The following is a 54675-nucleotide window of genomic DNA, read 5'->3' on the forward strand; positions in this document are numbered from 1 at the left end:
GTCTTGCCGTGGTCAACGTGGCCAATCGTGCCAATGTTAACGTGCGGCTTCGTACGTTCAAACTTTTCCTTTGCCATCTTGTCAGACGCCCTTTGTTCAGTTGTGGGTCGGAACCCCGTTGTTCACTCCGCGCGGCATTTATTGTGATTGGGCGGGAAAATCAAGTCAGGTTCGCGGTGGTATGCGGACCGATTTATTGTCGTGCTGCAGGCGGATAGGACAACAGCCCGTGACGCGGCAGCTGCCTTACTCCTGTGTATAGGATTTCACCCCGCTGCTGCCGCCTCGGTCTCCAATGACGATGGCTGTGCCTCGGATGCGTCCGGCGCTGCCGAATCCGGCGCGAACCAACCCTGCTCATTCCTTTGCTTCACAAGAAAACGCTCTACTGCCTTGGCCGCATTCTGGCTCAACTCCTTGAGCTGCTCCTCGGCTGTCATCGTGTAGCCTGTCCCGATGATTGGCGCGGTTCCAAATGTTTCCAGAACGGTAATCTGCTCGGGTTCGTTATTCAATTTGCCCCCTGCGGCGTCATCCCAAACCGTGACATTCAGGATCAGGGCCGATTTGGGCGCAAGCACAAGCGGGATCCCAGGTTGGGCCAGAACGTAACCTTCAACGGAAATACCGAAGTGGTATCGGCTGGTGCCCGAGTAACGCCCAAACCGTTCGGCCATCGCGTCCTTGACCGCGGCCGTTAGCTGTTCCTCGCTGGCCGGGCGGCTCAGAGGTCCGCGCTGCGCATTTTCCGCGATGACGATGTTATGTTCGAGCCGGAAGTCACCCAGTGGGACCGGCGCGTCTCCAAGGTCGCGATTGCTGGCGCATGCCGAAACCGTCACCAGCATCAAAAGGCCCAAAACCCAACGCATCATTCCTGTATTCTCCCCGTTTTTATTGCGTATCGGATAGCGCAGCTGCGACGTTGGCGCAATTGTCCGGTGCTGCGCACCACATATATCGTTACGTATCAACGGAGGGTGACATGTCCGACACGGCTCTGCCTCATGCGTTGCCAGTTCGCGTGCCGCTGGTGAAAGAAGAGACCGGTATCTGGAAAAGCCTTCAGATGGCGCGCAAGAACGTGCTGGGCATCATCCCCGAAGCCGCGACGCGCCTGCCCATCGTGTCCGGCAAGACCGGCAAGCGTTGGCATATGGTCATGGACCCCGGCGGCATTCGCCAGATGCTGCTGGACCGCTTGGACACATACCCCAAGTCCGTCGTCACCAAGAACCTGTTGCAGCCCGCCATCGGCGAGTCCTTGTTCATCGCGGAAGGCGCGAACTGGCGGTGGCAACGTCGCACGGCCGCCCCGGTGTTCACCCACCGCAACATGATGAACCTTGCCCCGATCATGACCGCCGCCGCCGAACGTTGCGCAGACCGGATTGCAGCAGCCGGACCCAGAGCCGTGAACCTGCTGGACGAAATGGTGACCACAACATTTGACGTTATTGCTGACGTCACCTTTTCGGGCGATGGGACATTCGACCGATCATCCATCCACCGCGCGATCGAGGATTACATCTCGAATGCCGGTAAAATTTCACTCTTCGATATCATGGGCGCACCGGATTGGGTGCCTCGCCCCGGGCGCCTGGTGCAGGGCACAGCAATGCGCGACACCAAAGCCATTGCCGACCGGGCAATCGAAGCTCGAGCCGCGCGGCCCCATGATGGCGTGCCGGATCTGTTGGACCTGTTGATGGCTGGCGAAGATCCGGAGTCCGGGCGCAAGATGACCACGGCGGAGTTGCGGGACAACCTGCTGACTTTCATTGTCGCAGGACACGAAACCACGGCTCTGACCCTGGCGTGGTCCATGTACCTTGTTGCGTTCGACCCTGCCGCGCAGGATCGTGCGCGGGCCGAAGCGCAATCGGTCCTGCAAGGGCGCCCCGCCCGCGGCGACGACATCCAGCATCTACCCTTTATCCGCCAGATCATCGATGAGGCACTACGTCTGTACCCACCTGCAGGGATGGTGTCGCGCACGGCCATGGCAAATGACGTTCTGTGCGGGCGCGAAATCCGGAAAGGCGACACCTGCATCATTCCGATTTATGCCGTGCACCGGTCCAAGCTTTTGTGGGACGACCCGGATGCGTTCCGACCGGACCGGTTTGCCGACCGCAAGTCGGTGGATCGCTATACTTACTTGCCCTTTGGAGACGGCCCTCGCATCTGCATTGGCGCTTCCTTCGCCCTGCAAGAAGCTGTGATCATCCTGGCGACGGTGCTGAGCCGTTTCGAATTTGCACCTGTTGCGGGCAAGAACCCCGACCCTGTTATGATCCTGACCCTGCGACCAGATGGCGGTGTGTGGCTAACCGCCGAGCTGGCCTAGCCACAAATTCCCTGAAGGTCTGCCCATTGCTGTTCGGTCAGGATCGGGGACCAGTCTCCATCTTCCGGGGCCGCATCACGCGCTTTGTCGATGCGATCGGACAAGGTCGGGTGGGACAGGAAATGCGAAAGGGTACCATCACTGTCTCCATGCTTCTTACGCAACCGTTCGAACATGTCCCCGAGGGCAGCGGGAGAAATCTCGGCGTCCTCAAGCACCGTGTGCGCAAAGGTGTCCGCAGCCTCTTCGGCGGCTTGGGTGTAGTTTGCATCAATGAGCCGTTCCGTCAGGAACAGCACAACAGCACCGCCTGCAAAGTCACCAAAGAGCAGACCCAGAACGCCGATGCTGCCAGCTGACCGCAGGGCGTGCCGCGTGGGGTCGCGGCTAACGACGTGGCCGAGTTCATGGGCGAAGACGGCAGCCACTTCCTCGGGCGTTTCGGCTGCGTCGATTAAGCCGCGGAAGAACACGACGTATCCACCCGGCAAGGCAAAGGCGTTGATCATCGGGTGGTTCAAAACGAACACAGATATTTCGCCGTTGTCAGGTATCGACGGGGCAAAGGTCGCGGCCATTTCATTCAGTGCCGCCCGCCCCTCCGGTTTTTCGCAGACCCGCAGCGGGCCCAGAGTATCACTGCCCAGCGCACCACGGATCTGTTCAAATGTTGCCTCGCCCAGCGCGCGTTCAGCGCGGGGTGGAATGAAGTTGGCCAACTGGTCAGCCATGAGCGGGATCAGGATGCCGATCTGTAAGGCGACCGCAGCCACCGCACCTGCGGCCCACATAGCAAGGCGTCCGCGGCCTTTGGGCGGTGCGCGCCGATTGAGGTGCGGCAATCTTGGCAGCGTTCCGGCGTCTTGAACGTAAAGCCGCGCAACCGGGTCGCTGGTCAACCGCAAGACCGCATCAATCCCACTGGGCAGGTCCGATACCGTTCGAATATCAGATGCGGGCCATATCACGTCGTCGGCATTCGGGCGTGAAAGAATTATTTGCGCGCCGTCGTCACTGGGCGTGACATAGACCGGGACCGGATTTGGCGTGTCGCCATTGAAGTAAGAGGCGTGGGTCATATCGCGGCCCCCAAATCAAGAGCCTCGGCAAAGCCTTCGGCTTCGGCGAATTCATCGCGCGCGGCCTGGCTGACGGATTGCAAACCATGATGTTCGGGCAGTACGGTTGTTGTTGCCATGTGCCGCATCAGCGGGAATGTCACGAAAGTATTGTAGACCACGGACCAAAGAAGAAAGATGCCGAAATAGACGATGACCGATGCCGTGATGGCAACCCAGCGCGGCGCATCGAAAGTAAGGTCGGCGTCGGTGCCTGTGATCTGCGCAAGAACCTCGAACCCGAAGATCGGCAGAACAATCAGCGATAACAGTATGATCCCAAGGGTCAGCACCAGATAAGCAAAAAAGGTACCCCCGGCATAAATCCATGCGATCCGCCCTGTGCGCAGGTTTGACCGGACCGCAATGCCCGGTGCCGACTTGTGGTTGGCCATGATGCGCCGCGCACCGAACATGTAGTGCACAACACCCGTGTAGAGAGTGATAGCCAGCGGGATCAAAAGCCATAACCGCCATACGTTCTTTGGCTTGGCTGTCCCTTTGGACAAGAATGCCTCGTACCCTAATAGTTCGATCAACAGCTCATCGAGGAAGGCTGCCCAAATCTCTCCGATCGGGTCGATGAAGGTAATCCAGACCACCCATAGAACCCATGCAACAATCGCCCCGATCAACGGTAAGGCTGCCCGATAAAGCATCGTCCAACGCCCACCTTGAGTCAGCTTGGACGAGCCGAAAAAGGTGCGGTCGGTGCGGTATTTCTCGAGATAGAACGTCATGCGCGGCCAGAGGATGCCGAGCGTGCAAATCGTGACAAGCCAGTGAACGCAGGCACGCCACGCATAACCCCACGCACCGGGCTCTAACCCGAAGCGCACGCCGCGCCAGCGCGTGCGCCCAAGGACATAGCGGCGCGCGCGATACCGGGCGTAGAACCACAGGGGGATCACGCCCAGAAAGCTGAGGAAGTAACCCGCGACATTGCCGTCAAACAGGGTGAAGCTGGCGAACATCAACAGCAGGTTCACCACGCCGATATAGAAGGTAAGGATCACGACCGCGATGAAGAAGCCCAGCAGCTTTTCCCACGGGTCGCCGACATACTCCATCGGATGACCACCGGGCCGGATCGATCCCCAGAAGTAACGACGCAGCCGTGTCTTCATCCAGAAACGGTAAAAGCCCAAAGTCAGAATGGACCAGAATCCTGTGGTCAGAGCGAGCCAAAAGACCGCACCACGACGACCGACAAAGCCGACCGTGAGCGCGCCGTCAGGTGAACTTGTTGTCTCTTGGGAAGCCGCGGGGGGCCATCCGCCCTGCACCTGCGCGTTTTCCGCGCCACTCGGCAAGGTCGGTTTCCGTTCTTGTCCGTCCTGCGGGGTCGAGCCAGCTGAGCCCGTCTGCCAGGGTGAAGGTGGTTGCATCGCTGAGGCCCCCGTCCTTGTACTTTTGGAGACGCACACCCTTGCCGCGCGCCATCTCCGGTAACTCTTCGAGACCAAAGACCAGAACCTTCCGGTTTTCACCGACAACGGCAACGCAATCCCCTTCGGCGGGTCTACAGACGGCCATCGCGACGCCGCCGCGCACGTTCAGCACCTGTTTGCCCGTCCGGGTCTGCGCGATCACTTCGTCCTCGGGTACGATGAACCCATCGCCGGCGGATGATGCGACCAATAGCTTACGGCCCGGTTTATGAGTCAGCAGGGAATGAATTTGCACCTCGTTCGGCAGATCGACCATCAGGCGCAACGGCTCGCCCATGCCGCGCCCGCCCGGCAGGTTCGACGCGGACAGCGTGTAGAACCGCCCGTTTGACCCGACCAAGACCAGACGATCCGTGGTTTCCGCGTGGAAGATAAAACGCGGACCATCACCGTCCTTGAATTTCAGCTCGCGGTTCAGATCGATATGGCCAGTCATAGCGCGGATCCAGCCCATTTGACTGCACAAGACGGTGATCGGTTCGCGGTCGATCATCGCCTCAAGCGGCACATCCTCGATCTGACCTGCTTCGGCGAACGTAGTGCGGCGGGCGCCGCCCTCGTAGTCCTTGCCGAATTTCTTTCTGGTCTCGCGCATCTGGTCGGAGATGGCCTGCCATTGCAGGTTTTCGCTTTCGAGCAGGTCTTCGAGCCCGGCACGCTCTTCCATCAGTTCGGATTGCTCGCGCAGCAGTTCCATCTCTTCGAGACGGCGCAGGGACCGCAGGCGCATGTTCAGGATCGCTTCGACCTGAACTTCGCTCAGTTCACCATCACCCGCGGGCGGCGAGACATAGTCGGCCTCGGTCATGGCGCGAGGATGATCCTTGCCCCAGTCCTCGCGCATCAGCGCAGCCTTGGGATCGTCATCATAGCGGATGATGTCTATCACACGATCAAGGTTGAGGAAGGCAACGATCAGCCCCTCGAGCACCTCGAGCCGGTGGTCGATCTTTTCCATACGGTGCTGGCTGCGGCGGATCAACACCTCGCGCCGGAAATCAAGGAAGGCGCGCAGCACTTCCTTCATCGAGCAGACCTTGGGCGTGACCCCGTCGATCAGCACGTTCATGTTGAGACTGAACCGCACCTCAAGGTCCGAATTCCGATACAGCATGCCCATCAGCACATCCGGGTCGACATTCTTCGATCGAGGTTCAAGGATCAGGCGGATGTCATCTGCGCTTTCGTCCCGCACATCAGCCAGGATTGGGACTTTCTTGGTCTGGATGACCTCGGCCAGTTTTTCGATCAGCTTGGATTTCTGGACCTGATAGGGAATCTCGGTCACGACGATCTGCCACTGGCCACGGCCCAGATCCTCGACCTCGTAACGGCAGCGCAGGCGGAACCCACCCTTGCCCGTGCGGTAGGCTTGCGCGATAGCCTCGAGCGGTTCGACAATGATACCGCCTGTCGGGAAGTCAGGGCCGGGCACGTAGTTCAGAAGCGTATCGTCGCGGGCATCCGGCGTCTTGATCAGGTGCAGGCAGGCGTCGCACAGCTCGGCAATATTATGGGGCGGGATGTTCGTTGCCATGCCCACGGCGATCCCAGAAGATCCGTTGGCCAGCAAGTTCGGGAACTGGGCGGGCAGCACCACCGGTTCCGTCAGCGTGCCGTCATAATTCTCGCGATAATCAACGGCGTTTTCGTTCAACCCCTCAAGCAGCGCCTCGGCCACGGCTGTCATCCGTGCCTCTGTATAGCGCGAGGCCGCAGGGTTATCGCCATCGATATTGCCAAAGTTCCCCTGCCCATCGACCAACGGGTAGCGCACGTTGAAATCCTGCGCGAGGCGGGCCATGGCATCGTAAATCGCGGCATCCCCGTGGGGGTGATAGTTGCCCATCACGTCGCCCGAAATCTTGGCCGACTTGCGGAATCCACCAGAGGACGACAACCGCAATTCCCGCATGGCGAATAAAATTCGTCTGTGTACCGGCTTCAGTCCATCCCGCGCATCCGGAAGCGCACGGTGCATGATGGTGGACAACGCATAGGTCAGGTACCGCTCACCCAGCGCGCGACGCAGCGGTTCGGACAGGTCCATGTTGGGGGTATCGGTCTGATCGGACATAGATGATGTGTAGCGGCCCGCCTTGCCGGGAACAAGCGGTCAGATGGACGATCTTCCGTTCGGGAAGCTTTGGCGCGAACACTCCGTTGCTTGGACACCACAACGCATGCTGCGGGGAAAACTGACCGGTTTTTACCAGTGTTTGGAATCACTCGGTTTGTTAAGGTTTGTCATGTGTCATCAAGCTGCTGATGTGACACACAAAGTATGTTGGGGGAGACGCATAGTATGATGCGGTTCATTATCATCACATTTGGGTTTCTGGCCTTTGCCTTTTACGAGATGAGCGGAGGCGCCGACTTTGACGCCGAGCAAACCCGCCTGTCGCGTATTGAATTGCCCGTAGAGGTCAAACAGGAAACGCTGACGCAGGTCGCCGTGGCACCTGCCGCCCCCGCCGTGCCGGAAAACGTGACACGCGTTTCGCTGAACCTGAACAGCGTAAGCGATGTCCTGCGCCCGCAGCGGACTGTCCAGACAACTGCAGCGCGTCCGCGCGCCGTCGAGGCAGAGAGTGAAACGGATATCGCCCTGAGCGAAGAAGAACCGACGATCATTCTGCCAAGTCTGATTGTCGACACCGCAATCATTACCCCCGTTGACTTCAACGCACCCGAAGCGGCCGCAGACCCATCGAAAGATGTGCGCGCCGTGTCTGCCCGCAGCGTGAATGTGCGCGGTGGCCCCGGCACGGACTATTCGGTCGTCAATCGCCTGACGCGCGGCGCTAAGGTCGAAGTCCTGCAAGACCCCGGAAACGGCTGGGTCGAACTGCGCCCGTTAAACGGTGGAACCATCGGTTGGATGGCTGACTACCTGTTAAGCGAAGGCTGATTGCGCGCCCAGCGGAACGCACTATTGTCCCACCCAAGTTCGAGCGGGACAAAACATGACACAGAAATCCATTCTCATCACAGGCTGTTCGTCTGGCATCGGGTACGCATCGGCACACGGACTGCGTGACGCAGGCTGGCGTGTGTTTGCAGCTTGCCGAAAATCAGAAGACTGCATGCGTCTGCAAGACGAAGGGTTCGAAAGCCCGCTGATCGACTATGTAGACACGGCGACCATCACCAATGGTCTGCAAGAGGTATTCGAGGCCACCGGGGGCACCCTTGATGCGCTTTTCAACAATGGCGCGTTCGGCACACCGGGCGCGGTCGAAGATTTGCCAACGGATGCACTGCGCGCCATCTTCGAAGCCAACTTCTTTGGCTGGCATGACCTGACGCGACAAGTCATCCCCGCAATGCGCAAACAGGGACATGGACGGATCGTGCAGTGTTCATCCGTGCTGGGATTTGTGACCATGCCTTGGCGCGGTGCCTACAATTCGACCAAGTTTGCGCTTGAGGGGCTGACCCATACGCTGCGGATCGAAATGCGCGACACTCCCATAGACGTGATCCTGATCGAACCCGGCCCGATCACCAGCAAGATCCGCGCCAACTCGATCCCGCATTTCGAAAAGTGGATCGATTGGGAAAACTCTCCGCGTGTCGAGCATTACCGCACAAAGCTGCGCAAGAGGCTGTATCAGGACAGTGGACCCGACACGTTTGAGCTGCCTGCAGAGGCGGTGGTCAAGAAACTGAAGCATGCGCTGGACGCCCGCAAGCCGCGTCCCGTCTACATGGTCACGACCCCCACATTTCTGATGGCCGCGCTCCGAAGGATCCTGACCACACGCGGTTTGGACCGGATTCTATCCGTCGGGTGACCGAACGACGCGTTCGCTTTTGCGCGTGCGTCGCCTACATGGTCCAAGCGTAAGGAAAAGGGACAAAAGAACATGGGCTTTGACCCGCTATTCATCTTGATCGTGCTGGCTTGTCTGGCAGTTGTCGTGGTGCTGATGCTTGGCCTTGGCGGCTTTGCCAAGGGCTCTGGGTGGGCCAAGAACAACTCGAACCGCCTGATGCGCTACCGGATCGGTGCGCAGTTCGTGGCTGTCCTTTTAATACTTGTCTATGTCGCATTGCGTGGAACGGGGAACTGAACATGGTTGTTCTGAACAAGATTTATACAAAGACGGGTGATGCGGGCGAAACGGCCCTTGGCAATGGTGCGCGGGTGGCCAAACACGCGATGCGTGTCACCGCTTATGGCACAGCCGACGAGTTGAACGCGTTTCTGGGTGTGGCCCGGTTGGAAGCGACCGGCGACGCCGATACTGCCCTGAGCCGCATCCAGAACGATCTTTTTGATCTGGGCGCAGACCTGTGTCGACCGGATATGGAAAAGGATGCCGAATCCGAATATCCACCGCTGCGCATGACCGATGCTCAGGTGACGCGACTGGAAGCAGAGATCGATGCCATGAACGGCAATCTTGAACCCTTGCGCAGCTTCATTCTGCCCGGCGGTTCAACCTTGTCTGCGCATCTGCACGTCTGCCGAACCGTGGCGCGACGTGCCGAGCGCTTGGCGGTGGAACTGGCAACCATGGAGGCGGTGAACCCGGCGGCTGTCAAATACCTGAACCGTCTCAGCGACTGGTTCTTCGTCGCGGCGCGCATTGCCAACAATGGCGGTAAGGATGACGTGCTTTGGGTTCCGGGGGCGAACCGCGACTAGCGGCAAAACCTCTTGTGGAAGGTTTGGCTATCGGAAGGGCGGAGCCACGGGTTTGTCCACTCGCACTCAGACCGGCTCGGGTTCCCACAACTCGATCGGTGTCCCCTCGGGATCGGAAAGATGCGCGAAGCGCCCGATCCCGGGCATGTCCCCAACCATCTTCACTGAGACACCGGCATCCTCAAGCTGTGCCACCATCGCATCGAGATTACTGACGCGGAAGTTCAGCATAAAGCTCTTGTCAGCGGCAAAATAGTCGGTATCGGCGGCAAAGGGGGCGAAAACGGTTGCACCCCCGTCGGCCATCCACGGTGTTTGATCCGCAGCGGTCGGCACCAGATCGATCCCAAGCCTGTCACGATACCATGCGGACAGTGCAGCCGGATCCTTAGACCGGAAGAAAAACCCGCCGAAGCCTTGAACACGTTCCATGGCAATCCCCCTTTCCCACAGTGTATCAAAGTTTCCGTTCGACGGCATCACACTGAAAACGCGGCGTTCATTTGCCGTGACGTGACGATTTTGTCCTGTTTCCGTGGCGGCGTCTTGGGTAAACCACACGAGATTGACTATCTCCGCTGTCAAAGCTGAGTCGTTATTTTAAGGAGAGGAACGCTCATGAAGGTGCTTGTGCCCGTCAAACGCGTGATCGACTACAACGTGAAGGTACGCGTGAAAGCGGACGGATCGGGTGTGGATCTCGCCAATGTGAAAATGTCGATGAACCCGTTTGACGAGATTGCCGTCGAACAGGCCATCCGCCTGAAAGAAGCGGGCCAGGCCGAGGAAGTCGTTGCCGTCTCCATCGGCGTCAAGCAAGCTCAGGAAACACTGCGTACAGCGCTGGCGATGGGCGCGGATCGCGCAATCCTCGTCATTGCAGCTGATGACGTCCACACGGACATCGAGCCGCTGACGGTTGCCAAAATCCTCGCCAAAGTGGTCGAGGAAGAGCAACCAGGTCTGGTTCTCTGTGGCAAGCAAGCCATCGACAATGACATGAACGCTACTGGCCAAATGCTGTCGGCCCTGATGGGCTGGAGCCAGGCGACCTTCGCATCAGAAGTCGAGATTGCCGGTGACAAAGCCAAGGTCACACGCGAAGTCGATGGTGGTCTGCAGACCATCGAAGTGAGCATGCCGACCGTCATCTCGGTCGACCTGCGCCTGAACGAGCCGCGCTATGCGTCGCTGCCCAACATCATGAAAGCCAAGAAGAAGCCGCTGGATGAAAAGACAGCCGCTGACTACGGCGTCGACACCGCACCGCGGCTCGAGATCGTGCAGACGGCAGAGCCCGAAGCGCGTGCTGCAGGCATTAAGGTGAGCTCGGTAGAAGAGCTTGTGGCGAAACTCAAAGAAGCGGGGGCTGTGTAATGGCTGTTCTTCTTCTCGCAGAGATCAATGATGGTGAACTGGCGATGGACGCCACGGCCAAGGCCGTGACCGCCGCCAAGGCGCTGGGTGACGTCACCGTTCTGGCAACCGGCGCAACCTGCGCCGATGCTGCTGCCTCCGCGGCGACCATCGACGGTGTAGCCAAGGTGCTGTGCGCCGAGGATGCGCTGTACGGCAAGCGTCTGGCCGAGCCTGTATCAGACCTGATCGTGTCGCTTTCCGGTGACTATGAGCACATCGTTGCCCCGGCTACCACGGATGCAAAGAACATCATGCCCCGTGTCGCGGCGCTGCTGGACGCCATGGTGATCTCGGACGCAACAGCTGTGGTAGACGGGAGCACGTTCGAGCGCCCGATCTACGCAGGCAACGCGATCCAGACCGTGAAAGCGGGAGGCGGTAAGAAAGTTATCACCTTCCGTACATCGACCTTTGATGCAGCGGGCACAGGTGGTTCAGCCTCGGTTGAAAACATCGGTGCGGCAGCTGATCCCGCACTGTCGAGCTGGGTCGAGGACAAGGTTGCCGCAAGCGACCGTCCCGAGCTGACATCTGCTGGAGTGGTTGTATCCGGTGGCCGTGGCGTAGGCTCCGAAGACGATTTCGCACTGATCGAGAAATTGGCCGACAAGCTGGGCGCCGCCGTTGGCGCATCGCGGGCTGCTGTCGACTCGGGCTACGCACCGAACGACTGGCAGGTCGGTCAAACCGGTAAAGTCGTGGCCCCTGACCTTTATGTTGCCGTTGGCATCTCAGGTGCGATCCAGCACTTGGCTGGCATGAAAGACTCCAAGGTCATCGTAGCCATCAACAAGGACGAAGAAGCACCTATCTTCCAGGTTGCAGACTACGGTCTGGTCGCCGACCTGTTTGATGCTGTACCCGAGATGATCGAAAAATTGTAAACAGGCACTTCCTGCAAAAAAGTTAAGCCCGCCGCACCCATGCGGCGGGCTTTTTTGTGTCACTTCAACACTGGAACAAGGGCTTGAGCGATTTCGTGGTGTGCCACGGGACCCGGCATGGTGCGGGCCGCGGGTGCGTCCATTTCACTGAACACCATACCTTCCGTTCCTGCTTGCACCGCTTCGTCAGAAATGACTGTTTCCACATATTTGGTCGCGAGTTCGGACACTTTTTCAATCATCTCTCTGGAGACCAATGCGAGGTCTGCATCAAGATCACTTGCCGACCCCTCGGGCGTTTGACGTCCGGCCCACAACAACACAGTCCTGCCCGGTATCTGGCTAAGTACCAGTCGCATCCGTGCAACCCACGCAGTCTGCAACTCTTCCACCACTGCCTCGAAACGTTCCGGAGACAGAAGGTATAGCCGGTTCAACATGTGGTTGGTGAAATTGAACTCGGCAAAATCAACCTCGCGGTAGATCGCACGCAGCAGCGATGACGCTTCGACAAACCGATCGTTGCGACGGGGATGCACCCGGTAAAACCGGTTCGACATGTTCCTTGGACTGGTAATCTGAATCACTGTCGTTTGCGCCAAGCCAGACACCTTACGCAGATAGGGATCGGTCGCAAAAACATCGACCCCGCCGTTCAGTGATCCAAAATTCACGCATGTCGTGCCCATGGACTGTTCGACCAGATCCGGAAACGGCGTAGGTACGAATTTACCGTATGTGATCGACCCCCCAAAAAAGGCAATAAATGGCCCATCCAGAGGCCGCCTTGGCCCGCGAAACAATACTTTGGAATTGCCGTATCTACACGGCAAGTAATCGAGCCCACCCGGACCCAACGATTCAATACTCATGAGACCCACTCTCACTATTTACCCATGGCCACTGTGACAGCAGTTTGTTTAAGAACCCCTAACAAGGATGGTCATCATTGATGCATCGCGTCCCCTTGCCCCCAACCGGCGCGTGACCATATGGTGCGGGAACGTGGCATGAGGTCGAAAATGGACATCAAGACGGTTGGAATTGTTGGCGCGGGCCAGATGGGGAATGGCATCGCGCATGTGATGTCTCTCGCCGGGTACAATGTCATGCTGAACGATATTTCGGGCGACGCATTGGCTGCGGCCATGGCGACCATCGATCGGAACCTCGAACGGCAGGTGAGCCGCGAGAAAATCAGCGCAGACCACAAGTTAGCAGCGATAGCCCGCATTCAAACGACGCAAACCCTGACTGATCTGGGTCAGACCGACCTGGTGATCGAGGCCGCGACCGAACGCGAAACGGTCAAACAGGCTATCTTCGAGGACCTGGTACCGCATCTGCAACCGCATACCATCCTCACGTCGAACACCTCTTCCATTTCCATCACGCGGCTGGCCAGCCGCACGGACCGGCCCGAAAAGTTCATGGGTTTCCACTTCATGAACCCTGTTCCTGTGATGCAGTTGGTCGAACTGATCCGGGGAATCGCAACGGACGCCGAGACATTCGAAGCCTGTGCCGCCGTTGTGGACAAGCTTGGCAAGACAGCGGCCACGGCAGAGGATTTCCCCGCCTTTATCGTCAATCGCATCCTGATGCCGATGATCAACGAAGCAGTCTACACCTTGTATGAAGGGGTAGGGTCCGTCAAATCCATCGACTCGTCGATGAAGTTGGGGGCAAATCACCCCATGGGACCCTTGGAACTGGCGGATTTTATCGGGCTCGACACGTGTCTGGCCATCATGAACGTCCTGCATGACGGGCTTGCGGACACCAAGTACCGCCCCTGCCCGCTTTTGACCAAATACGTGGAAGCCGGATGGCTGGGCCGCAAGTCACAGCGCGGGTTTTATGATTATCGCGGAGAGACGCCTGTTCCGACGCGGTAACATTTTCTTGCAAATAAAACGAAACCGCATTTTCCAAAATTCCGGCGCCGTCAGTCCTTTAAAGCCATCGTGTGCTCGCGCAGCCAAGCCATGAACCCACGCGGGTCATCCTTGAAGCCGGTAACAATCTCTGGGTCCAGCGGATGCCCAACAACCGGACCCTGCGGTTTGTTGCAGGAACGAACGATCTCGTGCAGCAGCAAGCCCTGCCGCAGCATTGGCGATACTTTATCTGCGATATGGTAGGCGCGGCTGTTCGCACCCGGAAAGCGCATTGGAACCACTGTCGCCCCGGACCGGCGAATGAGCTGTGCGGTAAACACGTTCCATTCCGCTTCGACGGCCGGACCCCACCATGTTTCCGACGTCGCGACAACGCCCGACGGGAACAAGGCAACAACACCACCTGCCTTCAGATGGGCCATTGCCTTGGACCGCATCTCGACTCCTTTGCGCTGTGCATCCGGATCATGCGGGAACGGCACAGGGATCATGTAGCTACCCGCCACTTCATCGATCACGGTCAGCAAGGATCGGGTCAGAATGCGGTAGTCCGGCCGTACGCGACCGATCAGGTCCGCAAAGATCATACCGTCCACCATCCCATGCGGGTGGTTCGCGACAACAATGACCGGTCCCTTTTTGGGAATGCGGTTCAACTGGTCTTGTGGGGTCGTAAGGTCGATACCCATTACATCCAGACATGCCCGCCAAAAGGCTTGGCCAGAGGGGGCACCTTGCCGTTCGAACTTTCGGATCAGGCGCAGGATTGTCAGCTTGCCAGTAAAGGCTTCCATCACGCGGATGAAAGTGGCTTTCCATGGATCATCAAAGGTCGAAGCATAAGACAGGCTACGGCGGTCGTATGTATTGAAGCTAACCTTCTCGGCGTCAGGCTTTGTGACCTTCGTCATGTTATGTGTGCTATCGACCAAACGATCGTCACCTTCTATCGACGTATGGACCTCTCGAGCCTTCATCGGCTCAGGCCTCTTCTCCGAACTTGTCAGCAATCAGCGCACTCACGGCATCCGCCAATGGCTCAGCATCCGGTCCGGACGTTTCAACGTCAATAAAACTTCCCATTGGCGCTGCCAACATCAAAAGACCCATAATGCTATCGCCTGATGCAGACATGCCATCCTGGGTCACCGTTGCGCGGGCGTCGAATGCCTCAACCACTTCAACAAGTTTAGCAGACGCGCGAGCGTGCAAACCCTTTATATTCACAATTTCCAGCTTGCGGTGAGTCATCTTCAGGTATCTGCGCCTATATTCTGGCTGTCGATATACTTCTTGCCGGCACTCAGGGCGGCCTGCACGGCATCCGTTACGTGCATCTTACGGCTTTTCGCAAGTTTGATCAGCATGGGCAAGTTTGCGCCGTAAAGGATGCGGCGGTTTTGCGGCTTGCAGGCTAGTAAGCTGAGATTCGACGGGGAGCCCCCAAACAGATCGGTTACAACAACCACACCATCGCCGGCATCGACCTCATCTGCAGCCACGCAGATTTCGTCTTCCTTCGCCTTGCGGTCATGGTCAGCTTCGATTGCGATGGCACGGACACCGGCCTGTTTGCCGACGACATGTTCTATCGCTCGCAGATACTCACCAGCGAGCCCGCCATGTGCGACAATCACTATCCCGATCAAGCTGATGCCTCTTCGCGTTTGCGGCGATCCAGTTCCCGATGCCGAATAGACACTTGCCAGCCAGCCTCTGCAAGGGCTGCAGCCAAGGTTTCCGCCATGGCAACAGACCGGTGTTGGCCGCCCGTGCAACCGAATGCAACCGAGAGGTGAGATTTCCCTTCGTCTAGCACACTTGGCAGTTGCCACAGCAAGAGATCGCGCAAACGTGCTTCGAACTCGGCTGCGCGTGGGTCGGACCAGATGTGACTTTTGACATCCGAATCCAGACCAGTTTTGGTGCGCAATTCGGGCTCCCAATACGGGTTTTTCAAAAAGCGGCAGTCAAAGACCATGTCAACTGAGCGTGGCAGGCCGCGCTTGTAGCTGAAGCTCTGTACCGCAACAGCCAGCTTGGTTTGCTCCCCCGGCGAAAACCAATGCTCTACCTCGGCACGCAATTGGTGCACGTTCAGGTCCGAAGTATCAAGCAGCACGTCCGCCCGTTCGCGTACTGGTGCAAGCAGCTCCTTCTCCCTCAGTATTCCGGCTTCGACCCTATCTGCCTCTGCCAAGGGGTGCCTGCGGCGCGTTTCGGAAAACCGATTAAGAAGCACATCCATGCGGCAATCCAGATAGAGAAGCTCGGGTACCAACCCTGGCACACCGGCAACCTGGCCAAGCGCATCGGAAATTGCAGTGCTCGAAAAGTCCCGGTTGCGCGGATCAATGCCGAGCGCCACTGGCTTGTCCGGCATGGGATCGTTCAGCAAGGCCCGGATCAGACGTACGGGCATATTGTCGATCGCCTCATACCCCAGATCCTCCAACACACGAATCGCGCTGGATCGTCCGGCGCCAGAGGGACCAGTCACAAGTACAAGGCGGCGAGGCACGATCATGGCAACAGTCATTCCGGATATCTAAGCCCACCTTTGAGGTATTGCATGATCGCCGAAGGCCAAGGAGGGCTGTCCACTTTGTGAAGGCAAGGCAGTGTTTGGCCTAAGATCGTCTTGGTATGCGCATCGGGTAAGCGCTTAGTTTCAGCCCGGTCCATATCGACAACAAGATGCAATCGGGCACTCGTGTTGTCTGTGCGTATTATTCCGATACCGCGTGCTTCAATAAGACCCGCAATGCTTTCGGGTGCACTCATGTGTACCACGTTATCGACTCCAGAAAGCATAGTCTGATCATCCGACACAAGCGTCGCACCCAATGCCATGAGTTGAAGCGCGAGGCCCGACTTACCGCTGCCAGATGCGCCAATGATCAAAACACCTCGCCCGTACGCGGTTACGGCGCTCGCGTGCAGACGCATGGACTGGGGCATCAGAGGTTAGACCGGCAGACCGACGACGAAACGGGCCCCGAGCGGTTCCGAGGTGATGTCAGCATCTGTCGGGCGAATATTCTCCGCCCAGATCACGCCGCCATGCGCCTCAACAATCTGTTTAGAAATGGCAAGGCCAAGGCCAGAGTTGTTGCCAAAATGCTCTTCAGGGCGCTGGGAATAGAAGCGCTTGAAAATCTTGGTCAGCGCCTGATCTGGGATACCCGGGCCGGTATCTTCGACAACAACGAGAACGCGGTTTTCACGCTTGCGGGCCCAGACACGGATCGCATCACCGTCTTCACAGAACGAAATGGCGTTCGTGATCAGATTGACGAAAACTTGCGCCAACCGCGCCTCTAGACCTTGTACTTCGATGGGATGTGCGGGCAGATCTGTAATGAACTCAATGCCTTTGCTCCGGGCGTCTTCACCCAGATATTGGCCCAGATTTCCAAGCATTTGCAGGAGGTTGAATGGTTCCTCCTCCTCCTTTACCAACTCGCTGTCAAGGCGGGACGCGTTCGAGATATCGCTTACAAGACGGTCAAGGCGCCGAACGTCATGGTCAATCACGTCCAGCAGCTTTTCGCGCTGATCGTCGCGCTTAATCATGCGGAGCGTGCCCACCGCCGACCTTAGAGAAGCAAGTGGGTTTTTGATTTCGTGAGCGACGTCCGCTGCAAACTGTTCGTTGCCATCGATCCGATTATAGAGTGCAGCGATCATACCACGCAACGCGCCCGACAGGCGGCCGATCTCATCCGGGCGTGCCGTGAGATCCGGAATACGAATGCGCCCAGGATTGACCTTACGGGCATTCTTGTCGCGCCCCAACTCTGCAGCCGTGGCGAGATCAGCCAGTGGATTGGCGATCGTCGATGCCAATACAAGGCTAAGGCCAATGGACACAAGCGTCGCGATTACAAACATCTGCAAAACACGTTCGCGTTCCCCACGCACCAGCGCGTCGATCTCACCAGATGCGCTGGTCAACGCGATCACGCCGACGGCAGCCCCGTCATGCTGAATTGGGGTAACAACGCTGAACACAGCGCCCCCGGCAACAGTCAGGTTTTCACTGATTTGCGTATCGCCCGTCATGCTACGCGCCACCAATGGACGCAATTGGTCTTCGATGGGTGCGGGTACGGCGGCTTCAGGTCCAGAAAACGGACGGGACACCTGACTCCAAAGCCAACTCAGCCCATCCGTCAGAACAGCAACATTTTCAGTCTCGGTTACCTGGTTAGCAAGCGGCGCCAAGGTGCCTTCGCTTTGCCCGACAAGCGCTTCTGACGCATCGAATACGTAAACCTCATGGCCCGTGCGCAGATCTAGCTTAGCCAACGTGTCTGGAACATTTGCCCCATCGCCGGTTGCAAGGTTTACCGGTACGCCGACTGGAAGCTGCGCTTCAAGCACATCGGCGATCAACTCGGCTTGCGCAACAAGTGCGGACAGCCTTTGAACCGCCAAACTCTCACGCGTTGAGTTCAGATACAGAATGCCCGCAACAAGAACGTTGAGTGCGATCAGGTTAAAGGTAATGATTTTGCGGGCCAGGGGCGAGGCCCGCAAAGACATCAAGCCGCGTCGTGCACGCCCATCCCGCAACTCGGTCGCGCCGGATGTTTCCGGTGCAACCCAGTCTTCGCCCAGAACAACGTCACCATCCCGGGAAGCAGGGGAGCTCATGTCTCGCACGATTATCCTCTTGGCCTGCGTTTTTCGAAACGCGCCTCTTATTCTTCGTTGTAACGATACCCGATGCCATACAACGTCTCAATCGCCGAGAATTCATTGTCTGCGCTGCGCATCTTCTTGCGCAAGCGTTTGATGTGACTGTCGATCGTGCGGTCGTCTACATAGACCTGATCGTCATATGCTACATCCATCAACTGGTCGCGCGATTTCACAAATCCAGGCCGCTGCGCCAAGGCTTGCAGCAGAAGGAACTCGGTCACGGTCAATGATACATCCTTGCCCTTCCAGGCTACGGCGTGACGCAGAGGGTCCATCCGAAGATCACCGCGCTCCATCACCTTCGTTTCTTCCGTGTCGCCGACGATGTCACCGGCAACTGCATCCTGCCGACGCAATAGCGCGCGGATACGTTCGACCAGCAGGCGTTGCGAAAACGGTTTCTTGACGTAATCATCTGCCCCCATACGCAGACCCAGCACTTCGTCAATCTCGTCATCCTTAGACGTTAGGAAGATGACGGGCATGGTCGTTTTCTGCCGCAGCCGTTGCAACAGATCCATGCCGTCCATGCGCGGCATCTTGATGTCCAGCACCGCCATGTCTGGCAGACGCTTGTTAAAAGCGTCAAGCGCAGCCTGACCATCGTTATACGTTTCGACCTCGAACCCTTCAGCTTCGAGCGTCATGGATACTGACGTCAGAATATTCCGGTCGTCATCCACCAATGCAATCTTGGACATTGCCTGTTTCCTTATACTGCTCGTACTTATTGATTTTTCGGGCATTCTCTCGACTTTGACCCTCCGAATCAATCCATAAGTGCGAATCACGCCCTGAATGGGCCTCAGACTGGTCAGAAAGTGGTTAGGAATGGCTAAATTGCCGCACATTCCCGTATCGGGTGCATGTCGCCCAGTCACTGTTTGCGCAACCGGTCGTCATGGTGGCGCTAACCTTTGTCGTGGGCCTATTCATCAAGTAAATCCACGTGTTAAGACGCCGGAACAGGCTGGCAAGACGTCGGTTCTGGGCCTTTTGGCTGCCCTCTGACCCAACAAAGCCGCCCAGCGGCATCAGGAGAGTTCATATGACATTTGGACGGGTAAACCCGCAGTTCCGCCTCGAAGATCAAGGGATCAAAGGGCTGGGCGATGTCTATTACAACCTGATCGAACCAGACCTCATCGAACACGCGCTTGAACGCAACGAGGGTACTTTGGGCAAGGGTGGTGCGTTCCTTGTCACCACCGGCAAGTTCACGGGCCGGTCGCCCAAAGACAAACACGTGGTCAAGACAGACAGCGTGGCTGACAGCATCTGGTGGGAAAACAATGCCGCGATGTCGCCGGAAGGCTTCGACACCCTCCATGACGACATGCTCGAGCACATGAAAGGGCGCGAGTATTTTGTTCAGGACCTGACGGGCGGTGCAGATCCAAGCTATTCGATCAACGTACGCATGGTCACCGAACTGGCGTGGCATGGCCTGTTCATCCGTCACATGCTGCGCCGTCCTGACGCAGAGGACTTGAAGGATTTCATCGCTGATTTCACGGTCATCAACTGCCCGTCTTTCAAGGCAAATCCCGAGCGTCACAATTGCCGGTCCGAAACCGTCATCGCGATGAACTTTGACCGCAAGATGATCCTTATCGGCGGAACAGAATACGCAGGCGAAAACAAGAAATCAGTTTTCACGCTGCTGAACTACCTGCTGCCAGATCGAGGGGTGATGCCCATGCACTGTTCGGCGAACCATGCACAAGGCAACCCGGTTGATACCGCAATCTTCTTTGGACTGTCGGGCACCGGCAAGACGACTTTGTCCGCTGACCCCGGCCGGGTATTGATCGGCGACGATGAACACGGCTGGTCAGATCGTGGTACGTTCAACTTTGAGGGTGGCTGCTATGCCAAGACCATCAACTTGAGTGCAGAGGCCGAACCCGAGATTTACGCGACAACCGAAAAGTTCGGCACGGTGATCGAGAATATGGTATTCGATCCCGAAACCAAGGAGTTGGATTTCGAGGACGATAGCCTGACAGCCAATATGCGCTGTGCATATCCGCTGCACTACATCTCTAACGCATCATCCAGCGCGCTGGGCGGCCATCCCAAGAACATCATCATGCTCACATGCGACGCCTTCGGTGTACTACCTCCCATCGCACGTTTGACACCGGCACAGGCCATGTACCACTTCCTGTCCGGTTTCACATCGAAAGTGGCGGGGACAGAACGCGGGGTGACTGAGCCCGAGCCAACATTCTCGACCTGCTTTGGCGCACCCTTCATGCCGCGCCGCCCAGAGGCGTATGGCAAACTGTTGCAAGAGAAGATCGCCAAGCACGGCGCAACATGCTGGCTGGTTAACACAGGCTGGACAGGTGGAGCCTACGGAACCGGCAGCCGAATGCCGATTCGCGCAACGCGCGCCTTGCTCACCGCTGCTCTGGACGGCACATTGGCCAACGGCGAATTCCGTAAGGATCCTAACTTCGGATTTGATGTTCCGATTTCTGTTCCAGGTGTTGCCGATATTCTGCTTGATCCACGTCGGACGTGGGATGATGCCGAAGCATATGATGCACAGGCAACAAAGCTGGTCGACATGTTCTCGAACAACTTCGAACAATACCTGCCTTACATCGATGACGACGTGAAAGCGGCCGCCATCAGCTAATGCGTTACCCGGGGCCTAAGCGGCCTCGGGCACGACATCCGATAATGGAATATCGAGCAGATATTCCAAATCTTCTCTGCTGTTGTAGGCAAGAAAAGTGTCGATGGGGGCGTCACGCCCATCAACGACCCATTTGAGCACGCTGGGTTCGAGGTGCAGGTAACCAATTCGCGCCCCGAATCCCTTGTAAGCGACTACGTTAAGGATGAAGCCATAAATCCAGTCTGGATCCCAGCGCTGCATCATCTCCAACATACCCGTGCGTCCGAGTACGGGCGCCAGACCAACGCCACGATACTTGCCGCGTTCTGGCGCAACCCAAAATTCTCCATGATAGGCCGCCATACCGCCAATCCGGTGGGTGCCTGGCGTCGCGCGAAAACGCGACCGGGCCAGATCCACGCCTTTCAAAGGCGGAGGAAACGCACGGAACTGGCGCAGCAGGTAGCTGCTGAGCGGTTTCCCGGACAGGCGAACACGTTTAGCGGCTTGGGTATGGATCAGTTCCCCATCTTCGTTTCGGCCAGTCAGCCAGAATGCGTTTGACCGGTTCAAGCCATGCAGTTCAGGATCGAATGGTGCGCCAAGTTTCTGCATCGGCCGCTCTTCAGCAACGATGTCCTTGTACTCGTCAAAGTCTGTGCCGATCGTCAGAGTGATCCCCTGTGAGATCAAGATATTGCGGCTTGTTGCAATGAACGGCGCCGCGTTTCCAGGGAATTGAATGGTCATAAAAGTCTCTCCTTTGACGCACTTACGCCAAAGCTAGGACAATTTATGTCAAAATACCCGAAAAACTCGCTGAAAAAGTGTAATTCGATTCAGGTGGTCATTGCGGCCATCCTTTCGAACTTCGCGTTCGCCGGGTCGAAGTCAGGTTGCGTAATATCGGTCATGGCAGCGCGCTGCACCTCGTCCAGCGCAGCTATCTTGACGTTGATGGTCGGGACCACCAGCGTCATGACAGCCGAGGACCGATCCGGAAAAAATCCAGCCATCATAAGGCGTTGGTAAGCCATCGTCACTTGGCTTTCATCGTTTCCCTTTGGCATCCGGGTATAAACATGATCCAGCCGAGCCATCTGTGTCGTTTGAATATCCAGAAAAGACTGATCCAGCATACGGCCGAATTCTTCGCCAGCTGGAAGCCGGGCGATCGGACGGCCAATGCTGGAACGAGCATAATCCAGCCCAAACCAATTCACGTATGCCGAGAGATTTCCGAACTCCACACAAATCCAGCCCGAATCAGAATTGCGATAAACCATGAGATATGGACGCACATGAGACAGATTTGGGCTCTCAATCTCTCCCGAGGCCATGACCCACGCACGATAGGTTTCACGCAGAAGGACCGACTCGTCTGTCCATATGTCCCCAATCGGTCGCTGCTGCTGGTAAAAAACCCAGTCACCTTGATGGGCTTGAAGATACTGCAGTGCACCGCGCATGCCAGTCTGACCTCGCGACCACACCTTGGCATGCATAAGCAGCTCTCGTGCTTCCGGCAGCGCGGCTTCCCCCGCCTCGGTCAGCTCGTAGCGCCGGTCTTTTGTCCGAAAAAGCTCCTCACCACGCATCTCCTCAAGCTGCGAAATATGGCGACGAACCGTTTGACGCGTGCTGTTTAGTCTTGTCACAGCATGGGACAAGTTCAGCGTTTCCGCCAATGTTGTGAACGAGCGGATCATCTCGAACAGCAGGGGCTGGTTCAACTCACTCAAGTTTGGCGTTGGCGCGTTCACATGCTTACTCGATGTATGATCAACAATACATCCACGTTAAACAAATCATACATTAATGCAACATTTACGTGTGGTCTTGGGTGTAAATCTACTCAATTGAACCGATGCGTGTACTGGGCGATCACTCTCCAAGAACAACCGGAGGTAATCAGTCATGTCGCATCCCGTCGACGTACACGTTGGTAAACGCTTGAAACAGATCCGCACCTTGCGTCGGATGTCCCAAACAGATGTTGCAAAGCGCTTGGAGCTGTCTTTTCAACAAATTCAGAAATACGAGATCGGTTCGAACCGAATCGCCGCGAGCCGTCTGTTTGAACTGTCGCGCATCCTCGACGTACCCACATCGTACTTCTTTGAAGGTTTGGCGGACGCAGGCAACATGGCTGCACCACGCAGCGATCGCGGGCTTGATATCGTGAATGCGCTCGCTGCGATTGAAGACGACAAGATCAAATCACGCATCGTCACCTTCATCGAAGATGTGTCCGGGCTGACTGTCGCACGCCGCGCTTCATAAACGCATAGTACGACGGCATTTCATCAAGCCATTTAATAATACATTTTCAGCACTCGATTCGGACCGGCTTGCCCATCGGCAGTCGGTCCGAATTTTTTTGGGATGCGCAAAACTCTAAACCGGCCCCAGAGTCACAAAGCGAAAATCCATGTGATTCGACTTACCGACATTGATCAAGGAGATGGTACTTTGGCGGTATCACCATCAATGGTAGTGATTCTTACCAACCATCGCGTCGGTCTCGGTTGTATTTCTCCAGGCTCGTTGCTGCACTGCAGTATAGTGCCACGCAATATTTGAACAAATGGCCGCACTAAAATGAATATTTGTTGCGCTGCACCTGCAAACTAGTTAAGCGGTGACGACGCGGAAAATGAGGAACTATGCGATGGCACATGACGGACAGGATATGGGAGCGATGACGTCAGTTTTGCTCGATGATTTGCTCGCGCTGACCAGCGCTGCGTTAAAACCGGTTGAAGAGATAACGGAGCTCGCGCGGACACGCCTGCGCGAACAACTCAGCGTTGATGGGCGGGTGTCTGGCGCCCTTGTCGAAAAACATCAGACTGCCGCCCATGGTCTTGCATGGCTCGCAACATACTGCGAAGCGCTAAGGCAGATGCAGAAATGGGCGGAAGCAATCAGCGCCCAGTCCAAATTCGGCGAGGTCGAGGCGCTGATCCACCAGATCGCCTTTGGCGAATATCTGTGGCAAATCTACGGCGGTATCCAAATGAACCAGGGTGAGGTTCTGCGCCTGCAAGACCTTGGTTTGTCCCAAGACGACATGCGCGGGATGATGGAACCCGCCATTCAAACGCTCACCCAACGCGGCAATACTCAAGCGGCGCGCGTTCGTCTTGTTGAATTGATGCAGGAACGCAGCGCTGAGATCACGGTCGGCGCCTCTGGCCTCGATGAAGAACTTGAAATGATTCGAGAGCAATTTCGGCGCTATGCCGTGGAAAAGGTCGAACCCTTTGCCCACGATTGGCACCTCAAGGACGAGCTGATCCCAATGGAGGTTATCGAAGAGCTGGCCGAAATGGGCGTCTTCGGCCTGACCATCCCCGAAGAGTATGGTGGTTTCGGTTTGTCGAAAGCATCCATGTGCGTCGTCTCAGAAGAACTGAGCCGCGGCTATATCGGTGTCGGCTCGCTCGGCACCCGCTCCGAAATCGCGGCCGAATTGATCATCGCAGGCGGCACGGAGGAACAAAAACAGAAGTGGCTGCCACAACTTGCCAGTGCCGAAACGCTGCCCACGGCTGTGTTCACGGAACCCAACACCGGGTCCGACCTTGGCAGCTTGCGCACCCGCGCGGTCAAGGATGACAACGGCGACTACAAGATCACGGGCAACAAGACCTGGATCACCCATGCTACACGCACGCAAGTGATGACGCTTCTGGCCCGCACGAATCCGAACACCACGGACTACAAGGGGCTGTCGATGTTCTTGGCTGAAAAGACGCCCGGCGCAGATGAAAACCCCTTCCCAACCGACGGCATGACCGGCGGCGAGATCGAAGTGCTCGGCTACCGGGGCATGAAGGAATACGAACTGGGCTTCGACAACTTCCATGTGAAGGGCGAGAACCTGTTGGGCGGGGAAGAAGGCAAAGGCTTCAAGCAGCTAATGGAAACCTTCGAATCTGCCCGCATCCAGACAGCAGCCCGCGCCATCGGCGTAGCGCAATCAGCGCTGGATATCTCGATGCAGTACGCCCAAGACCGCAAACAGTTCGGCAAGGCCCTCATCAACTTCCCGCGTGTCGCCAACAAACTCGCGATGATGGCCGTCGAAATCATGGTCGCTCGACAACTGACCTACTTCTCTGCGTTCGAAAAGGACGAGGGGCGACGCTGTGATGTCGAAGCAGGCATGGCAAAACTGCTAGGCGCGCGTGTGGCATGGGCGGCGGCCGACAATGGTCTGCAAATCCATGGCGGCAACGGCTTTGCACTGGAATACAAGATTTCACGCGTTCTCTGCGACGCACGCATCCTGAACATCTTTGAAGGTGCCGCGGAAATTCAGGCTCAGGTCATCGCGCGTAGGCTTCTGGGGTAAGCCATTTTCTGACCCGAAAAACGAACCGTAAGCTTTGTCGGCTGCCGCTCTCTGATTGACGATCTACGCAGAACCATCAAGGTGGCGGCATGCTCACATTTGCCGCTGCTGTCTTTTTTCTGATCATAACGCCCGGCCCAGGCGTCTTGTCGGCAGCAGGAGTCGGAGCCGCCTATGGCCTCAAATCCGGCATGCGATATGTGCTGGGCCTTTTTATCGGCAATAATCTGGTCATTCTTGCGGTCGTTACCGGCCTTGCCGCTCTGATACTGGCAAATCCTTTTGTACGGACCCTGCTGTTTGGGGTTTCAACACTCTACCTGCTCTACCTTGCAATGCGGATCGCCTTCGCCGGATCTAAGCTTGCCTTTGCGCCTGTCACCACCGAGCCAGGTGTTCTCAATGGGGTCTTGCTGCAACCGATCAATCCCAAGGCATATGCCGTCAACACGGCCCTCTTCTCGGGTTTTTCCCTGATACCCGATGCCATTCTGGCCGAAGCAGTTTGGAAACTGGTGATCGTCAACGCGATCTGGGTGCCAATTCACATCATTTGGGTTGGTTTCGGGGTCCGGCTCAAGCAACTTGATCTGGCTGCACATCAGCAACGATGGATCAACTATACAATGGCTGCCTCGATGCTGCTGGTGGTCGCACTAGCTTTATTGGCCGAGATTTGACGCACACAGTTCGCATCTCCTTGCTCGCAAGATAGGCAAATTCTTTCGCGGCGTGTGCGGCAAAACGCTCATACCGCAAGTTGAAGCGGCTTTCGCTTGCACCCCCGCATACCCGGACGTATCGCAAGGCCATGGCTAAAGCTCCCCTCTCCCCCGCTGCCTGGATTGACGCCGGGCTGGATCAGCTCACAGCCCAAGGGCCATTGGCCCTGCGGGCAGAACCCCTTTCGCGCCATCTGAAGACGTCAAAGGGTTCATTTTATTGGCATTTCAAGGATGTGCCGGCTTTTCAGAAGGCCTTGCTTGCCGAATGGAAATCCCGCGCTCTGAACACCTTGAAGGAAGACAGCGCACAGAACGGCACTGCAACCGACAAGATGATCCGCTTCGGTCAAAGCGTGCAGGAAGACACCGCTGGCCCCGCGCTGCGTGCATGGGCACAACAGGACAAAGCGGTCGCAAAGGCACTGGCCGACGTCGACAAGACACGACTGGCGCGCCTGACCGATCTGATGTCCGACATCGGTGTCACCAATGAAGAGTTTTCCAAGGCGGCCTACGGGTCTCTCGTTGGTCTGAAGCAAATGCATTCGGATGATGGCGACGCCTTGGTGGCCTTCGCAGCCCTTGTTGACCTGGTGATGGCACTGAAATGATTCGAGCCGCCGCGCTGACGCTCATTGCGTCTATCCCGGCATGCCAAGCTGATGAAACCGTTGCGCGTTACGGCGCGGCGGATCGACTTTGGGAACTGCAAACCCTGAACGGTGCCGCATTTCCGGCACGCGCAACTCTTGAGTTTGAGACGGGTGGCCCGGTCTCTGGTCATGCGCCGTGCAACCAGTTCACAACAACCAACACGGTTCCGTATCCATGGTTCGAACTCGAGCCCATTGAGGCTACGCGCATTGCCTGCCCCGAGCTGGAAGCTGAAACAGCTTACCTCGAGGCGCTCTCAAAGATGACCCAATCCGAGGTGCGTGAAGGAAGCCTGTTTCTACGCAATGACGATGGTGAAGAGCTGGTGTTCACAACGCGCGATTGAACGCATCGACAAAACGCGCGCGCGCCTCTGGCAAAGGTTTTGACCCTAGATCAGGAGCCAGATGATTAGCCAGGAAGTATCCCGTGGTCTCCAGCCCTTGCGCAATCTCTGCATTCGGCGCGTCACCTTCACGACGCAGCACAGCAGGAAGCGGCAACAACCGATCCACCCACTCGCCCGCACCCTCCTTCGACACTGCCCGCCCAGATTTGGGCGAGACATAGGCGAGACCTCCGGTAGCCCCGGTCACCGCGCAGGCGCTGAGATCAAGGCCAAAGCCCATCTCCTGCAACAGAGCCAACTCCCATTGCAAGTATCCAAGCGGCCAAACATCATCCTGCCCCAACAGATCAAGCAGCGCCTCGGTTCGGCGATACAACGGGCCGTGTGCCTCGCGCTCTGGCAAGCAAAAGGCCAATAGGCCTGTAACCGCGTTCAACCCGGCCAAGGCCAACCGATTGCCCATGACCAGGGCCGCACGGCTGCGCACCGGCTCGACTGCGAATGTCCCGATGTGCTCTTCCAGACGCGCGCGCCACGCCACATCCAACTGCGCGCCGGGTTGCAAGATTGGGGCAATCTTACGGCTCGTTCCGCCGCGGACCACACCGGCATGGCGACCACGATCTTCGGTGAAAACGTCAATGATCGAACTGGTTTCCCCGTGGCGGCGCACGCTTAGCAATATGCCCGTGCCGCGCCACTCCATCTCAGGCCAGCCCCTCCTGATCCAGCATATGCCGCCCCGCGCGGTCTTCCACCTCTATCACCCAAAGGTCCGGATCAAACCCGCGCTGCCGGGCAACCGCGGCATCCACATCACCCTCGGCACCAGAGGACAGCTCCGCCCAGACGCGCGTGTCAGACATCAGGTCAAAGGATCGCTGGTACAGCACTGCCTGACCATCCAACGTGTTCAGCTTCACCAGCACCGCCCCGCCCGTATCATCTCCGTGGGCAACAACAAAACCGGGAATGTCAGCAAAGCGCAACCGCGCCAGATAGGCATCCACCCAGAACCGCGATGTCAGCTTGGGCGCCACGTCCGCCCCTTCCCTGTTTCAAAAAAATCCTCCCCGAAGGGTCGGGTGGCATATGTCTCAGGCATTGCCATCTTTGAAATCCAAGCCCATCTGGTCGTAGCGTTCCGCTTCATCCAACCATTTCTCGCGCACTTTGACCTGCAGGAACAAATGCACCTTGCGGCCCAGGAACTCGGTCAGTTCCTCCCGCGCAGCCTTGCTCACCGCCTTGATCGTCTCGCCGCGATGGCCCAGCACGATGCCCTTGTGACCGTCCCGGCTGACATAGATGATCTGGTCCACCTTGGCCGATCCATCCTTGCGCTCTTCCCAAGCTTCCGTCTCGACCGTCAGTTGGTAGGGCAGTTCCTGATGCAGGCGCAGGGTCAGCTTCTCACGGGTCATCTCGGCGGCGATCATGCGCATGGGCAGATCGGCAATCTGATCCTCCGGGTACAGCCACGGCCCCTCCGGCACTTGTTTGGCCAACCACTGACGCAGCGCATCCACGCCATGGCCCTTCTCTGCCGAGATCATGAAGGTTTCCGCAAAATCAAACCGCTCATTCAGATCCTTGGTCAGACCCAGCAGCACAGGCGCCTCGACACGATCAATCTTGTTGATGGCAAGTGCCACAGTCCGGCCCTGTCCGATCTCGGCCATTCCTTCCAGAATGCGCTCGACCCCAGCGGTGACACCGCGGTGCGCCTCGACCATCAGCACCACTACATCAGCATCCGCAGCCCCACCCCAGGCGGCCGCCACCATCGCACGATCCAAACGGCGGCGCGGCTGAAACAGGCCGGGCGTATCGACAAAGACGATCTGACTATCGCCTTCCATTGCAACGCCGCGAATGCGGGCACGGGTGGTTTGAACCTTGTGAGTGACAATGCTGACCTTCGCGCCCACCATTGTGTTTAGCAGGGTGGACTTGCCCGCATTGGGTTCTCCGATCAGGGCGACAAAGCCCGCGCGGGTGGTCATGCCTGCCCCTCCAGTTGTTGCAGCAACGCCTGCGCCGCTGCCTGCTGCGCTTCGCGCTTCGACCCGGCGGTGGCGGTGGCCTCGGCCCCCGTCGACAGACGGGCGGCGATGGTGAAAATTGGTTGATGGTCCGGCCCGGAACGACCGATCTCAACATATTGCGGTGGGGTCAAACCGCGGGCCTGCGCCCATTCCTGCAAGGCGGTCTTGGCATCACGGGCATCCGCATCGACGAGAGCCACCCGATCGCCCCACAACCGCAGGATCAGCGCCTTGGCGGCATCAAATCCCGCATCCAGATAAACAGCGGCAATCACCGCCTCGATGGCATCTCCCAACAGCGCCTGCTTGCGTCTGCCGCCGGACAACATCTCGGACCGGCCCAATCGCAGCACGGCCCCCAGATCGACATCACGCGCCACGTCGGCACAGGTTTCCTTCCGCACCAAAGCATTGAAACGCGGGGCCAGCGTCCCTTCCGCGGCCCCCGGGTCGGCCTCAAGCAACGCCTGCGCCATCACCAGGCCCAAGACTCGGTCCCCCAGAAACTCCAAACGCTGATTGTCCGACCGGGTGGGCGAAGACATAGACGCATGGGTCACCGCCTCCACCAGTAAATCAGGCGCGGCAAAGCGGTGCCCGATCCGACCCTCAAAGGCCGTCAGATCTACCCCCAGCTTCACTCGATCCCCTTGAAGTAGCGATCACTACGCCACGTCCAGAAGAACAACATCGACCGACCGGCGGACGAGAACATGACGCGATCCGCGCGACCAATCAGGTTTTCGAACGGAACATAGCCGACGCCACCCGCGACCTGCGCCAACCGGCTGTCCGAGGAGTTGTCGCGGTTATCCCCCATAAAGAAGTAGTTGCCTTCCGGGACGCGGTAGACTGGCGTGTTGTCCGACTGCTGCACGCCAACGTTCAGCACGACGTGCTGCTCACCGTTGGGGAAGGTTTCGAGGAACCGGGACTTCGTGCAATCGGCGCCCTGCCCCACGGCCCCGCTTTCACAACGCGGCAACAAACCCTGCGGCCCCTGACGATCAAACACCTCAGTGAACGTGCCAGCCGGTTCCTGCGGCACAGGCTCGCCGTTCAGAATGATCTGACCATTCCGGACTTGCAAAGTGTCGCCGGGCAGACCCACAACACGTTTGATAAAGTCAGCCCCTGAAACGGGATGGCGAAAAACGACAACATCACCGCGCTCGGGCTCACCCGCCCAGACACGATCATCACCCATGAACCCGCACAGCTTCTGCGCATCCAGACCAATAGCCGGAATCGACGGGCAGGACGCATAGGAATAGCCATAGGCCATCTTGTTCACGAACAGGAAATCGCCAATCAGCAACGTCTCTTTCATCGAACCGGACGGAATCCAGAACGGCTGGAAGAAAAGCGTGCGGAACACCCCGGCAATCAACAGCGCATAAACAATGGTCTTGATCGTTTCGATCACGCCGTTCTGGGACTTTTCCTTGGCGGCCATTGCGCGCTCCTTCGGGGGGTAGGTTCAGGGCTACATGCGGGCGCGGCCCGAAGGTGTCAAGGCGCAGGATCAGATTGTATCGGGCGGGCTTCGATCACCACAAATGCCTGCGCCCACGGATGATCGTCGGTCAGGGTGACATGGATGATCGCCTCGTGCCCGGACGGGGTCATCTCGGCCAGTCGTTCGGCAGCCCAGCCCGTGACATGCATGACAGGTTGACCGGTTCTAAGGTTAGTCACCGCCATGTCTTTCCACGAAATACCCATGCGCAGGCCGGTGCCCAGCGCCTTTGAGCACGCCTCTTTCGCTGCCCAACGTTTGGCATAGGTACCAGGCGTATCGGCCCTTCGTTCGGCCTTGGCCTGTTCAATATCGGTAAACACCCGGTTGCGAAACCGGTCCCCGAACCGCTCCAACGTACCCGCGATCCGGTCAATATTCGCGAGATCGGTGCCAACACCAAGGATCATTGCAAACGCGCCGTCAAAATCTTGTAACTCGCAAACCCGAAAAAGCCTGCAAAGGCCAGCTCGAACCAGCGACGCGCCTTGCGATAAGCGGCCACAATCCGCGCGTTCGAAAACAGCAAGGCATAACCGATGAAAATCAGGATCGAGCCCGCGTAAAGGTAAGCAAAGCATTGGAAAATGGCAGCTGGCTGTGCGTCAGCAGGCAAGGCAATGGCATAGATTGATCCCCAGCTCAGGATCGCCTTGGGATTGGTGATGTGAATGGCCGCCCCCTTCAGAAACAGATTGCGCGCCGAGCCGGAAAACGGCGTACCTACAGGGGTGTCCCCGCCGTGCCAGGCACTTTTCAAAGCTTTGAACGCCAGCCACGCCAAGTATGCCACGCCCGCATAGCGGACGATTTCAAAAACCCAGACATGGGCCAGCATGATGGCCGACAGACCCACTGCTGCGGCAATACCCCAACTCGCCGACCCGGCAAGGATTCCCAGAGCAAAGGCAAGTGCAGAGGCGCGCCCGGCAGACATGGCGGTGCCTGCAATCCCCATGGTGGCGGGGCCCGGCGATCCGCCCGCAAGCAGCCATGCAATCCAGATAGCGGCGAATTCAGGTCCCATCGAACACTCCCAGATTGGCGACCTGTTGCACGCTTCTACGACACAGGCCGGACAAGATCATGCAGGTGCCTCGATGTCATAGACAATGATGCCAGCTGCACCGCCCTCACAAAGCGCGACAAGCCGCGCACCCAAATCCTGATGCTCGGGGTCAACGGCATATGCTGCCAACGCCTTTGCATTCTCCGCATCAAGTGTGAAGCCATAAGGGTAATCGGGTGTCTTGCCTTCGTAGTCGCGATTCGGACCCGCCCGGAAATCGGAGCAGCCATCCAATCGCCGCACGAGGTCCTCAAGATCCAACATAATCTTGTCCAGTTCGGCCGTATCAGCCTTGGGTGACAAACGCAGAAACACACAGTGGCGGATCATCAACGGGTCCCCTCTCTTTCGACCGGATTTCGGTCAATTCAACCGCTGTGCCGTCCGAGATGCAAGACTGATCCGCCAGCGTACCGGCAGTGTCGGGCAACAGCGCGGTTCATTCGGCCCCAGCATGATTGTCGTGAGGTCCACGTGGCTTGGACCAAACGCAGCGTCGCGTGGCGATTGGCCAAACAAGCCCTCAACGGAACCGACAAACCCCCAACCAGCGGTCGTTCGCTGATACACGCCGACCGCGATTGAAGTGTTACCGGCCGAACCGGGGATGTATTCATACACGATGCCCAAGGCCCGTGTGGCCGTGGCCGGATTCGCCTGATCCGGCAGCCAGAAAGAGGCCTCAGCCGTGCCCGACGCCGTCAATGTCGAAAATAACAGCCGGTCCAGATCGGGCCAAGCACTCTGTTGTGCCGTTGTCGGCCCGGCGTAGACGGCCAAGGTTAACGCAAAAATCGATGCCACCAAACGCATCATGCGACAGCCTCCCGCGCCTTATCCATGAGGTGCCGCATTTCTCGGATAGCCGGATCCAACCCCAGGAAAATGGCCTCACCAATCAGGAAATGCCCGATATTCAGCTCCATCACTTCCGGAAAGGCAGCAACCGGAGACACAGTTTCATAGGTCAAACCATGGCCCACATGCACCTCTAGGCCCAGCGAATGCGCAAAACTCGACATCTCGCGCATCGCCTCCAATTCACGGTCGCGATCTTCCATGCGCCCCTCGTGATGTGCGTCACAATAGGCACCCGAGTGCAGCTCGATCACCTGCGCTCCAATGCGGTGGGCCGCTTCGATCTGGCGCTTGTCGGCTGCGATGAAGATGGACACCCGGCAGCCGGCCTCGCGCAGCGGAGCGATGAAATGGGCCAGACGGTTCTCTTCCCGTGCAACCTCCAGCCCCCCTTCGGTTGTCCGTTCCTCGCGTTTCTCAGGAACGATGCACACCGCGTGGGGTTTGTGACGCAAAGCGATGGATTGCATTTCTGTTGTCGCGGCCATCTCGAAGTTCAACGGCACTGACAACACGTCCATCAGCCCTTCGATGTCAGCATCGGAAATATGTCTGCGATCTTCACGCAGATGAGCCGTAATGCCATCGGCCCCCGCCACCTCCGCCATCTTTGCGGCGCGCAGCGGGTCCGGCGTATCGCCGCCACGTGCATTTCGCACCGTGGCGACGTGATCGATATTCACACCAAGGCGGAGTTTTCCCAAAGGGGCTGTCATCGGCATCGTCCTTCCAATGTCTTCACGTCCAACCTAGTGCGGATGCAAATGTCTGGAAATACGGACAAAGCCGCAAAATTGTACCAAGCGCCTAGTCAGTTTTTGGCTTGGCAGCGGCTGCCTTGTTCGCGGCTTTGGCCTTCAATGCTTCGAACTTGGCCTTGATCGCACCCTTGCGCCGCTTCTGGTAGGCGCGAATGACGGGCACCGAGAGGTAATAGCAGACAGTCGCCGCGATGATGCCGGGGATGATTCCACCAATAAGGTAGGGAAAGAATATCTCGTCATAAAAGATGCTCAGCTTGGTCCAATCGCGTGGCTCTCCCATCAGCACATGCTTCAGGTTCAGCCACAGGTCGGACCCCGCATCGACGAACTTGCCACCAAAGGATCGTTCCGTTTCTTCCTTCATTTCGGCCCCAAGCAGCCAGTGACCCGTTTGCAATGACACCACACCAATCGGAACATAGGTCAGCGGGTTGCCAAAGAAGGTCGCCATCAGCGATGCAACAATATTCCCGCGCATGGCCGTCGCAATGATGGCAGCTACAAAGAAATGTAAGCCGTAGAATGGAGTGAATGTCGTGAATACGCCCGCCCAGATACCACGCGCGATCTTTTCTGGTCGGTCAGGCAGTCGACGGACGCGGTGTTTGACATACAGAAACGCACGACTCCACCCGCCGCGCGGCCAGAGAAATTCCAGCACGGCGCGCAGAAACGGTTTGGGGTCGCGGCGCTTGAACACCAATGTCTTGTCGCCCTTCGTTGCGCCTTATCCCGCGATCATCGTTTGCCCGGCTGATGGCTCGGGGCGACGGAAGCGGTCGATGGCAGCCACATCACTCTCTGCTTGAAGCGCCCCCATCAACGTATGCAGATGCTGGGCGTCCCGAAGCTCTACGTAGACCATCAATCTAAAGAAGTCAGGTTTACGATCCACGAATTCGAGATTTGAAATATTGGCCCTGCTCTCACCGATCAATGTGCAAATGCGTCCCAGGACACCGGCGTCATTGCCAATGGTCAGATCAAGCGTCACGCCGTACACAGCCGGATGGCTGCCGTCGTGCCAATGCAGGTCCAGCCATCGGTCGGGTTGATTCTCGTATTCGACAAGGCGCGCGCAATCTATGGCGTGTACAACCACGCCTTCACCCCGAAAGGTGATCCCGACAATGCGCTCGCCTGGCAACGGTTCGCAGCACGTTGCGCGCTGGAATGACTGTCCCGGCAAAAGCCCAATGACCGCGCGGCGCGCGTCGACCTGTTTGCCAGACTTAGGTGTCAAATCAGGATAGATGGCCTGCACCACTTCGCGGCCGGTCAACTCGGCTGACCCCAGACGCGCCAGTACTTCGTCCGCATCCTTCAAGCGCAATCGTTTGGCGGCGGCATCCAATGCCTTGTCCGTGGCCTTCTTGCGCACATGAGCGAAGGCGGACCGAGCCAATTCGCGCCCCAATGTAATGAAACGGTCGCGATCCGCCTCGCGCAGAGAACGACGGATGGCTGTCTTGGCCTTGCCGGTCGTAGCAATCTCAAGCCATGTGGCCTGCGGTGTCTGGCCCTCGGCGGTGATGATGTCGACGGACTGGCCATTTTTGACCCGTGTCCACAAGGGCACACGCATCCCGTCCACCTTGGCCCCGACACAGGCGTTCCCGATCCTTGTGTGGATCGCATAGGCAAAATCGATGGGTGTGGCGCCTTTCGGCAATTTCACCACCTCGCCCTTGGGGGTAAAGCAGAACACCTGGTCCGAATACATCTCGAGCTTCACAGCCTCGAGGAAATCTTCGTGGTCTTCTTCGCTGTCGAACTGCTCGGTCAGTTGAGAAATCCACTTGGCCGGATCCACGGCAAACGGGTTCTGTGACCGCACGCCATCGCGATAGGACCAGTGCGCAGCCACGCCGGTTTCCGCCACATCGTGCATCTGCCGGGTGCGGATCTGCACTTCGACCCGCTTGCCGTCGCGGCCCGACACAGTGGTGTGGATAGACCGATACCCGTTGGTCTTGGGCTGGCTGATGTAGTCCTTGAACCGGCCTGGCACTGCGCGCCACCGCTGATGAATGGCCCCGAGCGCGCGATAGCAATCTTCTTCGGATCCGGTGATGACACGGAAGCCATAGATGTCGGACAGACGGGAAAAGGACTGATCCTTTTCCTGCATCTTGCGCCAGATGGAATAAGGTTTCTTGGCGCGGCCAAATACTTCGGCCTCAATGTGCACCTTTTCCAATTCAAACCGCATATCGCCGGTAATGCGCTGAATGACGTCGCCAGTTTCGCGCTGCATGGTGATAAAGCGGCGAATGATAGATGATCTGGCGTCCGGATTTAGAACTTTGAACGCAAGATCTTCCAGCTCTTCCCGCATCCATTGCATCCCCATGCGGCCCGACAAAGGGGCGAAGATATCCATGGTTTCGCGGGCCTTTTGAACCTGCTTGTCCGGGCGCATGGACTTGATGGTGCGCATGTTGTGCAAGCGGTCGCTCAGTTTAACCAGGATCACGCGCATGTCCTTTGACATGGCCATGAACAGCTTGCGGAAGTTTTCGGCCTGCTTGGTCTCGACACTCGACAGCTGCAGGTTGGTCAGCTTGGTGACGCCGTCCACCAGCTTGGCAACCTCGTCTCCGAACTGTTCAGACACCATGGCATAGCTTGCCTTGGTGTCCTCGATCGTGTCGTGCAGAAGGGCGGTAACGATGGTGGCATCGTCCAGCTGCTGCTCGGTCAGGATAGCAGCAACGGCAACGGGGTGCGTGAAGTACGGCTCGCCCGAATGGCGAAACTGCCCATCGTGCATCTGTCCGCCAAAGGCATAAGCCCGGCGGATCAGGTCTTCGTTTGTCTTTGGATTATAGTTGCGGACCAGCGCGATCAGATCGTCGTCAGAGATCATCCGGTCCGCACCCGACTGGGATCAGCCCTGGCCTTGCGCGGCCATCAGCTGACGCAGAAGCATCTCTTCGGACATGCTGTCTTCTTCCGGCTTGTCCTGCTCGGCACCCATAAGAAGCGCCATTGCGTCTTCTTCTGCCTCGTCCACTTCGATCTGGCTCTGGTTCGATTCGATCAGACGCTCACGCAGTTCTTCCGAACTTTGAGTCTCTTCAGCGATCTCGCGCAGGGACACGACCGGGTTCTTGTCATTGTCGCGGTCCACTGTAATGGGCGCGCCGGACGAAATCTCGCGGGCGCGATGCGCGGCCAGCATCACCAGCTCGAAACGGTTCGGAACCTTGTCAACGCAGTCTTCAACGGTCACGCGGGCCATGGGTGTGCTCCAGATCAGGCGAGTTTAGATAGAAGGCTGTTATTTAGGGCCGATTGCACAGAATGACAAGCGCCTATTCGATGGGCACGATCGCTTCAATATCTGCGCTCGGAAGCGCATCCCGCATCTCCGTAACTGACTTCCGTGTAATTGGGTGCACCCAATCAGGCGCGACATCCGACAAGGGAACAAGAACGAATGCGCGTTCGTGCATGCGAGGGTGCGGCAACAGCAATTGACCTGGGGCCATTTCCTTCTGTTTTTCCAATGGTAGTTCCATCCAGGTGCGCAAGACCCGAACACTCGGTCGGATCATGTCGTCATGTGCTAGCAAATCCAAATCTATGATACGCTGCTCCCATCGGGCCTTTCGGCGGCGTCCAAGACGCGCTTCGACCTCATGCAAACGGGCAATTGCTTCGGAAGATGACCAATGTGCCTCAACTAAAAGCGCCGCGTTCACAAAGTCGGGACCACTGTCGACGGGGACTGCTGGAGTTCGAAAAAAGCGACTACGACCCCGAATCACTGCTCCCATCTCTTCAATCGAATCAATGGCGTTGTGGAGCGTTTCGATGGGTGTTCCGACGCTCGAATGCATGTTTGACCCAAGGGCAACCAGCAATTTTGAACTGTTACATGGCGTAGTTTTGCCTATTTGGGTATCATCAGTGACTTGCGACATATTAAAAATCACCTATTTTTCAATCACCGTCTTTCGCGTTTTTACGCACTCACTCACGGAAATCACAGGCGGTACCCGAATTTTCGGAAGGACATTTTATGTTTTACAAGGACGAACGGCTGGCGCTGTTCATCGACGGTTCGAACTTATACGCCGCAGCCAAAGCGCTTGGGTTCGATATCGACTACAAGTTACTGCGACAGGAGTTCATGCGTCGAGGCAAGTTACTCCGCGCTTTTTACTACACCGCACTGTTGGAAAATGACGAGTATTCGCCGATCCGACCTTTGGTCGATTGGTTGAACTACAACGGCTTTACCATGGTGACCAAGCCAGCCAAGGAATACACCGACTCGATGGGGCGTCGTAAGGTAAAAGGAAACATGGACATCGAATTAGCGGTGGATGCCATGGAACTTGCGCCGCGTGTCGACCACATTGTTCTATTTTCGGGCGACGGGGATTTTCGTCCGCTTGTGGAAAGCCTACAACGTCAAGGCGTTCGGGTTTCTGTTGTGTCGACGATCCGCAGCCAACCCCCGATGATTTCGGACGATCTGCGGCGTCAGGCAGATAACTTCATTGAGCTGGACGAACTGAAGGACGTCATAGGGCGGCCGCCGCGCGAGCCAATGCCAGAACGCGAAGAGCGGGTTCAGGCTCAGGGCTAAGCCAATAGTGAAACTGCCAGCGACATTGCACTGCCGCTGGCTGTCCGTTCACAAAGTGTTTGGTCATAGAAATAATTTGGCGCGCCGTTGGATAGAACGCACCACAGTGTTTTAAAACGAAAATCACTGTGCCAGTATCCCCCTGATTGGGGGGATACGCACGTGTATCGTGACGCCGAAGCACTTGAACAACTGACAAACATCGAAGAGTTGTGGGATGGCGCTGTGCAAAGGCTGCGCGCGCGCGGCATTCACCACGTCATCTACATCACAGCTCATGGTTCCCCGCCGGAAGCCAGCAGGCTACTGACCACTTGCCCGGATCTGTATGCGAACGCTTCACCGGATACGGATCCTTTCTTGAGCCATTGTTGCGACAGTTACGAGATCACCCCAACCGGCCCCGAGTTTCTGTCACAACATTCCTATCTACCTGATGAGGCGAAGGCGTTCATCAAGACAGCGCGAGCCGAAGGATTCCTGACAGGCTTTGGGATTCCGACCCGCCTCCGCGGGGCAGACCGCTACGGCGGCTTCAACCTCGGAACAAAACTGGATCGCGCAACCTTCATGGAACGTATGTGGCCGCAAGCTGAACAGTTCCGCCTGTTCTGCCTGCTTGTACATCGCAGGATCGAAGAGCTGTCCGGGGCGAAGACTGATCATGAACCAGCTTTGATCGCACCCAACATGCCAGCCGCTCTCAAAGCACTCAGCCCGCGCGAGGCCGAAATCATATACATGCTGGCACGCGGCCTCAGTCGCAAGGAAGCCGCGCGCCTGTGCGGGATCAGCATGAACACCGTCGGGGAATACGCCAAGACAGCCTATCGCAAGCTTGGCATCCACAACCGCGCAGAAGCCGCCCGCCTGGTTTTTGGCAACACAGACCGCGCAGTCTAGCCGACACTCTTTACCCCAACGCCCCTAAAGCTTACGTCTGACACAACGACAGGAGCGGCCATGACCAAGCCAGCATTGACCCTTTATCTCGCCGCCCCGCGCGGGTTTTGCGCTGGCGTGGATCGCGCGATCAAGATCGTTGAAATGGCATTGGATAAGTGGGGCGCGCCCGTGTTTGTCCGGCACGAGATCGTGCACAACAAGTTCGTTGTCGACAGCCTGCGTGCCAAGGGTGCCGTCTTTGTCGAGGAACTGACGGAATGCCCGGATGACCGGCCCGTCATCTTCTCGGCCCACGGTGTGCCCAAGTCCGTCCCGCAAGCGGCGCAAGCGCGCGAGATGATCTATGTCGATGCAACCTGCCCACTGGTCAGCAAGGTTCACATTGAGGCGCAGCGGCATGCCGACAACGGTTTGCAGATGATCATGATCGGCCATGAGGGCCACCCCGAAACGATAGGCACAATGGGCCAACTGCCGGATGGCGATGTGTTGCTGGTCGAAACCGTCGAAGACGTGGCAACGGTACAGGTGCGCGACCCGGACAGGCTTGCCTTCGTCACACAAACCACGCTGTCGGTGGATGACACAGCGGACATCGTTTCGGCCCTGCAAACCCGCTTCCCCGCCATCGTCGGCCCGCACAAGGAAGACATCTGCTACGCCACGACCAACCGGCAGGAAGCGGTCAAGGCGATGGCCCCCAAATGCGACGCGATGCTCGTGGTTGGTGCTCCCAACTCGTCAAACTCCAAACGGCTGGTCGAAGTGGGCGCACGCGCGGGCTGCACCTACGCGCAATTGGTGCAACGGGGGACGGATATCGATTGGCGCGCGCTGGACGGGATCAAGAGCATGGGCATCACGGCCGGCGCATCCGCACCGGAAGTGCTGATCAACGAAGTCATCGACGCCTTCCGCGACAGATATGACGTGACGGTCGAGATGGTCGAAACAGCGGTCGAGAATGTGGAATTCAAAGTGCCACGGGTTTTGCGAGAGTCTGCATAACACGCGAATGGCCGGTTTGAGCCCATGTCAGACATCAAATGACGTATATGTGCGGCCCCTCATTCTTAGTTTCCCACCATTCCTCCAGGTCAGAAAAGCTGTGAATAAGCTGTGTTGCGACATCGTCTGGTGTGTATCTAAACGACATCGATAGAATGGATGCTTTCCATGGCTTTCGTGCCTGAAACCAATTCGACAATCCGCCTCCCTTCGAACGCTGGACCCTTCCCATGATATTCAATGCATATCGGTCGGATAGCCTCTGTTCAACACTTATGCCCTCATCGAGGTCCAACTCGCTGAAGTTCAAGACAAAAAGCGGGCGGTGATATTTGTCCCATTGAATTTCGAACCAGTGGATCTTGCTATCGCGGACGCGGTGAAACGGAACAGATAACGCATTTGCCCTTCCGCGGACAAAGCCCAAGTCAGCCACAAATGGATAGAACTGCGATTTTAGTGCTTCTCTGTATGGTTTCGACTTGCTCAAAACGGCCCTCGCACTCTGTCTCAACCATACAATATCTATACCAATGCCGAATGTCTTCTTTGTCCCGCAGAGCTGTCGCACGCATTGACACTAAGATGGTCCAGCTCCAAAGTTCCGGCCGCTTTCGGCGAGCAGCATGGCTTTCGCATGGTTAAAATCGCGTATCCCCACCGCGCGATAACCAGCCCTTTGTGACCAAACACAAATCACAAACCGCTAAACATCCCGTAACCCCACCGAAGAGCCTGTCCCCGCGGGGACAGATTGCCAAATCCGCCCCTTCGCCCTAGCCTTCGCCTGTCCCAACCCGAAGGTTTCCATGCTCTCTCTGCAGTTTTTCCTGACCGCCCTCGTCGTCGTCATCGCCCCCGGAACTGGCGTGATCTACACCCTCGCCCTGGGCCTTGGCCAAGGCCGTCGCGCCGCGCTCTGGGCCGCATTTGGCTGCACAGTCGGGATCGTCCCCCACCTCCTCGCCGCGACACTCGGACTGGCGGCGATCCTTCACACCTCTGCTCTGCTGTTCAATATCGTGAAATTTGCCGGCGTCGCGTATCTGTTGTGGCTCGCATGGGGCAGTCTGCGCAGCGGTGGCGCACTGAACATTTCGTCCCAACGCAGTGCCGATGCCGGGTGGCGCATTGCAAGGCGGGGTGCGTTGATCAACATCCTGAACCCGAAGCTGTCCATTTTCTTCCTCGCGCTTCTGCCGCCGTTCCTGTCGGGCAACGCGACAACCGCAACGTTCGAGATGACGACCCTTGGGCTGGTTTTCATGGCAATGACCTTCGCCGTGTTCGTTCTGTACGGCACATTCGCCGCAGCGGGGCGCCAGTGGATCCTCGGATCAGAAGTCGTCATGCGCTGGCTCTCGCGCAGCTTTGCCGCGATCTTTGCTGCGTTGGCAGGCCGCCTTGCGCTCGAACGCGCGTGAGCAGCAACTGGATTCACTTCGATGGCATTATCGAACCCATGGTTTGGGGAAAAAACACCTACACCGTTATGTGTCTACCGGACACGGTTGCGGCAGCTCTGCCGCCCCATACCAAACGGATCGAGGGCGAGTTTGGCGATTTCCCGATCAATCTCGCGTTGACGAAAGCCCCAGTGATCGACAGCCTGTTTGTTTACACCGGCAAGACATTTCTCCGCGACAGCGGGCTTGAAGTTGGAGAACCTTTTGATGCGCGCGTACGACCCGTTGACCCAAGGCTGGTTGAGGTGGCACAGGATGTTTTGCTGGCCATCCGAAGATGCGGTCAGATCAACGCCTGGAACGCTTTGACACCTGGTCAGCAGCGCTCCAGATTGCATCTTGTCAACACGGCCAAAAGGGCCGACACCCGCACCAAGCGCATTCAGAAACTGATCAGCGAACTATGACCAGAATACCCATCGTCCCCCTTGCCCTTGGCCTGGCCGGTCTGATCCCGTTTGTCTGGGGGGCAGCGACTATCTTGAGTGATGGGTTGGGAGCATGGGGCGCGCAGGCATTCGGGCCACGTTTCGTCGGACCATATGTTCAGCTGTTCTACGGTTCGGTCATCCTGTCGTTCATGTCTGGCGTTTTGTGGGGGTTTGCGACCAAGACCAAAGGTACACAGGCGGCCATGGGTTACACCCTATCGGTGGTACCTGCCCTGTGGGCGTTCTTCATGACGGGGGGTGGTCCAACAAGCGCAGGAACGAATCTCATCTTCGGCTTCATCGGCCTGCTCATGCTGGACTTCGCCTTTTTCCGCTGGGGTCTGACACCGTCGTGGTGGATGAAGTTGCGGCTACTACTGACGGCCATCGTCGTGGCCTGCCTAGCGGCTACGGTGGTGTGAGATGAGTGACCGGGAAACCCTTCAAGTCTACGCAGACAAGGCCGCAGAATATGCGCGTATGACAATCAAAGAAGCTGCCGGGCCGTCTATGCAGCGCTTCGTCGCAAACATGCCCGACGGCGGCACCGTTCTCGACATCGGCTGTGGCCCCGGATTTGCCGCTGCCGCTATGGCACAGGCGGGGCTGGTCGCCCACGCATGGGACCCCGTGCCCGAGATGCTGGATATCGCCCGGTCGCATGCCGGTGTCACAGTGCGACAGGCCAGCTACGGTGATCTGACCGAAACCGCAGCCTATGACGGTATCTGGGCCAACTTCTCGATGCTGCACACGCCGCTGGGAAAATGGCCCGACCAGTTCACGGCGATCCGCGCCGCCCTGAAACCGGGTGGCCTGTTCCATTTTGGCACCAAGCTGGGCACAGGCGAAAGCCGCGACCGCATCGGACGGCTCTATTCCTACATGACCGAAGACGCATTGACCGACCTGCTGACCCACACCGGGTTCGACATCGAGTACAGCCACACGGGCGAGGAAGCAGGCCTGTCGGGCGAGGTTGCTCCGTTCATCGTGCTACAGGCCGCCCGTGCCTGAGCTGTTTGCCTATACAGACGGTGCCTGCTCCGGAAATCCCGGCCCGGGTGGCTGGGGTGTTTTGTTGCGGGCCATGGACGGCGACCGGATCGTCAAGGAACGTGAACTCAAGGGCGGAGAGGCCCAGACCACCAACAACAAGATGGAGCTGATGGCTGCCATCTCGGCCCTCGAAGCGCTTGGCAAACCATCCACCATCACCGTCGTGACCGACAGTAACTACGTCAAAAACGGGATCACCAGCTGGATCCACGGCTGGAAGCGGAACGGATGGAAGAACGCGGCCAAGAAACCCGTCGCAAATGCCGACTTGTGGCAAAGACTGGACGCAGCCCAAGCCCGACACGATGTGACATGGGAATGGGTCAAAGGGCACGCCGGTCACCCAGAAAACGAGCGGGCCGACGAACTGGCGCGAGCAGGCATGGCACCCTTCAAAGGGAAATGACGCAGGGGCATTTCCGCCAAAGCAGCCTCAAACAGGTGACCGCCGCATGAGCATCACATCGAATGTTACAGACAGTTGATCGGCCAACTTACTGAAAAAATTATACTATCCTGCAATCACCCAAGCAAATCCTCACACGACCCTGCGATATCCATGACAGTTTGTGACCGAACGGTCCCTTATTGTTACAGCACCTGTCCGCTATCTCTTTCCCAAGACGAACGGCCCAGACGCCGAAACGCAAAGGAGAAGAGAGAATGAAACTGAAAGCCACCAAGACCCCGCTTCTGATTGCTGCCATCGCAACCGCCGTCACCGTGACCAGCCTTGCACCGGCAAATGCGCAAGCCGTCTGGGCCAGCGCCCCCGCCAACGCTGACGTCGCGCAGGTAATTGACGCCAATTTCAAAGTGAAGGTGAAGAAGCACAAGTTTCATCGCGGCCATAAATTCCACCACGGCCACAAATATCACCACGGTCACAAGTTCCACCACGGCGTGAAGAAAAAGAAATACGTGAGCCCGAAAACGAAGTTCAAGAAGAAGGTGCTGATCAAGAAATTCTTCTGATCGTTCCACACTTGAATGCCAGAACATCACGTGGCCCGCCCTTTCCCTCACGGCGGGCCACGTTCCCCTTCAGGAAAGACGCGATCAAGGTGCAAACGCCAGACCAGTTTGGGTGGCCCGCACTGCACCACTATATTGGGTTAAGCAATCGCGGCGACCTCATTAGAAGGCACCACATGTTTTACCGAAAGCACTATCTTCAAACGATCGTTGGCGTGACATTCGTTTGCACGACGCTCCCTGCCACCGCGGAGAACGCAACGCACAACGCGAACAGCAACCTCACGCAACCAAAGGTCATCCAGCGCCCCGCCCCTAACCGGTTCACCAGCGGGGTGCGCGCTGCCAAACCATCCAGTCACTTGGGCCCGAATTTCCGCGCAGCCAAGCCATCCAGCCATCTTGGTCCGAATTTCAGAACAACGGGGCATGGCGCGGATAATCGCAAGCGCTGATCCGTCAGTCCAACACCCAAGGCATGTTTACTTCCGCCAATGTGTCGGAACGATAATCAGCGCGCCGATAGAGGATACAATCGCGTTCAGCCCGGGGCTAGAGAAGCCAAAGCCGAACATGAGCCGCACGAAATAAAACAGGAACGCGCCGCCGATGCAGATGATGATCGATTGCACGATACCGTTGTGGGTAAACCGCGACTTTTCCGAGATGTAGCCGACAATGCCCGCAATCACGACGGTGCCGATCAGGGTGGGAAACATGGGCGGCTCTCCTACAATTGAGTTCCCTTTGGCAGTGGCATGCCGCGCAGGAACATTTCTGCATCCTGCGCGCCTTTGCCCGCCCGTTGCAAGCGGATCAGGCGCACGGCACCCCGGCCGCAGGCGATGGTCAGGGCATCGTCAAGGATCGTGCCCGCAAGGCCAGAGCCTTCAGCCAGTTCCGAACCCAGCACTTTGATCCGCATGCCATCATGCTCAAACCAAGCGCCGGGAAAGGGGGATAGCCCGCGAATTTTCCGGTCCACCTCAACCGCATCCTGTGTCCAGTCGATGGCCGCCTCAGCCTTTTCGATCTTCGCAGCATAGGTTACGCCATGCTCCGGCTGCGGTTCAGCCGTCAGCGCTGGCAACTGCTCCAGCGTTTTCAAGATCAATGCGGCCCCCAGATCGGCAAGCCTGTCATGCAGCTCAGCCGTGGTTTCAGTTGCGCCAATGGTCGTCGCCTCGCGCATCAGGACAGGCCCGGTGTCCAACCCCGCCTCCATCTGCATGATGCACACACCCGTCTCTGCATCGCCCGCCATGATCGCCCGGTGAATGGGCGCGGCCCCCCGCCAGCGCGGTAGCAGGCTTGCATGAATATTCAAACAGCCATGGGTCGGCGCATCAAGGACGGGTTGCGGCAGGATCAGGCCATAGGCCACGACAACAGCTATATCTGCATTCAGCGCGGCGAAGTCTGCCTGCGCCTCGGCGTCGCGCAGCGAAACGGGATGACACACCTCTAGCCCCAAGTCCTCGGCACGCGCCTGCACCGGGCTGGGCCGATCCTTTTTCCCCCGCCCCGCCGGTCGTGGCGGCTGAGTGTAGACGCACGCAATCTCGTGCCCCGCCGCGTGGAGAGCATCAAGGGCAGAGACAGAGAAGTCTGGCGTTCCCATAAAGATCACGCGCATGTCACCTGGCCTTTCTTGCCTTGCGGATCAGCATGTCCCGTTTCACCCGCCCCAGATTGTCGAAATACATCCGCCCGGCCAGATGGTCGATCTGGTGCTGCACACTGCGCGCTTCCAAGCCTTCGAACGTGCGGCGGTCAATGACGCCATCAGCATTCAGAAAACGCACGGTGACAGTCTTTGGTCGCGGAATCTCGGCCGAAACGCCGGGCAGGTTCGGGCTTGCTTCCGTACCTTTCTCGATCTCCGCATCGGCCTCCAGCACCTCGGGATTGGCCAACAGGATACGGCGGCTGCGGTCCGGGGTGGCGTCAACCACGGCAAGACGGAGCATCACCCCGATCTGCGGCGCAGCAAGACCAACGCCGGGCATCGCGTCCATCGTCTCGACCATGTCTGCCCAAATCCCGCGCACATCATCTGTGATCTCTGACACGTCCGCAGCCGCTGTGCGCAGCCGCACGTCAGGCCATGGGACAAAAGGGCGAACCGTCATACTTGCGCCTCGTAAGCGCTCAGAATTGCCGCACGTTGCGCCTCATCAACCTGATCGAGCGTGACGATACCATCCAGATGATCGAGTTCATGCTGGGCGCAAAGCGCGTGAAACCCGCTCAACCATTGATCATGTACCATGCCTTCAAGATCGGTCCACACCATCCGAACCGAGGTTGGGCGCTCGACATGGGCCATGACGCCGGGGATTGACAGACAGCCCTCGTCAGCGCCGACAATTTCCGTGCCGCGGTCCAGAATATCCGGGTTGATGCAGATAACGGGGCTGGGGTCGCCCTCTTTCCACGTCGCGTCCATCACAAAGAGGCGCAGCAACTCCCCCACCTGCGGGGCTGCCAAACCACGGCCCGGGGCTGCATACATGGTGTCGAGCATATCCGCGGCCAAGCTCCGGATGGCCGGGGTGATGACCTCAACCGGTTCACAGATCGCCTGCAAACACGAATGCGGCCAGGTCAGGATCTCGCGCAGGCTCATACGCGGGCGCGTTCCCGTTTCAGCTTCTGCATCTTGCGCGTGATCAACTGACGCTTGAGCGGTTTGAGGTAGTCAATGAACAGCTTGCCATCGAGGTGGTCGATCTCGTGCTGAACGCATGTGGCCCATAGGCCATCCATGCCCTCGATCCGCTCCTTGCCGTCACGGTCGATCCAACGCACTTCAACCTCGGCAGGGCGGGTCACATCAGCAAACTGCTCGGGGATGGACAGGCACCCTTCCTCGTATGTGTTCAGCTCATCCGAAGATGCAAGGACCTCGGGGTTGAACATGATCAGGGGACGGGGCGCCTCTCCCTCTTCCTTGACGCAATCCAGTACGATCAGCCGGTTCAGCACACCCACTTGCGGGGCGGCCAGCCCAATGCCCGGCGCGTCATACATGGTTTCCAACATGTCATCGGCCAGACGACGCAGTTCATCCGACAGATCGGACACAGCATCCGCCGTCTTCTTCAGGCGTGGATCGGGGTGCAAGATTATGGGTCGTTTCATGCCCTTGCATGTAAGCCAACACCCCGGGCATCGCAATGTCCCCTTGCACCTGCCAGCACGCACGCTAGCCTGCGCGCAAATCAGAACCGGAGACCCCCCATGAGCTTTGACACCATCATCGACCGCCGCGGCAGCCATTGCGTGAAATGGGACATGATGGAAGCGATCTATGGCGTGGACGGGGACAAGGGGCTCGCCATGTGGGTGGCCGACATGGACTTCCGTCCGCCGCAATGCGTTCTGGACGCTGTGCAGGCGCAAGTCGATCACGGGATCATGGGGTATTTCGGGGACGACAGCCAGTACCGGGCGGCCATTCAGTGGTGGATGAAGGAACGGCACAACTGGACAGTACACGCCGATCAGATCTTTACCACGCACGGGCTCGTCAACGGCACAGCCATGTGCGTGGACACCTTCACTCAGCCCGGCGATGGGGTCGTGCTCATGACACCTGTGTACCACGCCTTTGCCCGGGTCATCACGGCCAACAATCGGCGCGTGGTTGAGTGCGAGATGCCCATGACCGACGGGCGCTACACTATGGATTTCGACGCGTGGGACGCGCAAATGGACGGGTCCGAAACCATGCTGATCCTCTGCTCGCCCCATAACCCCGGCGGACGCGTCTGGACACGCGAAGAACTGGAAGGCATCGCAGCCTTTGCCAAGCGCCACAACCTGATCATCGTGTCGGACGAAATTCACCACGACCTCGTCATGCCCGGGCACAAGCACATCCCGATGTCCCATATCCCCGGGGTCGAGGATCGGCTGATCATGATGACGGCCACAACCAAGACGTTCAACATCGCAGGGAGCCACTCTGGCAACGTCATCATCGCGGACCCGGACCTGCGCGCCAAGTTTGCCCAGCGCATGGCGGGGTTGGGCCTGTCGCCAAATTCGTTCGGACTGTTCATGGCGACGGCTGCCTACTCGCCGGAAGGGGCTGCGTGGACAGACGAACTGGTCACGTATCTTGATGGCAACCGGAAGCTCTTTGACGACGCCGTGAATGCAATTCCGGGCCTCTACTCTATGCCGCTTGAATCGACTTACTTGTCCTGGGTCGATTTCGATGGCACCGGCATGACACGCGAGGAATTCACCAAACGGGTCGAGAAAGACGCCTGCATCGCGGTCAACCACGGCCCCACCTTCGGCAAGGGCGGCGACAGCTGGCTGCGGTTCAACATCGCTACGCCCCGCGCACGGGTGCAGGAAGCGGTCGAACGGTTGGCGCGGGCATTTGGTGACTTGCAATAGGACGCGACACACGCGCCCTCTAGTGTGACACTGTCAGATTGTTGATCAGCCAAACGCGAACGTGCGTCTATCAGGATGCCTGCGACAAGGTCGGATGCAGACAATAGGTCCTTGAGACCTTGCTGATACCGAATGCCAATCAGACCGCACTAGAAACCGTCTGTCATACGCACCTTTGGAAACGCTTCAGTCTTTTTTGTTGCGTTCTGCCGCCGCGCAACTCTTCCTGATCACGTCCGCAGTCAGGAGGAGCTGAGACATGACGAACCGAAAGCTCTACCTTGGCCCCCTGACCGACAACAGGCGTTGGGACATGGTCAGCATCCGGCCCGACGACGTGTTCGTCGTAACGCCTCCAAAGTGCGGGACCACGTGGATGCAGACAATCGTGGCGCTACTGCTGTCCGGCGACCCCGAGGTCGAGACGGAATTGTCCATAAAGATGCCATGGGTCGACATCCGCATCCGCGAAATGGCGGAAGTGGCGGAACGGCTCGACGCCATGACCCAACGCCGCAGCATGAAAAGCCATACACCATTGGATGGGCTGCCTTTGGACGATCAGGCGCAGTATATTTGCGTGTTCCGCCATCCTCTTGATGCGCATTTCTCGATGCGACAACACATGCGCAACATCCCAATGCCCTGGTTCAATCATTGGTATCCAGAGGAAGACGAGGAAGGTATTGCATTTCGCCGTTTTCTGGATGGTGGGGCCGAGGGGTTCGATGGTGATGCCATGCCCCTCGCGCACATCCTGCGCCACTACCAAGCTGCCAAGGCGCTTGCCGACCGACCGAACGTATCGCTCTTCCACTACGCGGATATGAAGCGGGACCTGGCCGGCGTCTTCGCCAAACTGTCGGCGTTGCTGGACACACCGCATTCAGAGGTCGTCATGCAACAGCTTCTTGCGGCGGCAACATTCGACAACATGAGACAGAACGCAGAGCGCTATGCTCCGTCGGGAGGGAAGGGATTTTTCAAGTCGGATACCGCGTTCTTTCACAGCGGCACCAGCGGAAAATGGCGGGGTCATCTGACGGATGACGAGCTCTCTGCCTATGACGCTATGATGAATGCCCATTTGAAGCCAGAAGACCGCGCATGGTTAGAGAATGGCTCTGCATTGAGGGACACCCCCTAGCAGATTGCCCCTCGCAATATCTGTATTGGTCTGTTTGCAACAGCGCCCTGACACCGACGATCCAGCAGCGTGGATCAGTCGACCTTGTTGGCCAGCAATGCCACCGGCGCATCTTCGGCCCGAACGAAATCAAGCGCAGGTTTTTCGGCCACTGCCGTCAGCCGCTTGAACTCGTACCGCATCTCGCCCGCCTCTTCGTCGGAGGCCACGATCAGGCATTGGAACAGATGGATCGCACCGTCATACAAATCAACGTACCCACGCAGATAAGGCGCCGCCTCTGCCTGCATGGAAAAGCCGGTCTTCCACATACGTAGAACGGGGTACGTCACACCATCAACGGCAAGGCGCAGGCGCGATGCCTTTTTCAACGATTGCAGGCGCGCACTGTCGAGACCTGCTTGCACTTCCTTCGGTACGAATGTGGACATGGCAGTCTTTCCTTTCAGTCCCCACATCAAAAGATGACCAGCTAAGTGAGTCGTTTCAGTTAAATTCCAATGACATACTCCGAGTCTTTTCAGAATGTGGCTTTCCTGTGACTCTGGCATTTCTCATATGTGTGTGCGCAGACGCAGGCGCAATGCGCGCACCCACCGCTTTGCGGGCAAAACCACCGTCGCTACATCTGTCCCTGCATAAGCAGGAGAAGCGACATGGGTCTTTTGGTGGACGGTGTCTGGCACGACCAGTGGTACGATACGAAATCAAGCGGTGGAAAATTTCAGCGCAGCCAGGCCAAGTTCCGCAACTGGATCACCGCTGACGGCAGCGCAGGCCCATCGGGGGCGGATGGGTTTTCGGCCGAAAGCAGCCGCTATCACCTCTATGTTTCCTATGCCTGCCCATGGGCGCACCGGGCCCTGATCTTCCGCCAGCTCAAGGACCTGACCGACCACATCAGCATCTCGGCCGTGCACCCGGACATGCTGTCCGATGGCTGGACATTCCAAACAGATGATAAGGGCGCCACGGGGGACTCACTCTATGGCGCTCCCTTTGCCCGCGATATCTATACCAAGGCCGATCCGAAGTTTTCCGGCCGCGTGACCGTGCCGATCCTGTGGGACAAGAAACGCAAAACCATCGTGAGCAACGAAAGCTCCGAGATCATCCGCATGTTCAACTCGGCTTTTGACGGGATCACGGGCAACACCCGGGATTTCTGGCCACAGGAGCTGCGGGACGCCATCGCCCCCGTGAACGACCGCATCTACGATACGCTGAACAACGGCGTCTACAAGTCCGGTTTCGCCACCACGCAACAGGCCTACGACGACGCGGTGCACCCGCTTTTCGACACGCTCGACTGGCTGGAAGAGCGGTTGTCCACCTCACGCTACCTAATGGGCAATCAGATCACTGAAGCCGACTGGCGGCTCTTTACCACGCTCGTGCGGTTCGATCCGGTCTATCATCTGCACTTCAAATGCAACCGCAAGCGGCTGATGGATTACCCCAACCTTTGGGCCTACACGCGCGAACTCTATCAGGTGCCGGGCGTGGCCGAGACGGTGAACATGGATCACATCGTGCGCCACTATCACTACAGCCACGAAAGCATCAATCCGCACCGGATCGTACCCATCAACGCGGTGATTGATTTTGCTGCGCCCCACGGGCGCGACGCGGTCAGCTGACCCCGTAATGCTCCACCATCGCCGCCAGATCCTCTGGCGGTGTCCCCGCAGGGACAAAAGCACAGGCATTGCTGGAATGGTTGAAGATCGACCCGTCCGAGAAAAAGGACGTGTCGGTCACAAAGATGACGCGCGCATTGGGATGCCGGTAGCTGGCGAAATCCGCAACGGCCAACGCGCTCCCTTCGCCAAGAACAAGGTCCATGACGATGATGTCTGCGGTATGTTCCGACAAGTATTCGACAGCTTCATTTTGTCCGTGAACAAGGGACACAACCGCACCCTGACGCTCAAGATGTCGCTGCCACAACACCCCTAACTCAGGTCGACTCTCTACAATCAATACATTCATATTAACTCCGAGCCACCCCAACGTGACCCTGCCTACAAAGTTCTGTTCAAGATTGTCTTAACAATCAGTTAACGTTTCCTAAAATTCGTTAACACCATCACATTCGCTTGAAAATTGCGCGACATTCCGCTTTTTGCAAGCCGGATGCCGCCGAGGCTGGCGTGAAAGACACAGGAGGCTTGCATCTTGCAGCAGAAGAGAGACCACGGAGGTGGGCTTGACGACGCGGTTGCTCGCCACGGTGGGAACCGCGCGAATTGGATTGATCTGTCGACCGGTATCAATCCGCAAGCCTATCCCGTTTCTTCTATCGCATCGGATGCATGGACAGCGTTGCCCGACACCGGGGCAGCCATCCGATTGACTGACGCGGCGCGCCGTTTTTGGTCGATCCCGGATGACGCAGGCGTGCTGGCGGCACCAGGAGCATCCTCTCTCATCGCACAAATCCCTCGTCTTGCTTCCGCGGGCAAGGTCCGCATCAAGACGCCTACCTACAACGAACATGCCGCCAGCTTTGCCGGTCATGGTTGGACGGTCTGTGACGACGCACAGACCGATGCGTGCGTCCTGGTGCATCCAAACAATCCCGATGGGCAGCTTTGGACCGCAAAGGATGCCAACGCAAAGCTGACGGTGATCGATGAAAGCTTCTGTGACGTGACCCCGCAGGTCAGCCTGATCAACCAGGCCACACAACCCGGCACGCTTGTCCTCAAAAGCTTTGGCAAGTTCTGGGGGCTCGCTGGCTTGCGATTGGGCTTCGCAATCGGGGATCCTGCGCTCATCAAACGGCTCACGGAAATGCTGGGGCCCTGGCCCGTGTCTGGCATCGCGCTCGACATCGGGGCGACTGCACTCGAAGATGCGGACTGGGCCACAGCAACCCGCGCCAGACTGTCCGCCGACGCGCAGCGGCTCGACACGCTGATGGCCGCGCGTGGCGCTGACCTTGTGGGCGGTACATCCCTGTTCCGGCTCTACGATGTGGGTGACGCGGCAGCCTTCCAACAGCGCTTGGCGCAGGCCCATATCTGGAGCCGCATCTTTCCTTACAGCACACGCTGGCTGCGCCTTGGACTGCCTGCGGCACAAGATTGGGCACGGGTCGAGGCTGCGCTTTGAACGGCCTGCTCATCCTTGCGCTGGCAATGTGCCTTGACGCCGTCGCGGGTGAGCCGCGCTGGCTTTGGTCGCGGGCGCCGCACCCGGCGGTCCTCATGGGACAGGCGATCGGCGCTTTGGACGCAAGATGGAACCGCGAACCCAGCGCACGGGCCAAGGGCCTGTTTGCCATCGCCCTGCTTGTCATTGCCGCCGCTGCTTTTGGGTGGATGATCACCCAACTTGGCTGGGTCGCCGAAATGATCGTGACCGCCATCCTGCTCGCTCATCGATCCCTCGTCTCGCATGTGGCTGCCGTTGCGCACGGGCTCCGACAATCCGTTGCCGAAGGCCGCCGCGCCATCCGCATGATCGTCAGCCGCGATGTCAGCACGTCTTCATCCTCGCAAGTCACACGCGCCGGGATCGAAAGCCTGTCTGAAAACTTCAGCGATGGCGTGATTGCCCCGGCCTTCTGGTTCCTGATCGGCGGGGTGCCCGGCATCCTGATCTACAAGGTGGTCAACACGGCGGACAGCATGGTGGGCTACCTGACCCCGCGCCACGCAGAATTCGGTTGGGCAGCCGCACGTCTTGACGATGTGTTGAACTGGATACCCGCGCGGCTGACGGGCGCGCTGATTGCTCTTGTCGGAGGCGCCGCATCACAATGGCACAAGATCAAATCGGACGCGCGCCTGCACCGGTCACCGAATGCGGGCTGGCCCGAGGCCGCCATGGCCCGCGCCCTGAACATCGCGCTGGCCGGACCGCGCAGCTACCACGGACAGGTCGAAGACCTCGCATGGGTCAATGGCCGCGGCAGACGCGACCTGAACCCGACCGACATTGACACCGCCATATCTATGGTGTGGAAAACTTGGGGTCTGGTTGTCGGTATTCTTGGTATTTTAGGATTTTTCATATGCGTTTTTTGAAACAGGTCGTTGCCGTGGCCGCAGTGGCCACCCTGCCCGGGCTGGGACTGGCGAGCTGTGGCGGCAGCTTCTCTGCTTTCAAGGACGGCCTGAAATCAGAAGCGGTGTCGCGCGGCATATCCGCCGAAACAGCAGATCGTTTTCTCGCCTCTGTGCGTCAGGATCCGGCGGTCCTGCGCGCCGACCGTGCCCAAGGCGTATTCCAACGCCCATTCATCGACTTTTCCCGTCGCTTGATTTCGCAAAACCGCATCAACGCGGGCAAGGCTAAGGCACGGCAATGGGATTCTGTGTTTGAACGGGTCGAGCGGGACTATGGCGTGGACCGAAACGTCCTGCTGGCCTTCTGGGCGTTCGAAACAGATTACGGTGCGTTTCAGGGTGACTTCAACACCGCCAACGCACTCGTCACACTGGCACATGACTGTCGCAGGCCAGAGCTGTTCCGCCCGCAGGTATTCGCAGGGATGGAGTTGTTTGCGCAGGGGGATTTTGACCCGCAGCGCACGACCGGTGCATGGGCAGGTGAGATTGGCATGGTGCAAATGCTGCCTGCCGACATCATCGAAAACGGTGTCGATGGCGATGGCGACGGGGCGGTGCGGCTCAAATCTTCGGCACCGGATGCCCTGCTTTCCGGCGGCAAGATGCTTCAGCATTTCGGCTGGCGCGCGGGCGAGCCGTGGCTGCAGGAAGTCACCGTGCCTACCGACATGGATTGGAGCCTGAGCGGGGCGGGCAAACCGCAATCCGTGGCACAATGGCAAGCCATGGGCGTGGAGGCGCGCAGCGGAACACTGGTAGACCTGCCTGGCTCTCTCATCCTCCCTCAGGGACGCAAGGGGCCGGCCTTCCTCGCTTATCCCAACTTCGATGTGTATTTCGAGTGGAACCAGTCATTCACATATGTCCTGACCGCCGCCTATTTCGCAACCCGCCTAGGTGGCGCGCAGGTCTATGACGCAGGTAACCCCGAGCTCGGGCTTGGCGCCGATCAGATGAAACGCTTGCAAACCAAGCTGCAGGCACGCGGATACAACGTGGGCAAGATCGACGGCATCCTCGGCGCTGGAACGCGGGCGGCTGTTCAAGCCGAACAGACGCGCCTGGGCTTACCCGCCGACGCTTGGCCAACGCAGGCGTTGCTTGATCGCCTGTGACTGCGCACGTTTACGGT

Annotated in this window: 65 protein-coding genes; 29 read left to right on the top strand and 36 right to left on the bottom strand. The window is 58.0% G+C overall.

The features are described from left to right. Positions 1-266: 266 nt before the first annotated feature. The gene (locus Q1A51_RS12350) at positions 267-875 is read right to left on the bottom strand and encodes a hypothetical protein (RefSeq protein ID WP_299208298.1); all 609 of its coding nucleotides are present in this window, start codon (positions 873-875) and stop codon (positions 267-269) included. Between the two features lie 110 nt (positions 876-985). Here Q1A51_RS12350 and Q1A51_RS12355 point away from each other — a divergent pair, with 110 nt between their 5' ends. Next, on the top strand, positions 986-2350 hold the full coding sequence (locus Q1A51_RS12355; RefSeq protein WP_299599712.1) for a cytochrome P450: 1365 nt from the start codon (positions 986-988) through the stop codon (positions 2348-2350). Here Q1A51_RS12355 and Q1A51_RS12360 read toward each other — a convergent pair. From Q1A51_RS12360 to Q1A51_RS12370, 3 genes are read right to left on the bottom strand one after another with little or no spacing between them, the layout of a single operon-like run. After that, positions 2347-3429 (bottom strand): M48 family metallopeptidase, encoded by a 1083-nt coding sequence (locus Q1A51_RS12360; RefSeq protein ID WP_299599714.1) that lies wholly within the window; start codon positions 3427-3429, stop codon positions 2347-2349. The two genes, Q1A51_RS12355 and Q1A51_RS12360, sit on opposite strands and share 4 nt — an antisense overlap. Beyond that, on the bottom strand, positions 3426-4781 hold the full coding sequence (locus Q1A51_RS12365; RefSeq protein WP_299599716.1) for a DUF898 family protein: 1356 nt from the start codon (positions 4779-4781) through the stop codon (positions 3426-3428). Before Q1A51_RS12365 ends, Q1A51_RS12360 begins: the two co-directional genes overlap by 4 nt. Continuing rightward, positions 4702-6996, bottom strand: a complete 2295-nt coding sequence (locus tag Q1A51_RS12370; RefSeq protein WP_299599718.1) for a DNA topoisomerase IV subunit A — start codon at positions 6994-6996, stop codon at positions 4702-4704. The genes Q1A51_RS12365 and Q1A51_RS12370 overlap by 80 nt, the downstream gene beginning before the upstream one ends. 228 nt (positions 6997-7224) lie before the next feature. On the opposite strand from Q1A51_RS12370, the gene Q1A51_RS12375 reads away from it, so the two are divergent. The 4 genes from Q1A51_RS12375 (at position 7225) to Q1A51_RS12390 (ending at position 9573) form a co-directional block, all read left to right on the top strand. Next, positions 7225-7830: an SH3 domain-containing protein gene (locus Q1A51_RS12375; RefSeq protein WP_299599720.1), complete on the top strand. Its 606-nt coding sequence runs from the start codon at positions 7225-7227 to the stop codon at positions 7828-7830. A 55-nt stretch (positions 7831-7885) separates the two neighbouring features. Continuing rightward, on the top strand, positions 7886-8716 hold the full coding sequence (locus Q1A51_RS12380) for an SDR family oxidoreductase (RefSeq protein WP_299599722.1): 831 nt from the start codon (positions 7886-7888) through the stop codon (positions 8714-8716). A gap of 72 nt (positions 8717-8788) precedes the next feature. After that, positions 8789-8995 (top strand): twin transmembrane helix small protein, encoded by a 207-nt coding sequence (locus tag Q1A51_RS12385; protein WP_299208286.1) that lies wholly within the window; start codon positions 8789-8791, stop codon positions 8993-8995. 2 nt (positions 8996-8997) lie between these two features. Beyond that, entirely contained in the window at positions 8998-9573 is a 576-nt protein-coding gene (locus tag Q1A51_RS12390; protein ID WP_299599724.1) for a cob(I)yrinic acid a,c-diamide adenosyltransferase, read from the top strand. Between the two features lie 66 nt (positions 9574-9639). Here Q1A51_RS12390 and Q1A51_RS12395 read toward each other — a convergent pair whose 3' ends face one another. Continuing rightward, positions 9640-10005, bottom strand: coding sequence for a VOC family protein (locus Q1A51_RS12395; protein ID WP_299208282.1), 366 nt, complete (start codon positions 10003-10005; stop codon positions 9640-9642). Positions 10006-10191: 186 nt separating this feature from the next. Between Q1A51_RS12395 and Q1A51_RS12400 the strand changes: the two genes are divergently transcribed. Both Q1A51_RS12400 and Q1A51_RS12405 read left to right on the top strand, forming a co-directional pair. Beyond that, complete coding sequence (locus Q1A51_RS12400; protein ID WP_299599726.1) at positions 10192-10950, top strand: electron transfer flavoprotein subunit beta/FixA family protein; 759 nt, start codon at positions 10192-10194, stop codon at positions 10948-10950. Further along, entirely contained in the window at positions 10950-11876 is a 927-nt protein-coding gene (locus tag Q1A51_RS12405) for an FAD-binding protein (RefSeq protein ID WP_299599727.1), read from the top strand. Before Q1A51_RS12400 ends, Q1A51_RS12405 begins: the two co-directional genes overlap by 1 nt. A 59-nt stretch (positions 11877-11935) precedes the next feature. Here the strand turns inward: Q1A51_RS12405 and Q1A51_RS12410 are convergent, their stop codons facing one another. Beyond that, complete coding sequence (locus Q1A51_RS12410) at positions 11936-12748, bottom strand: DUF6473 family protein (RefSeq protein ID WP_299599728.1); 813 nt, start codon at positions 12746-12748, stop codon at positions 11936-11938. Positions 12749-12898: 150 nt separating this feature from the next. Here Q1A51_RS12410 and Q1A51_RS12415 point away from each other — a divergent pair, with 150 nt between their 5' ends. Then, positions 12899-13774, top strand: coding sequence for a 3-hydroxybutyryl-CoA dehydrogenase (locus Q1A51_RS12415; RefSeq protein ID WP_299601046.1), 876 nt, complete (start codon positions 12899-12901; stop codon positions 13772-13774). Between the two features lie 50 nt (positions 13775-13824). Here the strand turns inward: Q1A51_RS12415 and Q1A51_RS12420 are convergent, their stop codons facing one another. The 7 genes from Q1A51_RS12420 to Q1A51_RS12450 form a co-directional block, all read right to left on the bottom strand. Continuing rightward, positions 13825-14688 (bottom strand): lysophospholipid acyltransferase family protein, encoded by an 864-nt coding sequence (locus Q1A51_RS12420; protein WP_299599729.1) that lies wholly within the window; start codon positions 14686-14688, stop codon positions 13825-13827. 70 nt (positions 14689-14758) lie between these two features. Continuing rightward, the gene (locus tag Q1A51_RS12425) at positions 14759-15028 is read right to left on the bottom strand and encodes an HPr family phosphocarrier protein (RefSeq protein WP_299208270.1); all 270 of its coding nucleotides are present in this window, start codon (positions 15026-15028) and stop codon (positions 14759-14761) included. A 2-nt stretch (positions 15029-15030) separates the two neighbouring features. Beyond that, positions 15031-15426, bottom strand: a complete 396-nt coding sequence (locus Q1A51_RS12430) for a PTS fructose transporter subunit IIA (protein WP_299208269.1) — start codon at positions 15424-15426, stop codon at positions 15031-15033. Next, positions 15423-16316 carry an RNase adapter RapZ gene (rapZ, locus tag Q1A51_RS12435; protein ID WP_299599730.1) on the bottom strand — a complete coding sequence of 298 codons (894 nt, stop codon included), beginning with the start codon at positions 16314-16316 and terminating at the stop codon, positions 15423-15425. The genes Q1A51_RS12430 and rapZ overlap by 4 nt, the downstream gene beginning before the upstream one ends. Then, on the bottom strand, positions 16313-16738 hold the full coding sequence (locus Q1A51_RS12440; protein WP_366869945.1) for an HPr kinase/phosphatase C-terminal domain-containing protein: 426 nt from the start codon (positions 16736-16738) through the stop codon (positions 16313-16315). Before Q1A51_RS12440 ends, rapZ begins: the two co-directional genes overlap by 4 nt. 6 nt (positions 16739-16744) lie before the next feature. After that, positions 16745-18436 carry a sensor histidine kinase gene (locus Q1A51_RS12445; RefSeq protein ID WP_299599731.1) on the bottom strand — a complete coding sequence of 564 codons (1692 nt, stop codon included), beginning with the start codon at positions 18434-18436 and terminating at the stop codon, positions 16745-16747. Between the two features lie 47 nt (positions 18437-18483). Next, positions 18484-19185 carry a response regulator transcription factor gene (locus Q1A51_RS12450; protein WP_299208263.1) on the bottom strand — a complete coding sequence of 234 codons (702 nt, stop codon included), beginning with the start codon at positions 19183-19185 and terminating at the stop codon, positions 18484-18486. A gap of 347 nt (positions 19186-19532) precedes the next feature. Between Q1A51_RS12450 and Q1A51_RS12455 the strand changes: the two genes are divergently transcribed. Continuing rightward, positions 19533-21131, top strand: a complete 1599-nt coding sequence (locus tag Q1A51_RS12455) for a phosphoenolpyruvate carboxykinase (protein ID WP_299599732.1) — start codon at positions 19533-19535, stop codon at positions 21129-21131. A 15-nt stretch (positions 21132-21146) separates the two neighbouring features. Here Q1A51_RS12455 and Q1A51_RS12460 read toward each other — a convergent pair whose 3' ends face one another. Next, complete coding sequence (locus Q1A51_RS12460; protein WP_299599733.1) at positions 21147-21863, bottom strand: hypothetical protein; 717 nt, start codon at positions 21861-21863, stop codon at positions 21147-21149. A gap of 89 nt (positions 21864-21952) precedes the next feature. After that, complete coding sequence (locus tag Q1A51_RS12465) at positions 21953-22855, bottom strand: LysR family transcriptional regulator (protein ID WP_299208257.1); 903 nt, start codon at positions 22853-22855, stop codon at positions 21953-21955. Positions 22856-23030: 175 nt separating this feature from the next. On the opposite strand from Q1A51_RS12465, the gene Q1A51_RS12470 reads away from it, so the two are divergent. The 5 genes from Q1A51_RS12470 to Q1A51_RS12490 all read left to right on the top strand — a co-directional run bounded on the left by Q1A51_RS12470 (position 23031) and on the right by Q1A51_RS12490 (position 27198). Then, complete coding sequence (locus Q1A51_RS12470; protein WP_299208256.1) at positions 23031-23396, top strand: helix-turn-helix transcriptional regulator; 366 nt, start codon at positions 23031-23033, stop codon at positions 23394-23396. Positions 23397-23784: 388 nt separating this feature from the next. Then, a complete protein-coding gene (locus tag Q1A51_RS12475) occupies positions 23785-25473 on the top strand; it encodes an acyl-CoA dehydrogenase family protein (protein ID WP_299599734.1) in 1689 nt (562 codons plus the stop codon). Between the two features lie 89 nt (positions 25474-25562). After that, positions 25563-26153, top strand: a complete 591-nt coding sequence (locus Q1A51_RS12480) for a LysE family translocator (protein WP_299599735.1) — start codon at positions 25563-25565, stop codon at positions 26151-26153. Positions 26154-26284: 131 nt separating this feature from the next. Continuing rightward, on the top strand, positions 26285-26809 hold the full coding sequence (locus Q1A51_RS12485) for a TetR/AcrR family transcriptional regulator (RefSeq protein WP_299599736.1): 525 nt from the start codon (positions 26285-26287) through the stop codon (positions 26807-26809). Then, positions 26806-27198 (top strand): META domain-containing protein, encoded by a 393-nt coding sequence (locus Q1A51_RS12490; RefSeq protein ID WP_299599737.1) that lies wholly within the window; start codon positions 26806-26808, stop codon positions 27196-27198. Before Q1A51_RS12485 ends, Q1A51_RS12490 begins: the two co-directional genes overlap by 4 nt. Here Q1A51_RS12490 and recO read toward each other — a convergent pair. From recO to folK, 14 genes are all read right to left on the bottom strand, one after another. Beyond that, a complete protein-coding gene (gene recO / locus Q1A51_RS12495) occupies positions 27182-27907 on the bottom strand; it encodes a DNA repair protein RecO (protein ID WP_299599738.1) in 726 nt (241 codons plus the stop codon). The genes Q1A51_RS12490 and recO overlap by 17 nt on opposite strands. Position 27908: 1 nt before the next feature. Next, positions 27909-28241 carry a DUF1491 family protein gene (locus Q1A51_RS12500; protein ID WP_299208244.1) on the bottom strand — a complete coding sequence of 111 codons (333 nt, stop codon included), beginning with the start codon at positions 28239-28241 and terminating at the stop codon, positions 27909-27911. A 57-nt stretch (positions 28242-28298) separates the two neighbouring features. Next, positions 28299-29207: a GTPase Era gene (gene era, locus Q1A51_RS12505; RefSeq protein WP_299599739.1), complete on the bottom strand. Its 909-nt coding sequence runs from the start codon at positions 29205-29207 to the stop codon at positions 28299-28301. Next, positions 29204-29890 (bottom strand): ribonuclease III, encoded by a 687-nt coding sequence (gene rnc, locus Q1A51_RS12510; protein ID WP_299599740.1) that lies wholly within the window; start codon positions 29888-29890, stop codon positions 29204-29206. Before rnc ends, era begins: the two co-directional genes overlap by 4 nt. Next, on the bottom strand, positions 29887-30705 hold the full coding sequence (gene lepB, locus Q1A51_RS12515) for a signal peptidase I (RefSeq protein WP_299208237.1): 819 nt from the start codon (positions 30703-30705) through the stop codon (positions 29887-29889). Before lepB ends, rnc begins: the two co-directional genes overlap by 4 nt. Before the next feature lie 56 nt (positions 30706-30761). Continuing rightward, positions 30762-31178 (bottom strand): holo-ACP synthase, encoded by a 417-nt coding sequence (acpS, locus tag Q1A51_RS12520; protein ID WP_299208235.1) that lies wholly within the window; start codon positions 31176-31178, stop codon positions 30762-30764. After that, positions 31175-31795, bottom strand: a complete 621-nt coding sequence (locus Q1A51_RS12525) for a LysE family translocator (RefSeq protein ID WP_299599741.1) — start codon at positions 31793-31795, stop codon at positions 31175-31177. The genes acpS and Q1A51_RS12525 overlap by 4 nt, the downstream gene beginning before the upstream one ends. Before the next feature lie 57 nt (positions 31796-31852). Continuing rightward, positions 31853-32167, bottom strand: coding sequence for a Dabb family protein (locus tag Q1A51_RS12530; protein WP_299208231.1), 315 nt, complete (start codon positions 32165-32167; stop codon positions 31853-31855). Positions 32168-32200: 33 nt separating this feature from the next. Then, positions 32201-32653 carry a hypothetical protein gene (locus Q1A51_RS12535; protein WP_299599742.1) on the bottom strand — a complete coding sequence of 151 codons (453 nt, stop codon included), beginning with the start codon at positions 32651-32653 and terminating at the stop codon, positions 32201-32203. Beyond that, positions 32650-33411 (bottom strand): pyridoxine 5'-phosphate synthase, encoded by a 762-nt coding sequence (locus tag Q1A51_RS12540; protein WP_299208227.1) that lies wholly within the window; start codon positions 33409-33411, stop codon positions 32650-32652. The genes Q1A51_RS12535 and Q1A51_RS12540 overlap by 4 nt, the downstream gene beginning before the upstream one ends. Before the next feature lie 91 nt (positions 33412-33502). Then, complete coding sequence (locus Q1A51_RS12545; RefSeq protein WP_299208225.1) at positions 33503-34162, bottom strand: DUF2062 domain-containing protein; 660 nt, start codon at positions 34160-34162, stop codon at positions 33503-33505. A gap of 24 nt (positions 34163-34186) precedes the next feature. Next, positions 34187-36328: a bifunctional (p)ppGpp synthetase/guanosine-3',5'-bis(diphosphate) 3'-pyrophosphohydrolase gene (locus tag Q1A51_RS12550; protein ID WP_299208223.1), complete on the bottom strand. Its 2142-nt coding sequence runs from the start codon at positions 36326-36328 to the stop codon at positions 34187-34189. Positions 36329-36349: 21 nt separating this feature from the next. After that, positions 36350-36703 (bottom strand): DNA-directed RNA polymerase subunit omega, encoded by a 354-nt coding sequence (rpoZ, locus tag Q1A51_RS12555; protein WP_039682236.1) that lies wholly within the window; start codon positions 36701-36703, stop codon positions 36350-36352. A 73-nt stretch (positions 36704-36776) separates the two neighbouring features. Further along, a complete protein-coding gene (gene folK, locus Q1A51_RS12560) occupies positions 36777-37400 on the bottom strand; it encodes a 2-amino-4-hydroxy-6-hydroxymethyldihydropteridine diphosphokinase (RefSeq protein ID WP_299599743.1) in 624 nt (207 codons plus the stop codon). Positions 37401-37486: 86 nt separating this feature from the next. Here folK and Q1A51_RS12565 point away from each other — a divergent pair, with 86 nt between their 5' ends. From Q1A51_RS12565 to Q1A51_RS12605, 9 genes are all read left to right on the top strand, one after another. Next, a complete protein-coding gene (locus Q1A51_RS12565) occupies positions 37487-38059 on the top strand; it encodes an NYN domain-containing protein (RefSeq protein WP_189368237.1) in 573 nt (190 codons plus the stop codon). A 162-nt stretch (positions 38060-38221) separates the two neighbouring features. Further along, a complete protein-coding gene (locus Q1A51_RS12570; RefSeq protein WP_299599744.1) occupies positions 38222-38962 on the top strand; it encodes a LuxR family transcriptional regulator in 741 nt (246 codons plus the stop codon). Between the two features lie 60 nt (positions 38963-39022). Next, complete coding sequence (ispH, locus tag Q1A51_RS12575) at positions 39023-39973, top strand: 4-hydroxy-3-methylbut-2-enyl diphosphate reductase (protein ID WP_299599745.1); 951 nt, start codon at positions 39023-39025, stop codon at positions 39971-39973. Positions 39974-40782: 809 nt separating this feature from the next. After that, positions 40783-41397 (top strand): LysE family translocator, encoded by a 615-nt coding sequence (locus tag Q1A51_RS12580; protein ID WP_299599746.1) that lies wholly within the window; start codon positions 40783-40785, stop codon positions 41395-41397. Beyond that, a complete protein-coding gene (locus Q1A51_RS12585; RefSeq protein ID WP_299599747.1) occupies positions 41394-41846 on the top strand; it encodes a YdeI/OmpD-associated family protein in 453 nt (150 codons plus the stop codon). The genes Q1A51_RS12580 and Q1A51_RS12585 overlap by 4 nt, the downstream gene beginning before the upstream one ends. Further along, a complete protein-coding gene (locus Q1A51_RS12590) occupies positions 41843-42292 on the top strand; it encodes a DUF3429 domain-containing protein (protein ID WP_299599748.1) in 450 nt (149 codons plus the stop codon). Before Q1A51_RS12585 ends, Q1A51_RS12590 begins: the two co-directional genes overlap by 4 nt. A 1-nt stretch (position 42293) precedes the next feature. After that, positions 42294-42887, top strand: a complete 594-nt coding sequence (locus Q1A51_RS12595; protein WP_299599749.1) for a class I SAM-dependent methyltransferase — start codon at positions 42294-42296, stop codon at positions 42885-42887. Next, the gene (gene rnhA, locus Q1A51_RS12600; RefSeq protein ID WP_299599750.1) at positions 42880-43335 is read left to right on the top strand and encodes a ribonuclease HI; all 456 of its coding nucleotides are present in this window, start codon (positions 42880-42882) and stop codon (positions 43333-43335) included. Before Q1A51_RS12595 ends, rnhA begins: the two co-directional genes overlap by 8 nt. Before the next feature lie 257 nt (positions 43336-43592). Continuing rightward, complete coding sequence (locus tag Q1A51_RS12605; protein WP_299599751.1) at positions 43593-43904, top strand: hypothetical protein; 312 nt, start codon at positions 43593-43595, stop codon at positions 43902-43904. Positions 43905-44386: 482 nt separating this feature from the next. On the opposite strand, the gene Q1A51_RS12610 is transcribed toward Q1A51_RS12605, so the two are convergent. The 5 genes from Q1A51_RS12610 to def (Q1A51_RS12630) are packed head-to-tail and all read right to left on the bottom strand — an operon-like array spanning position 44387 to position 47048. Next, the gene (locus Q1A51_RS12610; RefSeq protein WP_189368226.1) at positions 44387-44623 is read right to left on the bottom strand and encodes a hypothetical protein; all 237 of its coding nucleotides are present in this window, start codon (positions 44621-44623) and stop codon (positions 44387-44389) included. A gap of 11 nt (positions 44624-44634) precedes the next feature. Then, positions 44635-45540, bottom strand: coding sequence for a methionyl-tRNA formyltransferase (gene fmt / locus Q1A51_RS12615; RefSeq protein ID WP_299599752.1), 906 nt, complete (start codon positions 45538-45540; stop codon positions 44635-44637). A gap of 1 nt (position 45541) precedes the next feature. Then, positions 45542-46036, bottom strand: a complete 495-nt coding sequence (def, locus tag Q1A51_RS12620; RefSeq protein WP_299599753.1) for a peptide deformylase — start codon at positions 46034-46036, stop codon at positions 45542-45544. Next, positions 46033-46533 carry a peptide deformylase gene (def, locus tag Q1A51_RS12625; RefSeq protein WP_299599754.1) on the bottom strand — a complete coding sequence of 167 codons (501 nt, stop codon included), beginning with the start codon at positions 46531-46533 and terminating at the stop codon, positions 46033-46035. Before def (Q1A51_RS12625) ends, def (Q1A51_RS12620) begins: the two co-directional genes overlap by 4 nt. Next, positions 46530-47048 (bottom strand): peptide deformylase, encoded by a 519-nt coding sequence (def, locus tag Q1A51_RS12630; protein WP_299208188.1) that lies wholly within the window; start codon positions 47046-47048, stop codon positions 46530-46532. Before def (Q1A51_RS12630) ends, def (Q1A51_RS12625) begins: the two co-directional genes overlap by 4 nt. 99 nt (positions 47049-47147) lie before the next feature. Here def (Q1A51_RS12630) and Q1A51_RS12635 point away from each other — a divergent pair, with 99 nt between their 5' ends. Next, positions 47148-48317, top strand: coding sequence for a MalY/PatB family protein (locus Q1A51_RS12635; protein WP_299599755.1), 1170 nt, complete (start codon positions 47148-47150; stop codon positions 48315-48317). Positions 48318-48576: 259 nt separating this feature from the next. Next, positions 48577-49464 (top strand): sulfotransferase domain-containing protein, encoded by an 888-nt coding sequence (locus Q1A51_RS12640; RefSeq protein WP_299599756.1) that lies wholly within the window; start codon positions 48577-48579, stop codon positions 49462-49464. A gap of 74 nt (positions 49465-49538) precedes the next feature. Here the strand turns inward: Q1A51_RS12640 and Q1A51_RS12645 are convergent, their stop codons facing one another. Beyond that, entirely contained in the window at positions 49539-49895 is a 357-nt protein-coding gene (locus Q1A51_RS12645) for a hypothetical protein (RefSeq protein WP_299208182.1), read from the bottom strand. 225 nt (positions 49896-50120) lie between these two features. Between Q1A51_RS12645 and Q1A51_RS12650 the strand changes: the two genes are divergently transcribed. Then, positions 50121-51104: a glutathione S-transferase family protein gene (locus Q1A51_RS12650; protein WP_299599757.1), complete on the top strand. Its 984-nt coding sequence runs from the start codon at positions 50121-50123 to the stop codon at positions 51102-51104. Here the strand turns inward: Q1A51_RS12650 and Q1A51_RS12655 are convergent. Further along, a complete protein-coding gene (locus Q1A51_RS12655) occupies positions 51097-51456 on the bottom strand; it encodes a response regulator (protein WP_299208178.1) in 360 nt (119 codons plus the stop codon). The genes Q1A51_RS12650 and Q1A51_RS12655 overlap by 8 nt on opposite strands. A gap of 186 nt (positions 51457-51642) precedes the next feature. On the opposite strand from Q1A51_RS12655, the gene Q1A51_RS12660 reads away from it, so the two are divergent. Genes Q1A51_RS12660 through Q1A51_RS12670 form a run of 3 tightly spaced genes read left to right on the top strand, consistent with a single transcriptional unit; the run spans position 51643 to position 54658 of the window. Continuing rightward, positions 51643-52581, top strand: coding sequence for a threonine-phosphate decarboxylase (locus Q1A51_RS12660; RefSeq protein WP_299599758.1), 939 nt, complete (start codon positions 51643-51645; stop codon positions 52579-52581). Next, the gene (cbiB, locus tag Q1A51_RS12665; protein WP_299599759.1) at positions 52578-53498 is read left to right on the top strand and encodes an adenosylcobinamide-phosphate synthase CbiB; all 921 of its coding nucleotides are present in this window, start codon (positions 52578-52580) and stop codon (positions 53496-53498) included. The genes Q1A51_RS12660 and cbiB overlap by 4 nt, the downstream gene beginning before the upstream one ends. Further along, positions 53486-54658 (top strand): lytic murein transglycosylase, encoded by a 1173-nt coding sequence (locus Q1A51_RS12670; protein ID WP_299599760.1) that lies wholly within the window; start codon positions 53486-53488, stop codon positions 54656-54658. The genes cbiB and Q1A51_RS12670 overlap by 13 nt, the downstream gene beginning before the upstream one ends. The last annotated feature ends 17 nt before the right edge of the window (positions 54659-54675 follow it).

The organism is uncultured Tateyamaria sp., from assembly GCF_947496075.1.
Lineage (GTDB): Bacteria > Pseudomonadota > Alphaproteobacteria > Rhodobacterales > Rhodobacteraceae > Tateyamaria.

Coding starts and splice junctions, on each gene's coding strand:
- Q1A51_RS12395 (WP_299208282.1), bottom strand. CDS start 10,005: ATGGAACGTGTTCAAGGCTTCGGCGGGTTTTTCTTCCGGTCTAAGGAT.
- Q1A51_RS12640 (WP_299599756.1), top strand. CDS start 48,577: ATGACGAACCGAAAGCTCTACCTTGGCCCCCTGACCGACAACAGGCGT.
- Q1A51_RS12405 (WP_299599727.1), top strand. CDS start 10,950: ATGGCTGTTCTTCTTCTCGCAGAGATCAATGATGGTGAACTGGCGATG.
- Q1A51_RS12400 (WP_299599726.1), top strand. CDS start 10,192: ATGAAGGTGCTTGTGCCCGTCAAACGCGTGATCGACTACAACGTGAAG.
- Q1A51_RS12455 (WP_299599732.1), top strand. CDS start 19,533: ATGACATTTGGACGGGTAAACCCGCAGTTCCGCCTCGAAGATCAAGGG.
- Q1A51_RS12425 (WP_299208270.1), bottom strand. CDS start 15,028: ATGACTCACCGCAAGCTGGAAATTGTGAATATAAAGGGTTTGCACGCT.
- ispH (WP_299599745.1), top strand. CDS start 39,023: ATGACCAAGCCAGCATTGACCCTTTATCTCGCCGCCCCGCGCGGGTTT.
- Q1A51_RS12550 (WP_299208223.1), bottom strand. CDS start 36,328: ATGATCTCTGACGACGATCTGATCGCGCTGGTCCGCAACTATAATCCA.
- Q1A51_RS12670 (WP_299599760.1), top strand. CDS start 53,486: ATGCGTTTTTTGAAACAGGTCGTTGCCGTGGCCGCAGTGGCCACCCTG.
- Q1A51_RS12370 (WP_299599718.1), bottom strand. CDS start 6,996: ATGTCCGATCAGACCGATACCCCCAACATGGACCTGTCCGAACCGCTG.
- Q1A51_RS12540 (WP_299208227.1), bottom strand. CDS start 33,411: ATGACAGCCCCTTTGGGAAAACTCCGCCTTGGTGTGAATATCGATCAC.
- rapZ (WP_299599730.1), bottom strand. CDS start 16,316: ATGACTGTTGCCATGATCGTGCCTCGCCGCCTTGTACTTGTGACTGGT.
- Q1A51_RS12445 (WP_299599731.1), bottom strand. CDS start 18,436: ATGAGCTCCCCTGCTTCCCGGGATGGTGACGTTGTTCTGGGCGAAGAC.
- rpoZ (WP_039682236.1), bottom strand. CDS start 36,703: ATGGCCCGCGTGACCGTTGAAGACTGCGTTGACAAGGTTCCGAACCGT.
- Q1A51_RS12580 (WP_299599746.1), top strand. CDS start 40,783: ATGCTCTCTCTGCAGTTTTTCCTGACCGCCCTCGTCGTCGTCATCGCC.
- Q1A51_RS12420 (WP_299599729.1), bottom strand. CDS start 14,688: ATGACGAAGGTCACAAAGCCTGACGCCGAGAAGGTTAGCTTCAATACA.
- Q1A51_RS12385 (WP_299208286.1), top strand. CDS start 8,789: ATGGGCTTTGACCCGCTATTCATCTTGATCGTGCTGGCTTGTCTGGCA.
- Q1A51_RS12595 (WP_299599749.1), top strand. CDS start 42,294: ATGAGTGACCGGGAAACCCTTCAAGTCTACGCAGACAAGGCCGCAGAA.
- Q1A51_RS12525 (WP_299599741.1), bottom strand. CDS start 31,795: ATGGGACCTGAATTCGCCGCTATCTGGATTGCATGGCTGCTTGCGGGC.
- Q1A51_RS12375 (WP_299599720.1), top strand. CDS start 7,225: ATGATGCGGTTCATTATCATCACATTTGGGTTTCTGGCCTTTGCCTTT.
- def (WP_299208188.1), bottom strand. CDS start 47,048: ATGAAACGACCCATAATCTTGCACCCCGATCCACGCCTGAAGAAGACG.
- Q1A51_RS12645 (WP_299208182.1), bottom strand. CDS start 49,895: ATGTCCACATTCGTACCGAAGGAAGTGCAAGCAGGTCTCGACAGTGCG.
- Q1A51_RS12655 (WP_299208178.1), bottom strand. CDS start 51,456: ATGAATGTATTGATTGTAGAGAGTCGACCTGAGTTAGGGGTGTTGTGG.
- Q1A51_RS12355 (WP_299599712.1), top strand. CDS start 986: ATGTCCGACACGGCTCTGCCTCATGCGTTGCCAGTTCGCGTGCCGCTG.
- Q1A51_RS12460 (WP_299599733.1), bottom strand. CDS start 21,863: ATGACCATTCAATTCCCTGGAAACGCGGCGCCGTTCATTGCAACAAGC.
- def (WP_299599754.1), bottom strand. CDS start 46,533: ATGAGCCTGCGCGAGATCCTGACCTGGCCGCATTCGTGTTTGCAGGCG.
- Q1A51_RS12380 (WP_299599722.1), top strand. CDS start 7,886: ATGACACAGAAATCCATTCTCATCACAGGCTGTTCGTCTGGCATCGGG.
- era (WP_299599739.1), bottom strand. CDS start 29,207: ATGACCACCCGCGCGGGCTTTGTCGCCCTGATCGGAGAACCCAATGCG.
- Q1A51_RS12605 (WP_299599751.1), top strand. CDS start 43,593: ATGAAACTGAAAGCCACCAAGACCCCGCTTCTGATTGCTGCCATCGCA.
- acpS (WP_299208235.1), bottom strand. CDS start 31,178: ATGATCCTTGGTGTTGGCACCGATCTCGCGAATATTGACCGGATCGCG.
- Q1A51_RS12565 (WP_189368237.1), top strand. CDS start 37,487: ATGTTTTACAAGGACGAACGGCTGGCGCTGTTCATCGACGGTTCGAAC.
- Q1A51_RS12390 (WP_299599724.1), top strand. CDS start 8,998: ATGGTTGTTCTGAACAAGATTTATACAAAGACGGGTGATGCGGGCGAA.
- Q1A51_RS12490 (WP_299599737.1), top strand. CDS start 26,806: ATGATTCGAGCCGCCGCGCTGACGCTCATTGCGTCTATCCCGGCATGC.
- Q1A51_RS12440 (WP_366869945.1), bottom strand. CDS start 16,738: ATGCCCCAGTCCATGCGTCTGCACGCGAGCGCCGTAACCGCGTACGGG.
- Q1A51_RS12535 (WP_299599742.1), bottom strand. CDS start 32,653: ATGATGCGTTTGGTGGCATCGATTTTTGCGTTAACCTTGGCCGTCTAC.
- Q1A51_RS12480 (WP_299599735.1), top strand. CDS start 25,563: ATGCTCACATTTGCCGCTGCTGTCTTTTTTCTGATCATAACGCCCGGC.
- Q1A51_RS12350 (WP_299208298.1), bottom strand. CDS start 875: ATGATGCGTTGGGTTTTGGGCCTTTTGATGCTGGTGACGGTTTCGGCA.
- Q1A51_RS12415 (WP_299601046.1), top strand. CDS start 12,899: ATGGACATCAAGACGGTTGGAATTGTTGGCGCGGGCCAGATGGGGAAT.
- Q1A51_RS12410 (WP_299599728.1), bottom strand. CDS start 12,748: ATGAGTATTGAATCGTTGGGTCCGGGTGGGCTCGATTACTTGCCGTGT.
- fmt (WP_299599752.1), bottom strand. CDS start 45,540: ATGCGCGTGATCTTTATGGGAACGCCAGACTTCTCTGTCTCTGCCCTT.
- lepB (WP_299208237.1), bottom strand. CDS start 30,705: ATGGCCGCCAAGGAAAAGTCCCAGAACGGCGTGATCGAAACGATCAAG.
- Q1A51_RS12530 (WP_299208231.1), bottom strand. CDS start 32,167: ATGATCCGCCACTGTGTGTTTCTGCGTTTGTCACCCAAGGCTGATACG.
- Q1A51_RS12360 (WP_299599714.1), bottom strand. CDS start 3,429: ATGACCCACGCCTCTTACTTCAATGGCGACACGCCAAATCCGGTCCCG.
- Q1A51_RS12590 (WP_299599748.1), top strand. CDS start 41,843: ATGACCAGAATACCCATCGTCCCCCTTGCCCTTGGCCTGGCCGGTCTG.
- Q1A51_RS12450 (WP_299208263.1), bottom strand. CDS start 19,185: ATGTCCAAGATTGCATTGGTGGATGACGACCGGAATATTCTGACGTCA.
- Q1A51_RS12635 (WP_299599755.1), top strand. CDS start 47,148: ATGAGCTTTGACACCATCATCGACCGCCGCGGCAGCCATTGCGTGAAA.
- Q1A51_RS12650 (WP_299599757.1), top strand. CDS start 50,121: ATGGGTCTTTTGGTGGACGGTGTCTGGCACGACCAGTGGTACGATACG.
- recO (WP_299599738.1), bottom strand. CDS start 27,907: ATGGAGTGGCGCGGCACGGGCATATTGCTAAGCGTGCGCCGCCACGGG.
- Q1A51_RS12610 (WP_189368226.1), bottom strand. CDS start 44,623: ATGTTTCCCACCCTGATCGGCACCGTCGTGATTGCGGGCATTGTCGGC.
- Q1A51_RS12485 (WP_299599736.1), top strand. CDS start 26,285: ATGGCTAAAGCTCCCCTCTCCCCCGCTGCCTGGATTGACGCCGGGCTG.
- Q1A51_RS12470 (WP_299208256.1), top strand. CDS start 23,031: ATGTCGCATCCCGTCGACGTACACGTTGGTAAACGCTTGAAACAGATC.
- def (WP_299599753.1), bottom strand. CDS start 46,036: ATGACGGTTCGCCCTTTTGTCCCATGGCCTGACGTGCGGCTGCGCACA.
- Q1A51_RS12475 (WP_299599734.1), top strand. CDS start 23,785: ATGGCACATGACGGACAGGATATGGGAGCGATGACGTCAGTTTTGCTC.